53 protein-coding genes and 1 pseudogene (1 of these 54 running past the window's edge) are annotated in these 56,081 nt (G+C 74.2%); 28 read left to right on the plus strand and 26 right to left on the minus strand.

The window, feature by feature from the left end; genetic code table 11:
* The 3 genes from LG634_RS12945 to LG634_RS12955 form a co-directional block, all read right to left on the minus strand.
* Positions 1–1,040, minus strand: a 1,040-nt coding sequence (locus LG634_RS12945; protein WP_226733913.1) for an MAB_1171c family putative transporter, incomplete at its 3' end; no start/stop codon positions are given.
* Positions 1,037–1,741, minus strand: a complete 705-nt coding sequence (locus LG634_RS12950) for a hypothetical protein (RefSeq protein WP_226733914.1) — start codon at positions 1,739–1,741, stop codon at positions 1,037–1,039. The genes LG634_RS12945 and LG634_RS12950, both read right to left, overlap by 4 nt.
* A 262-nt stretch (positions 1,742–2,003) precedes the next feature.
* Entirely contained in the window at positions 2,004–2,510 is a 507-nt protein-coding gene (locus tag LG634_RS12955) for a helix-turn-helix domain-containing protein (RefSeq protein WP_226733915.1), read from the minus strand.
* Between the two features lie 371 nt (positions 2,511–2,881).
* On the opposite strand from LG634_RS12955, the gene LG634_RS12960 reads away from it, so the two are divergent.
* Positions 2,882–3,847, plus strand: a complete 966-nt coding sequence (locus LG634_RS12960; RefSeq protein ID WP_226733916.1) for a threo-3-hydroxy-L-aspartate ammonia-lyase — start codon at positions 2,882–2,884, stop codon at positions 3,845–3,847.
* 74 nt (positions 3,848–3,921) lie between these two features.
* Here the strand turns inward: LG634_RS12960 and LG634_RS12965 are convergent, their stop codons facing one another.
* On the minus strand, positions 3,922–4,446 hold the full coding sequence (locus LG634_RS12965; RefSeq protein WP_226733917.1) for a hypothetical protein: 525 nt from the start codon (positions 4,444–4,446) through the stop codon (positions 3,922–3,924).
* Positions 4,447–4,582: 136 nt separating this feature from the next.
* Here LG634_RS12965 and LG634_RS12970 point away from each other — a divergent pair, with 136 nt between their 5' ends.
* Entirely contained in the window at positions 4,583–6,379 is a 1,797-nt protein-coding gene (locus LG634_RS12970) for a trypsin-like serine peptidase (RefSeq protein ID WP_226733918.1), read from the plus strand.
* Between the two features lie 111 nt (positions 6,380–6,490).
* Positions 6,491–7,000 (plus strand): DinB family protein, encoded by a 510-nt coding sequence (locus LG634_RS12975; RefSeq protein ID WP_226733919.1) that lies wholly within the window; start codon positions 6,491–6,493, stop codon positions 6,998–7,000.
* A 61-nt stretch (positions 7,001–7,061) separates the two neighbouring features.
* Here LG634_RS12975 and LG634_RS12980 read toward each other — a convergent pair whose 3' ends face one another.
* Positions 7,062–8,462: a cation:dicarboxylate symporter family transporter gene (locus LG634_RS12980; protein WP_226733920.1), complete on the minus strand. Its 1,401-nt coding sequence runs from the start codon at positions 8,460–8,462 to the stop codon at positions 7,062–7,064.
* Between the two features lie 199 nt (positions 8,463–8,661).
* Between LG634_RS12980 and LG634_RS12985 the strand changes: the two genes are divergently transcribed.
* On the plus strand, positions 8,662–10,260 hold the full coding sequence (locus tag LG634_RS12985) for a sensor histidine kinase (protein WP_226733921.1): 1,599 nt from the start codon (positions 8,662–8,664) through the stop codon (positions 10,258–10,260).
* Positions 10,257–10,949 carry a response regulator gene (locus LG634_RS12990; protein ID WP_226733922.1) on the plus strand — a complete coding sequence of 231 codons (693 nt, stop codon included), beginning with the start codon at positions 10,257–10,259 and terminating at the stop codon, positions 10,947–10,949. The genes LG634_RS12985 and LG634_RS12990 overlap by 4 nt, the downstream gene beginning before the upstream one ends.
* Positions 10,950–10,975: 26 nt before the next feature.
* Here LG634_RS12990 and melC2 read toward each other — a convergent pair whose 3' ends face one another.
* Positions 10,976–11,803, minus strand: a complete 828-nt coding sequence (gene melC2 / locus LG634_RS12995; RefSeq protein ID WP_226733923.1) for a tyrosinase MelC2 — start codon at positions 11,801–11,803, stop codon at positions 10,976–10,978.
* Between the two features lie 16 nt (positions 11,804–11,819).
* Positions 11,820–12,242 carry an apotyrosinase chaperone MelC1 gene (melC1, locus tag LG634_RS13000; protein WP_226733924.1) on the minus strand — a complete coding sequence of 141 codons (423 nt, stop codon included), beginning with the start codon at positions 12,240–12,242 and terminating at the stop codon, positions 11,820–11,822.
* 327 nt (positions 12,243–12,569) lie between these two features.
* On the opposite strand from melC1, the gene gad reads away from it, so the two are divergent.
* The gene (gad, locus tag LG634_RS13005) at positions 12,570–13,955 is read left to right on the plus strand and encodes a glutamate decarboxylase (RefSeq protein ID WP_226733925.1); all 1,386 of its coding nucleotides are present in this window, start codon (positions 12,570–12,572) and stop codon (positions 13,953–13,955) included.
* A 69-nt stretch (positions 13,956–14,024) separates the two neighbouring features.
* Here gad and LG634_RS13010 read toward each other — a convergent pair whose 3' ends face one another.
* On the minus strand, positions 14,025–15,644 hold the full coding sequence (locus LG634_RS13010; protein ID WP_226733926.1) for a phospholipase D-like domain-containing protein: 1,620 nt from the start codon (positions 15,642–15,644) through the stop codon (positions 14,025–14,027).
* Between the two features lie 190 nt (positions 15,645–15,834).
* On the opposite strand from LG634_RS13010, the gene LG634_RS13015 reads away from it, so the two are divergent.
* The 5 genes from LG634_RS13015 to LG634_RS13035 all read left to right on the plus strand — a co-directional run bounded on the left by LG634_RS13015 (position 15,835) and on the right by LG634_RS13035 (position 18,948).
* Positions 15,835–16,695, plus strand: a complete 861-nt coding sequence (locus tag LG634_RS13015) for a GNAT family N-acetyltransferase (RefSeq protein ID WP_226733927.1) — start codon at positions 15,835–15,837, stop codon at positions 16,693–16,695.
* A 79-nt stretch (positions 16,696–16,774) separates the two neighbouring features.
* Entirely contained in the window at positions 16,775–17,113 is a 339-nt protein-coding gene (locus LG634_RS13020) for a hypothetical protein (RefSeq protein ID WP_226733928.1), read from the plus strand.
* Positions 17,110–17,379 (plus strand): hypothetical protein, encoded by a 270-nt coding sequence (locus LG634_RS13025; RefSeq protein WP_226733929.1) that lies wholly within the window; start codon positions 17,110–17,112, stop codon positions 17,377–17,379. The genes LG634_RS13020 and LG634_RS13025 overlap by 4 nt, the downstream gene beginning before the upstream one ends.
* 135 nt (positions 17,380–17,514) lie before the next feature.
* Positions 17,515–17,868 carry a hypothetical protein gene (locus LG634_RS13030; protein WP_226733930.1) on the plus strand — a complete coding sequence of 118 codons (354 nt, stop codon included), beginning with the start codon at positions 17,515–17,517 and terminating at the stop codon, positions 17,866–17,868.
* A 132-nt stretch (positions 17,869–18,000) separates the two neighbouring features.
* Entirely contained in the window at positions 18,001–18,948 is a 948-nt protein-coding gene (locus tag LG634_RS13035; protein ID WP_226733931.1) for an aldo/keto reductase, read from the plus strand.
* A 70-nt stretch (positions 18,949–19,018) separates the two neighbouring features.
* On the opposite strand, the gene LG634_RS13040 is transcribed toward LG634_RS13035, so the two are convergent.
* Positions 19,019–19,927, minus strand: a complete 909-nt coding sequence (locus LG634_RS13040) for a glycoside hydrolase family 19 protein (protein ID WP_308072469.1) — start codon at positions 19,925–19,927, stop codon at positions 19,019–19,021.
* A gap of 247 nt (positions 19,928–20,174) precedes the next feature.
* Positions 20,175–20,606, minus strand: coding sequence for a subtilase-type protease inhibitor (locus tag LG634_RS13045; RefSeq protein WP_226733932.1), 432 nt, complete (start codon positions 20,604–20,606; stop codon positions 20,175–20,177).
* 302 nt (positions 20,607–20,908) lie between these two features.
* On the opposite strand from LG634_RS13045, the gene LG634_RS13050 reads away from it, so the two are divergent.
* Positions 20,909–22,345: an amidase gene (locus LG634_RS13050; protein ID WP_226733933.1), complete on the plus strand. Its 1,437-nt coding sequence runs from the start codon at positions 20,909–20,911 to the stop codon at positions 22,343–22,345.
* Between the two features lie 30 nt (positions 22,346–22,375).
* Here the strand turns inward: LG634_RS13050 and LG634_RS13055 are convergent, their stop codons facing one another.
* Positions 22,376–22,831 (minus strand): Crp/Fnr family transcriptional regulator, encoded by a 456-nt coding sequence (locus LG634_RS13055; RefSeq protein WP_226733934.1) that lies wholly within the window; start codon positions 22,829–22,831, stop codon positions 22,376–22,378.
* Between the two features lie 159 nt (positions 22,832–22,990).
* The gene (locus LG634_RS13060) at positions 22,991–23,620 is read right to left on the minus strand and encodes an alpha-ketoglutarate-dependent dioxygenase AlkB (protein ID WP_226733935.1); all 630 of its coding nucleotides are present in this window, start codon (positions 23,618–23,620) and stop codon (positions 22,991–22,993) included.
* A 107-nt stretch (positions 23,621–23,727) separates the two neighbouring features.
* On the opposite strand from LG634_RS13060, the gene LG634_RS13065 reads away from it, so the two are divergent.
* Entirely contained in the window at positions 23,728–24,366 is a 639-nt protein-coding gene (locus LG634_RS13065; protein ID WP_226733936.1) for a helix-turn-helix domain-containing protein, read from the plus strand.
* Positions 24,367–24,403: 37 nt separating this feature from the next.
* On the plus strand, positions 24,404–24,589 hold the full coding sequence (locus tag LG634_RS13070; protein WP_226733937.1) for a DUF6126 family protein: 186 nt from the start codon (positions 24,404–24,406) through the stop codon (positions 24,587–24,589).
* Between the two features lie 37 nt (positions 24,590–24,626).
* Here LG634_RS13070 and LG634_RS13075 read toward each other — a convergent pair whose 3' ends face one another.
* Positions 24,627–25,091 (minus strand): MarR family winged helix-turn-helix transcriptional regulator, encoded by a 465-nt coding sequence (locus LG634_RS13075; RefSeq protein ID WP_226733938.1) that lies wholly within the window; start codon positions 25,089–25,091, stop codon positions 24,627–24,629.
* 137 nt (positions 25,092–25,228) lie between these two features.
* Between LG634_RS13075 and LG634_RS13080 the strand changes: the two genes are divergently transcribed.
* The 4 genes from LG634_RS13080 to LG634_RS13095 all read left to right on the plus strand — a co-directional run bounded on the left by LG634_RS13080 (position 25,229) and on the right by LG634_RS13095 (position 31,634).
* The gene (locus LG634_RS13080) at positions 25,229–26,014 is read left to right on the plus strand and encodes a dioxygenase family protein (RefSeq protein WP_226733939.1); all 786 of its coding nucleotides are present in this window, start codon (positions 25,229–25,231) and stop codon (positions 26,012–26,014) included.
* Between the two features lie 115 nt (positions 26,015–26,129).
* Positions 26,130–26,687 carry a DoxX family protein gene (locus LG634_RS13085; protein WP_226733940.1) on the plus strand — a complete coding sequence of 186 codons (558 nt, stop codon included), beginning with the start codon at positions 26,130–26,132 and terminating at the stop codon, positions 26,685–26,687.
* A 256-nt stretch (positions 26,688–26,943) separates the two neighbouring features.
* Positions 26,944–30,201, plus strand: a complete 3,258-nt coding sequence (locus LG634_RS13090) for a TIM-barrel domain-containing protein (RefSeq protein ID WP_226733941.1) — start codon at positions 26,944–26,946, stop codon at positions 30,199–30,201.
* 182 nt (positions 30,202–30,383) lie between these two features.
* A complete protein-coding gene (locus LG634_RS13095; protein WP_226733942.1) occupies positions 30,384–31,634 on the plus strand; it encodes a S8 family peptidase in 1,251 nt (416 codons plus the stop codon).
* Between the two features lie 17 nt (positions 31,635–31,651).
* Here LG634_RS13095 and LG634_RS13100 read toward each other — a convergent pair whose 3' ends face one another.
* Positions 31,652–33,010 carry a M64 family metallopeptidase gene (locus tag LG634_RS13100; RefSeq protein WP_226733943.1) on the minus strand — a complete coding sequence of 453 codons (1,359 nt, stop codon included), beginning with the start codon at positions 33,008–33,010 and terminating at the stop codon, positions 31,652–31,654.
* Positions 33,011–33,151: 141 nt separating this feature from the next.
* On the opposite strand from LG634_RS13100, the gene LG634_RS13105 reads away from it, so the two are divergent.
* The 3 genes from LG634_RS13105 to LG634_RS13115 all read left to right on the plus strand — a co-directional run bounded on the left by LG634_RS13105 (position 33,152) and on the right by LG634_RS13115 (position 35,541).
* Positions 33,152–34,486 (plus strand): helix-turn-helix domain-containing protein, encoded by a 1,335-nt coding sequence (locus LG634_RS13105; protein ID WP_226733944.1) that lies wholly within the window; start codon positions 33,152–33,154, stop codon positions 34,484–34,486.
* A 120-nt stretch (positions 34,487–34,606) separates the two neighbouring features.
* Complete coding sequence (locus LG634_RS13110) at positions 34,607–34,960, plus strand: DUF1304 domain-containing protein (protein ID WP_226733945.1); 354 nt, start codon at positions 34,607–34,609, stop codon at positions 34,958–34,960.
* Positions 34,957–35,541, plus strand: a complete 585-nt coding sequence (locus LG634_RS13115; RefSeq protein ID WP_226733946.1) for a TetR/AcrR family transcriptional regulator — start codon at positions 34,957–34,959, stop codon at positions 35,539–35,541. Before LG634_RS13110 ends, LG634_RS13115 begins: the two co-directional genes overlap by 4 nt.
* Here the strand turns inward: LG634_RS13115 and LG634_RS13120 are convergent.
* Positions 35,534–36,718, minus strand: a complete 1,185-nt coding sequence (locus LG634_RS13120) for an alpha/beta hydrolase family protein (protein WP_226733947.1) — start codon at positions 36,716–36,718, stop codon at positions 35,534–35,536. The two genes, LG634_RS13115 and LG634_RS13120, sit on opposite strands and share 8 nt — an antisense overlap.
* A gap of 281 nt (positions 36,719–36,999) precedes the next feature.
* On the opposite strand from LG634_RS13120, the gene LG634_RS13125 reads away from it, so the two are divergent.
* A complete protein-coding gene (locus tag LG634_RS13125; RefSeq protein WP_226733948.1) occupies positions 37,000–38,040 on the plus strand; it encodes an asparaginase in 1,041 nt (346 codons plus the stop codon).
* Between the two features lie 30 nt (positions 38,041–38,070).
* On the opposite strand, the gene LG634_RS13130 is transcribed toward LG634_RS13125, so the two are convergent.
* Both LG634_RS13130 and LG634_RS13135 read right to left on the minus strand, forming a co-directional pair.
* On the minus strand, positions 38,071–38,244 hold the full coding sequence (locus tag LG634_RS13130) for a hypothetical protein (protein ID WP_308072471.1): 174 nt from the start codon (positions 38,242–38,244) through the stop codon (positions 38,071–38,073).
* A 178-nt stretch (positions 38,245–38,422) separates the two neighbouring features.
* Positions 38,423–39,937, minus strand: coding sequence for an MFS transporter (locus tag LG634_RS13135; RefSeq protein WP_226733950.1), 1,515 nt, complete (start codon positions 39,935–39,937; stop codon positions 38,423–38,425).
* Between the two features lie 162 nt (positions 39,938–40,099).
* Here LG634_RS13135 and LG634_RS13140 point away from each other — a divergent pair, with 162 nt between their 5' ends.
* Positions 40,100–40,543: a MarR family winged helix-turn-helix transcriptional regulator gene (locus tag LG634_RS13140; protein WP_226733951.1), complete on the plus strand. Its 444-nt coding sequence runs from the start codon at positions 40,100–40,102 to the stop codon at positions 40,541–40,543.
* 84 nt (positions 40,544–40,627) lie between these two features.
* On the opposite strand, the pseudogene LG634_RS38435 reads toward LG634_RS13140, so the two are convergent.
* Positions 40,628–40,960, minus strand: a pseudogene (locus tag LG634_RS38435) (hypothetical protein); the annotation flags it as partial.
* A gap of 196 nt (positions 40,961–41,156) precedes the next feature.
* Between LG634_RS38435 and LG634_RS13150 the strand changes: the two are divergent.
* The 3 genes from LG634_RS13150 to LG634_RS13160 all read left to right on the plus strand — a co-directional run bounded on the left by LG634_RS13150 (position 41,157) and on the right by LG634_RS13160 (position 45,779).
* A complete protein-coding gene (locus tag LG634_RS13150) occupies positions 41,157–43,226 on the plus strand; it encodes an RICIN domain-containing protein (RefSeq protein WP_226733953.1) in 2,070 nt (689 codons plus the stop codon).
* A 199-nt stretch (positions 43,227–43,425) separates the two neighbouring features.
* On the plus strand, positions 43,426–44,043 hold the full coding sequence (locus LG634_RS13155; RefSeq protein WP_226733954.1) for a hypothetical protein: 618 nt from the start codon (positions 43,426–43,428) through the stop codon (positions 44,041–44,043).
* Positions 44,044–44,444: 401 nt separating this feature from the next.
* On the plus strand, positions 44,445–45,779 hold the full coding sequence (locus tag LG634_RS13160; RefSeq protein WP_372482417.1) for an alpha/beta hydrolase: 1,335 nt from the start codon (positions 44,445–44,447) through the stop codon (positions 45,777–45,779).
* Here LG634_RS13160 and yczE read toward each other — a convergent pair.
* The 5 genes from yczE to LG634_RS13185 form a co-directional block, all read right to left on the minus strand.
* Positions 45,733–46,413 (minus strand): membrane protein YczE, encoded by a 681-nt coding sequence (yczE, locus tag LG634_RS13165; protein ID WP_226733955.1) that lies wholly within the window; start codon positions 46,411–46,413, stop codon positions 45,733–45,735. The genes LG634_RS13160 and yczE overlap by 47 nt on opposite strands.
* 170 nt (positions 46,414–46,583) lie before the next feature.
* Entirely contained in the window at positions 46,584–48,221 is a 1,638-nt protein-coding gene (locus tag LG634_RS13170) for a serine/threonine-protein kinase (protein WP_226733956.1), read from the minus strand.
* Between the two features lie 182 nt (positions 48,222–48,403).
* Positions 48,404–49,324: a serine hydrolase gene (locus tag LG634_RS13175; protein ID WP_226733957.1), complete on the minus strand. Its 921-nt coding sequence runs from the start codon at positions 49,322–49,324 to the stop codon at positions 48,404–48,406.
* 105 nt (positions 49,325–49,429) lie between these two features.
* Positions 49,430–50,227, minus strand: a complete 798-nt coding sequence (locus LG634_RS13180) for an SGNH/GDSL hydrolase family protein (protein ID WP_226733958.1) — start codon at positions 50,225–50,227, stop codon at positions 49,430–49,432.
* A complete protein-coding gene (locus tag LG634_RS13185; RefSeq protein ID WP_226733959.1) occupies positions 50,214–50,783 on the minus strand; it encodes a PadR family transcriptional regulator in 570 nt (189 codons plus the stop codon). Before LG634_RS13185 ends, LG634_RS13180 begins: the two co-directional genes overlap by 14 nt.
* A 128-nt stretch (positions 50,784–50,911) precedes the next feature.
* On the opposite strand from LG634_RS13185, the gene LG634_RS13190 reads away from it, so the two are divergent.
* The gene (locus LG634_RS13190) at positions 50,912–51,343 is read left to right on the plus strand and encodes a nuclear transport factor 2 family protein (protein WP_226733960.1); all 432 of its coding nucleotides are present in this window, start codon (positions 50,912–50,914) and stop codon (positions 51,341–51,343) included.
* Between the two features lie 39 nt (positions 51,344–51,382).
* The gene (locus tag LG634_RS13195) at positions 51,383–52,081 is read left to right on the plus strand and encodes a ribonuclease H family protein (RefSeq protein WP_226733961.1); all 699 of its coding nucleotides are present in this window, start codon (positions 51,383–51,385) and stop codon (positions 52,079–52,081) included.
* 42 nt (positions 52,082–52,123) lie between these two features.
* On the opposite strand, the gene LG634_RS13200 is transcribed toward LG634_RS13195, so the two are convergent.
* The 3 genes from LG634_RS13200 to LG634_RS13210 form a co-directional block, all read right to left on the minus strand.
* The gene (locus LG634_RS13200) at positions 52,124–53,167 is read right to left on the minus strand and encodes a LacI family DNA-binding transcriptional regulator (RefSeq protein WP_226733962.1); all 1,044 of its coding nucleotides are present in this window, start codon (positions 53,165–53,167) and stop codon (positions 52,124–52,126) included.
* A gap of 113 nt (positions 53,168–53,280) precedes the next feature.
* Positions 53,281–54,714: a glycoside hydrolase family 16 protein gene (locus LG634_RS13205; protein ID WP_226733963.1), complete on the minus strand. Its 1,434-nt coding sequence runs from the start codon at positions 54,712–54,714 to the stop codon at positions 53,281–53,283.
* A gap of 254 nt (positions 54,715–54,968) precedes the next feature.
* Positions 54,969–56,081, minus strand: the 3' portion of a protein-coding gene (locus LG634_RS13210; RefSeq protein ID WP_372482418.1) for a glycoside hydrolase family 5 protein. 834 nt of this gene lie beyond the right edge of the window; the window shows 1,113 of its 1,947 coding nt (coding positions 835–1,947); the start codon falls outside the window, past its right edge — the gene reads right to left on this strand; the stop codon is at positions 54,969–54,971.

Genomic DNA, 56,081 nt, shown 5'->3' on the forward strand with positions numbered 1-56,081 from the left:
GCCCGGCCCGGGGGCGCGGCCGCCCCGCCGCGGGCCCGGGCCCCGGCGGCGGCGCGCAGCCACAGCGCCTGGGCCGTCGTCTCCGGCGCCTCGCCGGCCGGCCCGGCCTCCCGGGCCGCGGCGAGGGCGCGTTCCCGCATCCCGGCGTCCGCGTACGGGGACAGCACGAGGGCCGCGTCGCGGATCTCGATGACGGCCCGGTGCAGCCGGATCCGCGGGCCGCGCCGGACCCGGGTGCCGAGCACGATGTCGGGGACCGCGGCGGTGAGCGACACCCACAGCGGGCGGACCGCGCGCAGGCTGCGCCAGTCGCGCAGCGCCTGCATCAGGGTGCCCAGCGGGGCCAGGGAGTTGCCGATGATGATCAGGAAGATCGCCAGGTACTCGATCGCGTCGGCGGTGTACTGGGCGGCCGGCTCCGTCATCGGGAACGGCAGTCCGAGCAGGCGGGCCGACAGGTGGGTGGTGCGGAACAGGCTGTAGACCGTGCCGATGCCGAGCCCGACGCCGAGGACCTGGAGGCCGGTGCGCAGGAAGCTGCGGCCGGACTTGCGGCTGTAGCCGAGGCAGAGCCAGGAGCCGAACGCGGTGGCGAGGGCGAGGTAGGCGACGAAGGTCAGGCAGTAGCCGGTGGCCGCGGCCGAGTCCGCGTGGTCCTCGTAGAAGTTGTCGACCCGGACCGGCCGGGGCACCTGGAAGAACAGGGTGGTGAGCAGGGCCATGGCGGCGGCGCTGCCGGCGGCGACGAACCGGCGGGAGCGGCGCAGCAGGTCGGGCCGGGCCATGGCGATGACCAGGTCGAGGACGGCCGCGCAGGCGCCGATGCCGATCAGGTTCTTGATCAGCACGCAGAGGTCGTTGACCCCGGTCGCGGTGTCGATGGCGAGGGCGATCGACGGGATGCCGACCGTGGTGGCGACCGCGAGGCCGGTGAACGCCAGCCAGGTCGAGCGCTGCCGGGGGCGCCAGACGGCGGCGGGCAGGCGCCAGAGCGCCACCGCCCACAGCAGGACGGCTATGACGAGCTTGAAGGTGTTCATTCGTTCCGTACCGGGTGCCCGAAGGTGTCGTTGAGGCGGTTGAGGACTTCTGCGGCGTCGTCGGAGGTGGCCTGGATCTCGTTGCGCCGGCTGGCGCGCTCCAGGATCAGCGTGGCGACGGTCTCGGCCTCCTGCTCTTCGCGGCTGGAGTACTTGGTACGGCCGAGGAGGTGCACGATGCGGTCGGCGGAGAGGCCGAGGAGGTCGTCGTCGGGCCGGGCGGCGGCGGCCGCGGCCCGGATCCGGGCGGACTCGGCGCGCACGATGTCGGCGATCGGCAGGTCGGGGCGCTCCGCGCCGGCCAGGGCGCCGTCGGCGCGGGCCAGCAGGCGGCCGAAGTGGGCGGCGGCGGTGTCGAGTTCCTCGGGGGTGGCGTCGGCGTCGAGGTCGAGCTCGGGGGCCACGTGGCCGAGCAGCATGTGGGCTATCTCGTGGAGCACGATGTGCACGCGCAGGATGTCGGGTGCGCCGGCGTCGTAGAAGACGAGGTCGGCGGTGTCCAGGCCGAGCCAGACCCCGCAGGGCAGGTCCTCGCCGCCGGGGCCGTCGAGGGGGAGCAGCACCAGCGGGCGGCCGCGCTCCTCGGCGATCATGTCGCAGAACGCGCCGAGGTCGAACGGCTGCGGAAGTGCCAGGCCGTTCGCGAGGGCGGCGCACGCCCGGCGCCGACGTCCCCACCGCCACATTCCCGCTTGTCCCATCCGTCCGGACGACCGGCGGGGTCCTCCGCCGCCGGGCAGGCGGAGTCACCGGCCGTGCCTGCGTCCACACCCTAAGCCCCGGTGCGGAATCGGCCGAGAGCGAGGGGGTGAACGGCCCGAAATGTCGGGCAGGGGTGGCCGACAGGCGTTGGTGTGGCCGGTTTCCGCAGGTGAGCGCGGGGTGGCGGGCAGTGCGCAGACCGTGGGCGGGTTGCCGGGCGGGCCGCGGATCCCGTCGTTGCGGAGTCCGGGGCGGCTGGTTTCAGCCGGAGCGGCGCCCCCGCTTGCGGGCGTCCACCGCGGGCAGCCCCTCGGCCTGGCGGAAGCCCTCGACGATGCCCTTGATGCCGCGCAGTGACCGGGCGGACAGCCCGCTCAGCCGGAAGGCGACGGCGCGGACCTCGCGGTCCTCCAGTGCCTTGGCGAGTTCGTCCCCGGCGCCGGCCCGTTCGACGCTCTCCTTGATCTCGCGGATCCGCTGGTCGACGGCGGCGGACACGGTGTCGTCGAGGAAGTAGCTCGGCGGGACGCCGAAGAAGGAGGCGAGGGCCCGCAGCGAGTCCACGCTCGGGTTGGTCACCTTGCCGGTGCGGATCGACTGGATGGTGCCGTGCGAGACGGTCGGGTCGCCGTCGCCGGCCCGCTGCCGGATCAGGTCCGCGATCTCCTGGTACGTGTACGGGCCGCGGTTCTCGGGGTGCAGCGTCTCGATGAGGTGCCCGAGCTTGCGCGCGATGTCGGGGCGGTCGCCGGGAGCTCGGTCACTCATGGCGGGGGCCTCCTCCGTGCACGGCTCGGGGCGCGACGGGACCGCCGTGCCGCGAGTCAATCTACTCGACTAGACGGAACAGTGTACGGCCGGGGGTCCCTCGTCTATTGGGCTTGACAAGTCTTCAGGGGGCTGGCGTAAGTTTCGAGCTGTCCCGTCTAGTTGACTAGATGGCGCGATGTGGTGGCCCGGCCGTGGCCGGCCATCGCATGCCGTTGACGTGTCTCGGCGCCCACGGGGGTGGCGCCCAGACACGTCAACGGGTCCCGGTCCCGGCCGCATCCCGCGCCCCGGAGTGGTGTCGCCTGCTGCCGCACAGCCGTGCAGGTAACGTGCGCAGAGCTGGCTCACCCCCTACCGAATGGGCTTCCATGACCGGACTTCCCCGTTACGAGGACGTCGTCGACGCCGCATCCCGCATCGAGGGCGTCGCCCACCGCACGCCCGTGCTGCGTTCCCGGCTCATCGACGAACAGCTCGGCCTGCAGGCCGTGTTCAAGTGCGAGAACCTCCAGCGGATGGGCGCCTTCAAGTTCCGCGGCGCCTACAACGCGCTCTCCCGGTTCTCACCCGCCCAGCGCGCCGCCGGCGTCGTCGCGTACTCCTCCGGCAACCACGCCCAGGCCGTCGCCCTCTCCGCCCGGCTCCTCGGCATCCCCGCCACCATCGTGATGCCGCACGACGCCCCCGACGCCAAGGTGGCCGCCACCCGCGGCTACGGCGGACGGGTCGTGACGTACGACCGCTACACCGAGGACCGCGAGGAGATCGGCCGGGCCCTCGCCGAGAAGGACGGCCTGACCCTCATCCCTCCGTACGACCACCCGCACGTCATCGCCGGGCAGGGCACCGCGGCCCGGGAGCTGTTCGAGGACGAGGGCCCGCTCGACGCGCTGTTCGTGCCGCTCGGCGGTGGCGGGCTGCTCTCCGGAACCGCCCTGTCCGCCGGCGCCCTCGCACCCGGCTGCCGCCTCTACGGGGTGGAGCCGGAGGCCGGCGACGACGGCCGCCGGTCCCTGGCCGAGGGCCGGATCGTGCACATCGACACCCCGCAGACCATCGCCGACGGCGCCCAGACCCAGCACCTGGGCGACCTGACCTTCGGGATCCTGCAGCGCACGGCCCCCACCGTGGTCACGGCCTCCGACGACGAACTCATCGACGCCATGCGCACGTTCGCCACCTACCTGAAGCTGGTCGTCGAGCCGACCGGCTGCCTGGGACTGGCCGCCCTGCGCCGCCACGCCGAGGAGCTGCGCGGCCGCCGGGTCGGCGTGCTGGTCAGCGGCGGCAACATCGACATGGCGCGGTACGCCGCCCTGCTCGGCGGCGGCTGACCGGCCCCCGTCACCGACCCGCCCGGGGCCGGCCCGCCGGCCGGCCCCTCCGGATCGGTGACGGCCCCTCCGGGTCAGTGGCGGGCACTGCGGCGGCGCAGCCCCACCCAGGTGAGACCGCCCACCACGGCCACCGCCGCCACCGCGCCGCCCGCGAGCGCGTACGCCCCGGCCCCCGAGTCGGTCGGGCCCGCGGCGGACGCGGCGCAGCCCGCCGGTGTGCCCGCGTCGTCCGCCCGTACCGTCAGCCGGCCCTCGACGGGCTTCCCGTCGAACTCGACCGGCTCCTCGAAACGCACCGGATAGGTGCCGGGCCGGGCGTCGCAGCGCACCCGCGCCCGGCCCTCCCAGCTGACCCTGCCCGCCGGCCGAAGCCTCACTGTGCCGTCGAACACCGGAGAGGTGACGGCGATCTCGTCGTTGCCGTCGGTGTGGTTCATCAGACCCGGGTTGAGCGTGTACATCGACACCCGGCCGCCGCGCTGCACCGAACCGGGGCTCACGTCCAGACCGCCCGTTCCGGCACCCGCCGGGGCGGCGGCGAGCAGCAGCACGGCGCCGACGCCCAGGCCCACGCAGCTGCGGCGTATGCGTGACATAAGGTGTGATCCTCTGGCTCGTGCGGACGGCCCCGACCACGCCGTCCACGTGCCGCGATCCTATCCGGGGGGATTTCCGGGGGCCGTCGGCCCGGCCGACCGTGCTCGTTCGCCCTGCCCTGGCAGAAAGGCCGTTGTGGGTACGTCTCGACGGGCGCGAGCCCTTGCCGTGGTGGCCGGTGCCGCCCTGATCTCCGCCCCCGCCGTGCCGGCGACGGCCGCCCCGCAGGACCGGACGGCCGACGCCGCCCCGGGCGTGGCGCCCGCCGCCTGGACCTCCGAGGAGGCGGCCCGGTTCTGGACCCCCGAGCGGATGGCCGACGCCGCCCCGGCCGCCGGAACGGCCGCCCGGTCCGCCGCCGCCCGGCCCGGCCGCCCCACCCGGTCCCCCTACGCGGGCGTCCCGCAGGCGTCCCTGTACGCCGGCTCGCCGACGGTCGGCGTCCTCTACTACGTGGACAGCGCGATGACCACGCACAGCTGCACCGCCAGCGTGGTGCAGAGCCCGCGGGGCAACCTGATCGCCACCGCCGCGCACTGCTCCCTCGGCACCAAGACCGCCTTCGTCCCGCAGTACCGCACCGGCGCCTCCGCGGCCGCCCAGCCGTACGGCATCTGGGCCGTCGAACGGGCCTTCCGCGACAACCGGCACACCCGCACCGGCCCCGGATCCGACCTGGACTTCGCCTTCGCCACCGTGCGCCCCAACCCGGCCGGCAAGCAGATCCAGCAGCTCACCGGCGGCAACCGGCTGACCCGGACGCCCGGATACCAGATCCCCGTCACCGTCATCGGCTACCCGAACATCCGCAGCGCCCCGGCCGACAAGGCCGTCAAGTGCACCACCACGACCACCCGCGTCACCGGCTACAAGCAGCTGCGCTTCGCCTGCGGCGGCTACTACGGCGGCACCTCCGGCAGCCCGTTCCTGACGGACTACGACGAGCGGACCCGCACCGGGAAGCTCGTCGGCAACCTCGGCGGCTGGAACGGCGGCGGCCTGGAGAACAACGACGACGCCGTCTCCTTCAGCCCGCTCTACGACGACCAGGTCTTCGAGCTGTACGACGCCGCCGTCGCGGGCCGCACCCCGGAGGTCAAGCCGGCCCTGCCGGACGTCCTCGGCGGCGGCGAGACCTGGATGCACGCCCGGCACATGGTCTCCGGCGAGTACACGGGCGACGGCAGGACCGACCTGATCGTGGTGTGGAGCGACGGCGAGGTCACCCTGTTCACCGGCGACGGCCGCGGCGGCTACACCGCCGAGTCCCGGCTCGCCGCCCCGAACGCCGTCTGGGGCAAGGCCGTCACGCTCACCGGCGGCGAGTTCACCGGCGGCGGCACCGGCGACCTGATCGCCCGCTGGCCGGACGGCTCGGTCACCCTCAACGCCGACGCGGGCACCGTCCGCAAGCTCGGCCGGCAGACCCGGCTGATGGCGCCCAACAGCACCTGGAAGCACGCCGCCGGGATCGCCGCCGGCCGCTGGACCGCCAACGCCCGCCCCGACGACCTGGTGGTGCGCTGGTCCGACGGCGAGCTGAGCCTGTACAGCGACGTCGGCACCACCGTGAAGCTCGGCCGCGAGAAGATGCTCCAGCCGCCCAACGCCACCTGGAAGAACGCCGCCGCGCTGATCGGAGGCGACTTCACCGGGGCCACCGGCAGCTGGGACCTGATGGTCCGCTGGGCCGACGGCCACCGCACGGTCCACCCCGACCTCGGCCCCGGCGGGGTCAAGGCCGGTCACCGGCTGAAGCCCGCGTCCGCCTGGAACCGGACCGCCCGGCTCGGCACGGCGGGCAGCCACACGGCGAACGGCCGCGCCGACGACCTGCTGGTCCTGTGGGCCGACGGCCGGCTGTCCTCCTACCCGGAGACGGGCACCGCCCTCGGCACCGAGCGGCTGCTCGTGCCGCCGAAGGTGCGCTGACGCCGCCGCAGGACCGCCCGGCGGCGGCGGCCGGACGGCGCCCGGCCCGAGTCCGTCCCGGACGGAAATCCGGATGCCCGGCCCGCCAGGCAGCGGGTAGCCTCCGGCGCCATGACCCCATCGCGGATACGTCCTCATCACACCGCCGACGAGCGGACCCAGTTGACCGGCTGGCTCGACATGCAGCGCGCGGTCGTCCGGTGGAAGTGCGAGGGACTCTCCGACGCCGACGCCCACCGGGCGGTGCTGCCGGGCTCGCCGCTGATGACCGCGGCCGGCCTCGTCGGCCACCTGCGCTGGGTCGAGCACCTGTGGCTGGAGGTGGTGTTCCTCGGCGGCAAGGGCACCGGCCCGGGCTACGAAGGGCCCGAGGACTCCGAGATGATGGTCGAGGGCATCCCGATCGCCACGCTGCTCGCGGACTACGAGCGCCAGTGCGCCCGTACCGACGAGATCATCGCGAGCCGGTCCCTCGACGAGACCGGCCGACACCCCGACTACCGGGACGCGGCGGCCAGCGTCCGCTGGATCCTCTTCCACCTGATCGAGGAGACCGCCCGGCACGCCGGCCACCTCGACACGATCCGCGAGCTGATCGACGGACAGAAGGGCTACTACTGACGGCATGCCGCTGGGGGCGGGGCCATGAGCCCCGCCCCCGGCGGCATCCCCGTCCCGTGCCTCAGCCCACCGGCCGCGGATCCGGCACCGGCGCCCCGGCCGTCACCCCGTCGGCGTCCGGCGCAGCGCGTCCGGCGTCCGGCGCGGGTCCCGGCACCCCGTGGTCGTCCAGCAGGGTCGCCTCGTCGAAGGGCAGCCGGCCGGCGAGCACCGCGTCGGCGCGCTCCCGGTCGAACTCCTTGGTCCAGGTGCCGATCAGCACCGTGGCGACCGCGTTGCCGGCGAAGTTCGTCAGCGCCCGCGCCTCGCTCATGAAGCGGTCGATGCCCACGATCAGGCCCACCCCGTCCACCAGCTCCGGCCGGTGCGACTGCAGGCCGCCCGCCAGCGTGGCCAGCCCGGCGCCGGTCACCCCGGCCGCGCCCTTCGAGGCCACGATCATGAAGAGCAGCAGCGAGACCTGCTCGCCGAGGGCCAGCGGGCTGCCCATCGCCTCGGCCACGAACAGCGAGGCCATGGTGAGGTAGATGGCCGTGCCGTCGAGGTTGAAGGAGTAGCCCGTCGGCACCGTGATGCCGGTGACCGGCCGCGACACGCCCAGGTGCTCCATCTTCGCGATCAGCCGCGGCAGCGCCGACTCCGAGGAGGAGGTGGACAGGATCAGCAGGAACTCCCGGCCCAGGTACTTCAGCAGGGCGAACACGCTGATGCCCGTGCACAGCCGCAGCAGGGTGCCCAGCACCACGAACACGAACAGCAGGCAGGCAGTGTAGAAGCCGATCATGATGACGGCCAGCGACTTGAGGGCGTCGATGCCGGTGGCGCCGACGACCGCGGCGATCGCGCCGAACGCGCCGACCGGCGCGGCCCACATGATCATGGCGAGCACCCGGAAGACCAGCTTCTGCACGTGCCCGATGCCCCGCAGCACCGGCTCGCCCGCCGTGCCGAGCGCCTGGAGCGCGAACCCGCACAGCAGCGCGACCAGCAGGGTCTGCAGCACCTCGCCCTCGGTGAAGGCGGACACCAGGGTGGTCGGGATGATGCCCAGCAGGAAGTCGGCGGTGGACTCGGCGGCCCCGTTCTTCACCTGCGCGGCGCCCGCGTCCCGGACGGCCTCCGTCAGCCGGAGGCCGCTGCCCGGCTCCAGCAGGTTGCCGACCAGCAGACCGATGGCGAGCGCCACCGTCGACATCACCAGGAAGTAGCCGAGGGCCAGGCCGCCGACGGCGCCGACCTTGGCGGCCTTGCGGACCGAACCGACGCCCAGCACGATCGTGCAGAAGATCACCGGCGAGATCATCATCTTGATCAGGCCGACGAAACCGGTGCCGAGCGGCTTCAGCTCGACGGCCACCCCGGGCGCGGCGAACCCGGTGACGATGCCGAGCACCACGGCGGCGATCACCGCGAGGTAGAGGTAGTGGGTTCGGTCCCGGCCGGCTCTGCGGGGTGTGGACACGGTGGGCTCCCTGGAGTGGGTGGAGAGGGGACGGGACCCGCCGGGGGGAGGGTGGGGGGCGGCGGGTCCCGTCGGACGGGGGCCGCTCCGGGACCGGAGCGGCCCCCGTCCCGGAGGGGTCCCGAAGACTGTCCTCCAGCCTGTGACCCCGGTCACCCTTGCGTTCATTGAGTTCACGGCGCGGTGCACACTGAGCGTCATGTTCCGCATCCCCCGTCCGCGCAGCCTCGCCGGTCAGCTGTTCGTGATGCAGGCCGTGCTGCTTGCGGTCGTCGTCGCGGTGTGCGCCGCGTTCGCCTGGACGACGGCGCGGGACCAGGCCGCCGAGGCCGCCGAACGGCAGGCCGGCGCGGTGGCCCGGGCGGTCGCGGACGCCCCTTCGGTACGGGCGGCCGTCCTCGGCCCCGACCCGTCCGCCGCGCTCCAGCCGTACGCGCAGCGGGTGCGGGCCGACGCCGGCGTGGACTTCGTGACGATCATGGATCCGGCCGGGCTGCGGTGGACCCACCCCGACCCCCGCCGGATAGGGGAGCGGTTCCTCGGCAACACCGCGCCCGCGCTGCGCGGCCGCACGTTCAGCGAGACGTACACCGGGACCCTGGGACCCTCCATCCGCGTGGTCACGCCCGTCACCGCGGACGGCCGGGTCATCGCCCTGGTCAGTGCCGGGATCACGGTGCAGAACGTGAGCGAGCGGCTCGGCGGCCGGCTGGTGGCGCTCGGCTGGGTCGCGGCCGGCGCGCTGGTCCTGGGCGGCCTGGGCACGTACGTGGTCAACGCGCGGCTGCGCCGGCACACCCACGGGATGAACGCCGCAGAGCTGAGCCGGATGCACGATTACCACCAGGCCACCCTGCACGCCGTGCGCGAGGGCCTGCTCATGCTGGACGGGCGGCGCCGGATCTCCCTGATCAACGACGGCGGCCGGGCCCTGCTGGGCGTCGAGGGCGAGGTGCTGGGACGCAACCCCGGCGAACTCGGCCTGCCCGCCCCGCTGACCGGGGCGCTGCTCGCCGACGGACCGCGGGTGGACGAGGTGCACCTGACCGCCGACCGGGTGCTGGTGGTCAACACCTCGCCGGTGGCGGGCGGCGGCCGCCGCGGCACCGTGGTCACGTTGCGCGACCACACCGAACTCCAGTCGCTGACCGGGGAGCTGGACCACGAGCGGGGCTTCACCGGGGCACTGCGCTCGCAGGCGCACGAGGCGGCCAACCGCCTGCACACCGTGGTCTCGCTGATCGAACTGGGCCGCACCGACGAGGCGGTGGAGTTCGCCACCGCCGAACTGGAGCTGGCCCAGGCGCTCACCGACCAGGTGGTGACGGCCGTCGCCGAGCCGGTGCTGGCCGCGCTGCTGCTCGGCAAGGCCGCGCAGGCCCACGAGCGCGGGGTGGAACTGGTGGTCACCCCGGACAGCGAGCTGCCCGCCGGGCTGCCTGCCCGGGACCTGGTGACGGTCCTCGGCAACCTGATCGACAACGCCGTGGACGCGGTGACCGGCACCCCGGGCGCCCGGGTGGCGGTGACCGCGCGCGGCCGGGCCGGCGCCCTGGAACTGACGGTCGCCGACAACGGGCCCGGCCTGCCGCCCGGCGCCGACGTCTTCGAGCGCGGCTGGTCCGGCAAGGGCCCCGGCCGCGGCCTCGGGCTGGCCCTGGTCCGGCAGACCGCCCACCGCCACGGAGGCACCGTCACGGCGGCCGGACCGCCGCACGGCGGCGCCGAGTTCACGGTCCGGCTGCCGCTGCCCGGCACCCCGGCGCCGGCCGGCCGGGACCGGGAGGGCACGGCATGAGCGCCGCCCCGCCGGTCCGGGTGCTGGTCGTCGAGGACGACCCGGTCGCGGCCGCCGCCCACGCCCTGTACGTCGGGCGGGTGCCCGGGTTCGCCGTCACCGGCACCGCCCACACGGTGGCGGAGGCCCGCCGCGCGCTGGAACGGACCCCCGTCGACCTGCTGCTGCTCGACCTCTACCTGCCCGACGGGCACGGGCTGGGCCTGGCCCGGGCGCTGCGCGCCGCCGGGCAGCGGGTGGACGTGATCGCCGTGACCTCGGCGCGTGACCTCGCCGTGGTCCGGGAGAGCGTCTCGCTGGGGGTGGTGCAGTACGTGCTGAAGCCGTTCGCGTTCCCCACGCTGCGCGACCGGCTGCTGCGGTACGCGGAGTTCCGGACGGCGGCCGGGGAGGCGGGCGGCCAGGACGACGTGGACCGCGCTCTCGCGGCCCTGCGCGCGCCCCAGCCGGCCGCCCTGCCCAAGGGGCTCAGCGCTCCCACCCTCGACCGGGTGGCCGGCATCCTGCGGGCGGCCCCGGACGGGATCACGGCGGCCGCGGCCGCCGGGGCCGCGGGCATATCACGGATCACGGCCCGCCGCTACCTGGAGCACCTGGTGGACACGGACCGCGCCGTGCGCGCCCCGCGCTACGGCCAGGTGGGCCGACCGGAGCTCCACTACCGCTGGGTGCCGGGCCCGGCCGCCTGAAGCCGGCCGGGCCGCGGCGGCGGTGCTCAGGCCGCGGTGTCGAATGTGTAGAACTTCGTGTGGTCGAGCATGTCGGCCGGGGTCACGTTGTTCCACGGGCGCATCGTGTCGTTGAGGTCGACCACGTTCGCCGTGTTGCCGGTGGGCAGGTAGCCCGACTGCGGGTGCAGCTTCTGCCAGTCGGCCCACAGCTTGTCGATGTAGGCGTGGTGCAGCCAGAAGACCGGGTCGTTGGGGGAGACGCCGGTGGCCATCTGGCCGCCCACCCACACGTGCACCCGGTTGTGCAGGTTGGCCCCGCGCCAGCCCTCCAGGTTGTTGCGGAAGCCGCTGGAGGAGCTGTTCCAGGGGGCGGCGTCGTACACGGACATCCCCAGCACGGTCTCGACCTCGGAGCGGGTCGGCAGCTGGGCGACGGAGGAAGCGAGCGCGCGGCGCAGGAAGTTGCGGCCGTCCACCCGGACGTTGATGGTCCACTTGCCCGCGGAGTAGGCGAACGGGCCGTCCATCACCTGGCCGTCGCGGGTCCTCCCGGTGCCGCCGAGGAAGTCGGGGGCCCACAGGGAGGAGCCGGTGGTGCGGTCGGCCGTCCAGTCCCAGTAGGGCAGGGTGACGGCGGAGTCCACGGACTGGAGCGCCTCCTCGAACTCCAGGAGGAAGCGGCGGTGCCAGGGCAGGAAGGAGGGCGAGCGGTGGCCCACCCGGTCCGCGGTGTCGGTGTCCGACATGATGAAGCCGTTGTGCGTGGTGACGAAGGCGTCGTAGCGGCCGGTGCGCTTGAGTTCGAGCACGGCGTTGACGAAGCGGGCCTTCTCGTCTGCGGTGAGCGCGGCCTGGTTCTTGCGTATGGTCATCGGGGTCCCCTGTGGATCAGAAAGTCTGGAGCGGTACCAGGGCGGCGCCCTGCAGCTCGGTGACGGCGGCGCGGGCCAGCGCCCGGGGCGTCGCGAAGGTCTCGTAGTGGTTGACCACGCTGATCCAGCTGCCGTCGGCGTTGCGCATCACGTGCAGCTCGCGGCCGTCGACGGTGACGGTGTACCCCACGCCGTGGTGGCCCCCGTGGCCGGCGTGCGGGTCCGGAGCGCCCTTGATGCGGCGGCCCTGGAAGACCTCGTCGAAGGAGGCCGGGGCGGCGGCCGCGCCGTGGCCGGAGTGGTCGGCTCCGGTGGTGGCGGCGTGGCCGGAGTGCGCCGGGTCGCCGGCGGCGACGGCGCGTGCGGCGGCGGCGGTTCCGAGCGCGGCGAGGGTGCCGGCGCCGGCCATCAGGGCGCGGCGGCGGGTGAGTTGAGACATGACAGTCCTTGATCGGTCGAATGGTGCGACCGATGACTATCAGTGAGGTTATGGCCCGGAAAAATGAACATCAGGTGGTCCGAAGCGATCCGGACATCCGGGGATATGTTGCGTGGAAAACCAGTTTGTTGATCTTGTCGAGCGCGTTACCGACTGTTCATTCGACTCCGAAGATCTTCCTGTCTACTGGCTGGTATGCCGGAAGATCTTCTGTTCTATGCGCGTTGAGGTAATGGCTCTCACAGGCGAAAGCTGGCGGGATCGGTAGCCATGCCGCACGGAGTGAAATGCCCGCTCTTGTCGGTCATGAGGTGATTCACTCGGTCGATGGCACTGCACACCACCCGGCCCGCGCACGGCGACGCCGGCGACACGGACGTCTTCGCCTCCGCCCTCAGCGAGCACGTCCTGCCCAAGCTCCGGATGCCGGTGCACTCGGCCCCGCCCGGCATCGTCTACTCGATGATCCACAACGAGCTGCTGCTCGACGGCAACGCGGCGCAGAACCTGGCGACCTTCTGCACCACGTGGTCCGAGGACGAGGTGCACCGCCTCATGAACGAGTGCATCGACAAGAACATGATCGACAAGGACGAGTACCCGCAGACCGCCGAGATCGAGTCCCGCTGCGTCAACATCCTGGCCGACCTCTGGCACGCCCCGCACACCGCCGGCGCCCCCGCGGCGGGCTGCTCCACCACCGGGTCCAGCGAGGCGGCGATGCTCGGCGGCCTCGCCCTCAAGTGGCGCTGGCGCGAGGCCCGCAGGGCCGCCGGCAAGCCCGCGGACCGCCCGAACCTCGTCTGCGGCCCGGTCCAGGTCTGCTGGGAGAAGTTCGCCCGGTACTTCGACGTCGAGCTCCGCCAGGTCCCCGTGGAAGCGGGCGCCACCGGCCTGCGGGCACACCAGCTCGCCGGGTACGTCGACGAGAACACCATCGGCGTGGTCGCCATCCTCGGCGTCACCTACACCTGCGACTACGAACCCGTCGCCGAGATCGCCGCGGCCCTCGACCGCATCCAGGAGGAGCACGGCTGGGACGTTCCGATCCATGTGGACGCCGCCAGCGGCGGGTTCGTCGCGCCCTTCCTCCACCCCGACGTGGTCTGGGACTTCCGGCTCCCCCGGGTGGCCTCCGTCAACGCCTCCGGCCACAAGTACGGCCTCGCCCCGCTCGGCGTCGGCTGGGTGGTCTGGCGCACCGCCGACCGGCTCCCCGAGGACCTCGTGTTCCGGGTGAGCTACCTCGGCGGGGACATGCCGACGTTCGCCCTGAACTTCTCCCGGCCCGGCGGCGAGATCATCGCCCAGTACTACCTGTTCCTCCGGCTGGGCCGGGAGGGCTACCGGCGCGTCCACCAGGCCTGCGCCGACACCGCCCGCCACCTCGCCGGCCTCATCGGCGCCATGGGCCCCTTCAGTCTCCTCTACGACGGCCAGGGCGGGCTGCCGGCGGTCTCGTACACCCTCGCCGACCCCGAAGGCGCCGGCTTCAGCCTGTACGACCTCTCCGACCAGCTGCGGCTGCGCGGCTGGCAGGTCCCCTCGTACCCGCTGCCGCCCGACCGCGAGTCGACCGTCGTGCAGCGGATCCTGATCCGGCACGGCGTCAGCCGGGACCAGGCCGTGCTGCTCGCCGAGGACCTCCGGCGCTCCGTGGACCGGCTGACGGGAGCCGCGCCGGCCGAGGCGCGCGGCGGCTTCCACCACTGAGCCCGGACGCACGGCGGGCGGGCGGCGCATCCGCTGCGCCGCCCGCCCCCGGTCGTCCGCTGCCGGGCGTCAGGCCTGGCAGACACCGCGCTCGTAGTCGAACGTCGCGGCGTGCTTCGAGTGCTGCCACTGCGGGGCCAGCAGCTCGGCGTCGAGCTGCGCGGCGGCCGCCGGGCTCTCCACGATGTAGCCGAAGTCCTGGAGCCAGGCCGGGTACAGGTTCTTCGAGCCGATGTAGAACGCCGAGCCGTCCACGGAGATCAGCTTGTGGTGCTGGGCGTACGGGCTGCCGTCCGCCCAGGTGTTCGTGCCGGCGGCGGCCCGGAACGGGGCCAGCTGGAGGTTCGTGCACATCGCGGCCCGGGCCTTGCCCGTGTCACCGGTGAGCCGCGCCAGCCGGTCCCGCAGGGTGTCGCTGATCTCGGCCATCGACTTCATCTGCGAGTAGCCGCCGGCGCTGCCCACCGCACCGCGGTTGGCCGGGTCGCTGACCACGATGCGGACCTTCACGCCGGCCGCCAGCTTCGCGGCGAGGGTGTCGTACACGCGGATGTCGTAGCGGGGCAGCGGGGGGCAGCTGCCGTTGAGGTCCTGCTGGGAGATCTCGATGCGTCCGGTGGCGCTCGCCAGCAGGGCGCGCAGGGCGCTCTCCTCGGGGTTGACCGTGTCGTAGTCGCGGTCCCCGTTGGTCTTGTCCGGCAGGCTCACGATGCTGCACTTCGTGTCGGACGCGACCGGCAGGGCGGGCCGGAACTGCGACAGCGGGTCCACGCTCCGGATGCCCACGCCGAGGCCGCCGACCGCGATGACCTGGGTGTCGCCCGCGGCCGGGTCGGGCAGGCCCGCGGTCTGCTGCTCCAGTGCGGGCGTGCAGTCGCCGCCGTTGGACGCGGCGAACCAGACGCTCGCCAGGCTGCTCTTGTTGGCGCAGGTCCAGCCCCACAGGGTGTCCAGGTAGCGGCCCGCGGAGGCGGCGGCCGGCCCCGACAGGGCCATGTCCACGTCCGCCACCGGGTGGGCGGTCTCCAGGTAGTCGCCCTTCCAGCTGTTGACGCCGCCGGTGATCGCGGACCGGTTGTCGACCACCACGAGCTTCGAGTGGTTCCACGACAGGGAGGTCTTCGACGTGGTCATCGTGGCCACGTTGAGCGTCACCCGGCCCGCCGCGTCGCCCAGCTTCGCCACCAGCTCGTCGCGGTACTTCGAGGGCACCACGCTCATGTGGTACAGCGGCGCCGCGCCGGCCAGGACGCGGACCTTGAGGTGGTTGCCGTTCGCCGTCGAGGCCTTGAGGCCGGCGACGATCGCGTCCTGGAAGGCGCCGTCCGGGAACGGCGCCAGGGTGGAGATGTCGACCGTCCGCTGCGCCTTGGAGATGTTCTCGGTCATCTTCGCGAGCAGCCGGCGGGTGCCCGGGCGGTCCGTGCAGGACGGGTCGCCCCAGCAGCCCGGGGTCGGCAGCAGCCAGCCGTCCGGCTCGGCCGCCGTCCCGTCGAGGCGGTTGCCCGCGGTGCGCTGCCAGACCTGCCCTTCCAGCCCCGGGGAGACCTGGCGGAGGGTCCGCTCGACCGCGTCGAGGTGCGGGGCGGGACCGGATTCGGCGGCGGCCGGAGCGGCCGGGAGGAGGGCGAGGGCGAGGGCGGGCGCGAACGCCGGGAGGAACGAACGGCGGAGCCGGTGGCGGTGCAATGTGCTTCCTTGGCTGAGAGCGGATCGGTGGTGCGGCGCGTTTGCGGACGCGCAGGCAGGCGCCCCGAACGAGGTGCCCGACAAGATCAACGCGCGGAAGTTACCAGTCCGTAGCATCTGTTCGAGATCGGAACAGCATGGAATCGGCCACTCCGCACGGAAGTCGCCTCATTTCTGCTACAACGCCGCCATGGAACGGAACGAGAAGTTCGAGATCACCCCCGCCAGCCGCGACGACATGGCCCTGCTCCGCGCCTGGGCCGACGACGAGGGCTGGAACCCCGGCGACACCGACGTCACCGCGTTCGCCGTCGCCGACCCGGCCGGATTCCTCGTCGGCCGCCTCGACGGCAAACCCGTCGCCTGCATCTCCGCCGTCCGCTACGGCACCGGCTTCGGCTTCATCGGCTTCTACATCGCCCGCCCCGAGGTGCGCGGCCAGGGGTACGGCATCCGGATGTGGAACGCCGGCATGGCCCGCCTCGAAGGCCGTCTCGTCGGCCTGGACGGCGTCCTCGACCAGCAGGACAACTACCGCCGCTCCGGCTTCCGTTCCGCCTGGAACAACATCCGCTACGAAGGCCGGGTCCCCGACACGGCGCCGCCGCTGCCCGACGGGGTCGAGCTCGCCGACGCCGGCACCCTGCCCTTCGACCGGCTCGCCGCCTACGACCGCCGCTTCTTCCCCGAGCCCCGCGACGGCTTCCTGTCCGCCTGGACCGGGCTGCCCGGCCGCACCGCCCTCGCCGCCGTCCGCGACGGACGCATCGAGGGCCTCGGCGTGATCCGTCCCTGCAGCGGCGCCTCCCGCATCGGGCCGCTCTACGCCGACGACCCCGAGACCGCCGCCGCCCTGCTGCACGCCCTCGCCGCCCGGACCCCGCAGCGGACCGTCGCCGTGGACGTACCCGACGCCAACCCGGCCGCCACCGCCCTGGCCACCGGACTGGGGCTGACCCCTTCCTTCGAGGCCGCCCGCATGTACACCGGCGACACCCCCGACCTGGACCTGCCGGGGATCTACGGCGTCACCAGTCTCGAACTCGGCTGACCCGGGGCGCGATTGGCCCCGCCGCAGGGCTCGACCAGCGCGGATATCGGCGTACGGTGGAAGGGAGACGGAGGTCACCATGAGCGCGCAGCCCCCCGGCACCCCGCCCCGCCCGTACGCCGACCCCTACCGCATCCAGGACGACGAAGGACCCCAGACGATCGCGGAGCTCCGCGCCGCCCTCGCCCGGGTCTCGCCGCTGGACCTCGCCGTGTTCAACGCCCGCCTGGACAGCGCCCGGCTCGGCGCGGTGCCCGCGGTGCTCACCGAATACCGCCACGTCCTGGCCCTCCGCACCAGCCCCGAGGTCGCCACCGCCATCGGCGACGCCCTCGACGGCCACGAGAAGACCATGGGCATGGACGACTTCTTCGCCTCGCTGGACGCGTCGTACGAGCCGGGCGAGGGGGGCCTTTGAGCGACTGGAACGTTCTGCTGCCCGAGCGGCTCAACCGCGAGGTCGCCGAACTCACCCCGGGTGAACGCAAATCCCTGTACCTGGCCCTGAAGAAGCTCGCCGCCGACCCGCGCGCGGGCAGCTCCGCCGAACCCGTCACCGGAGCCGAGCTGCGCCGGTGCCTCACCGCCCCGGCCGCGGACACCGGCGGTGTGGTCACCGTCCTCTACCGCGTCATCCCCGACACCCGCACCGTGGCCATCATCTGGCTGGTCGCCGGCCCCTGAACGGGTACGGCCGGGCCCGGCGGGCCGCGCTCCCCGGCCCGCCCGGGCGGTTCCGCCGCAGGTCCCGGTCGCCCGCCGGCCGCGGTGGATCCGGCCGGGGCCGTTCCCCCGCGGCCCCGGTGTCGTTGACCCGGCATGAAGCTGTTGCCCGAAGCGGCCGCGCCGGGCGTGGGGGAGCGCGCCGCGGAGGCCGCCGAAGCCGCCTGCCACCTGCACGACGCCGTGGGACCCGGACGCTGGAGCCGGGAGGCGGCCGAGGACGCCCTGGAAGTCATCGAGACCACCGCCCAGGCCCTGGCCACCGCCCACCCGGCCGCGCCCGGCGCCCTCGCCCCCGTCTACGCGGCCGTCGCCGGACTGCGCCACAGCCTCGGCCTGCCGCCGCCCGCCCCCGGCCTGCCCGGCGGCGCCCCCGTCCTGCCGCCGCGGATGCTCGGCAACCCCCGCCGCTCCCGGCTGCACGGACCCAAGCCCGGCCCGGCGGCCTGATCGAGCGGTACCCGAGCGGGACCGGACGGGCCCTCGACCACCGCCCGGCCGGGCGGGCGGTGCGCCGTGCGAGGCTGGGACCGTACGGATTTCGACCACTGGGCACCGACAACGAACGGAGCCGTCCCACCCATGCGTTACGGAACTCTCGGCACCTCCGGGCTGCACGTCTCGGCCGTAGGCCTCGGCACCAACAACTTCGGCTGGCGCCTGGACGCCCGCGCCACCAAGGAGGTCGTGGACGCGGCCCTCGACGCCGGCATCACCTTCTTCGACGGGGCCGACATCTACGGCAGCCCGCGCGGCAGCTCCGAGGAGTTCCTCGGCCAGGCGCTCAAGGGCCGTCGCGACGAGGTCGTCCTCGCCACCAAGTTCGGCTACGACGGCGCCGACATGGGCTACGGTCCGGCCGCCGGCGCCAAGGGCGGCCGGGCGTACATACGCCGCGCCGTCGAGGCCTCGCTGCGCCGGCTCGGCACCGACCACATCGACCTCCTCCAGCTCCACAGCCACGACCCGGCGACCCCGCTCGCCGAGACCCTGGCCGCGCTCTCCGAGCTGGTCCGCGAGGGCAAGGTCCGCTACCTCGGCCACTCGAACTTCACCGGCTGGCAGCTGGCCGAAGCCGCCCACACCGCCCGCGAGACCGGCGCCGTCCCGTTCGTCTCGGCGCAGAACGAGTGGTCGCTGCTCGACCGCGGCGCCGAGGCCGAACTCCTGCCCGCCGCCCGCCACTACGGCGTCGGCGTGCTGCCGTACTACCCGCTCGCCAACGGCCTGCTCACCGGCAAGATCCGCCGCGGCGCCCCGGTCCCGGCGGCCTCGCGCCTCGCGGACGACGACGAGCCCGGCTACGTCGAGGACCGCATCGACCGCGTCGAGGCCCTCGCGGGCGTCGCCGAGAAGAGCGGCCACTCGATGCTGGAGCTGGCCATCGGCTGGCTGACCGCCCAGCCCGGCTGCGCGTCCGTCATCTCCGGTGCCACCTCGGCCGAGCAGGTCCGCGCCAACGCCGCGGCCGCGGACGTGGTGCTGGACGCCGGCGTGCTCGCCGACGTCGAGGCGGCCTGCCCCCGCTGACCGGACCCCGGTGCCGCGGAGGGCTCCGGAACCGGGCCGGTGAGCCCGGTCCCGGAGCCCTCCGGCCGTGTCAGCAGCTCAGGTTGGACCCGGGTGCCACCCCGAGGATCTGCGTGAACCGGGTGTAGTTGTCGATGCGGCTCTGCACCTGGGCGGGGTTGCCGCCGTTGCACTCCAGCGCGCCGTTGATCGAGCGGATCGTCTCGCCGAAGCCGGCGCCGTTCACCATGGCGGCGTGCGGGGTCATCCGGCCGGGACCGTTCTGGGTGTTCCAGTACCAGAGCGCGGTCTTCCAGGCGACCGCGGGGTCCCGCTCGACGAGGTACGGGTCGGCCAGCAGGTTGATGCCCAGCGCGTCGCCGGCCGCCTTGTAGTTGAAGTTCCAGCTCAGCTGGATGGGGCCGCGGCCGTAGTACGCCGCCTGCCCGGCCGGACAGCCGTACGGCTGCGTCGCGTCGCAGTAGTGCGGGTAGTTGGCGGTGTTCTGCTCCACCACGTGGACCAGGCCGCCGGTCTCGTGCGAGACGTTCGCGAGGAAGGCGGCGGCCTCCTGGCGCCGGACCGTGTCGCTGCCGGTGCCGGCGAAGCCGGGGTACGCGGACAGGGCCGCGGTCAGTCCGGCGTACGTGTAGAAGGAGCTGCGGTTCGGGAACATCTGCCGGAACTGGGCCTCGCTGACCACGAATCCGCCGGGCTGGGGGTCCGGGTCCGGACCGGGCCCGGTGCCACAGCTTCCCTGGTCGGCCCACACCCCCCAGGTACCGGTGGTGCCGGGGGTCTCGCCCTGGGTCCACCACTTGGCCCGCCAGTTGTGGCCGGAGTGCGAGACGGTGGCGCCGCCGGTGTAGACGGAGCCCTGGGCCCACGGGGCGGCGCAGTCGGCCGCGGCGGCGGGGGAGGCGGGCAGGGCGAGGGTCAGGGCGGCGGTCGCGGAGGCGGCCAGCAGCGCGAGGGTGCGGTGACGGAACGCACGGATCACGGAACTGCTCCTGGGGTGGGGGGAGTTGCCCGCCGGGGCCGACGGGCCTGCCGCCACTGAACCGAAATGGTCTGGACCTGTCAAGGTCTAGACCAAGAGTGATGGAATGGGGCCGGGAGTGCCGGAATGCTGCGCGCCGGAACGCCGGGGGCCGGCCGGGCGAGTGCCCGGCCGGCCCTGTCGCGCCTGATCCGCCGTCGGCGTGCGGACCGGGGCTGCGCATCCGGCGTTCCGGCCGGTCGTCGGGTCAGAAGTTGAACACCGTGCCCTTGCCGTTGCGCATGGTGCACGGGTTGCCGAAGGTGTGGGTGTAGGTGAAGCGCTGCCCCTGCCAGACGCCGTCCGCCGTCACCGTGTACGGGTTCCACTCCCGGGTACACGCGGTGGAGGTGCCGCCGTCGGTGACGAAGTCCAGCTCCGCGCCGGTGGCGTTGAGCTCGGCGCAGGCGCCGGCCGGGTCCGGGTGGGTGCCGCTCGGGGTGGGCGCGCAGGTGAGGGTCACCGCACGCAGGACGGACAGGTCGTCCTCCAGCGCCCCCGGGGCCACGGTGAGCACCAGGGCGGACGGTGCGTAGAGGCTCTCCGCTCCACTGGGTGCGGCGCCGGCCGGGCCGGGGACGGCGGCCAGGGCGAGGGCGGCCGCGGCCGCGATGCCGAGGCCCCGTGTGATGATCCGCATGTCGAACACTCCCATCGGTGTGGTTCCGGTTATCGGACGGGAGTCTTGCCTACGGCTCGTCACATTGCCTACATCGACCGCGAGTTCTCGTCACTCAAGGTGAAGCCATAGGTGCAGATCGTGGCCGGCCGGCCCGCCCTGACCTGTGCGGATTCGCGGAAGGGAATCGTCCGAAGAACGCCGTCGGCGGGTGCCGGGGCGTGATCCCACCGCTCCTCGACGTCCCGTAGACCCCTGGTGGTCCCCCTGCGCGGCTGCAAGGATCGGCCGCACCGCACGAACGACCGAGAGGGCAGGCAGACATGGCCGAGCTGCACGATCTGACCGCTGTGGAACAGGGCGAGGCGATCAAGGCGGGCACGGTGTCGCCCGCCGAGCTGACCGAGCACTACCTCGGCCGCATCGAGCGCCACGACGCCACCCTCGGCGCCTTCCTCACGGTGACCCCCGAACTGGCCCGCGAGCAGGCGGCACAGGCCGGGAGGGAAGCCCTCGCGGCCCGCCGGGACGGCCGTGACCTGGGCCCGCTGCACGGGGTCCCGGTCCCCGTGAAGGACCTCCACGCCGTGGCCGGCGTCCGCTGCACCCTCGGTTCGCAGGTGTACGCGGACCACGTCCCCGACCGCGACGACCACACGGTGGTCCGGCTCCGTGCGGCCGGCACGGTGATGCTGGGCAAGACCAACACGCCCGAGTTCGGACTCCCCTGCTACACCGAGAACACGCTCGCGCCGCCCGCCCGCACGCCCTGGGACCTCGGCCGCTCGGCCGGCGGCTCCTCCGGGGGCGCCGCCGCCGCGGTGGCCGGCGGGCTGGCGCCGGTCGCGCACGCCTCCGACGGCGGCGGTTCGATCCGCATCCCCGCGTCCGTCTGCGGCCTGGTCGGCATCAAGCCGAGCCGTGGCCGGGTGGCCGGCGGCCCGGTGTTCCACGACGTCAGCGGCCTGTCCACGCAGGGACCGGTGGCCCGCACGGTCGCCGATGCCGCCGCCCTCCTCGACGTGCTGGCCGGGCCCGCCACCGCCGCCGACCCGTACGGAGCGCCCTCGCTGCCGCCCGGCGACACCTTCCTCGCCGCCGCCCGCCGCGAGCCCGGCGCGCTGCGCATCGTCGCCCTCCCGGAGCCGCCCGTGCCCGGGGTGGCGCTGGACCCCGAGTGCCGGGCCGCGTTCGACGGCGCCGCCGCCCTGCTGCGGGGCCTCGGGCACCAGGTCGACGAGCTGGCGCTGCCCGCCGACGACCGGCTGCTCGCCTCGTTCAGCCGGGTCTGGGAGGTCATCGCGGCCATGGCCCCGGTCGCACCCGAGGACGAGAAGCTGCTGATGCCGCTCAGCCGCCACCTGCGGGAGGCCGGCGCCCGGGTGGCCGCCACCGAGTTCACCGGTGCCCTGTACGCGTTCCGGATGCTCGGCGACCTGATCGCCGAGGCGCTGCTGGGCACGTACGACATGATCCTGACTCCGACGCTCGCCCAACTGCCCGCCCCCGTCGGAGGGTTGCGCAACGACGAGGACCCTGCGGCGGAGTTCGCCGGGCTGGCCGCCTACACCCCGTACACCCCGCTCTACAACGCGACCGGCCAGCCGGCCGCGAGCGTGCCGCTGCACTGGACGGACGAGGGGCTGCCCGTCGGGATCATGCTCGGCGGCCGGTACGGGGACGAGGCGGGGCTGATCTCGCTGGCCGCCCAGCTGGAGACCGCCCGGCCGTGGGCGGCCCGGCGACCCGCCCTCTGGTGAGTCCGCCGGGCCGGACGGCCGGTCGCGGCGCTACCGGCTGAGGTGGGGTGCGTACAGGTCGATCAGCCGGGTCCTGGTCTCGTGCAGCCGCTGGGCCAGGACCCGGCCCACCCAGTGCCCCAGGGCGGAGCCGAACGCCGGATCCGCGTCCATCAGCATGCGGACGCCCGTCGCGTCGAACTCGTACGCCCGCACCGGCGTCATCGCCTCGGCGCTCAGCTGCCAGACGTACGGGGGGAAGAGCCAGGACCAGCCGACGAGCTCGCCCGGCCCCAGGCTCTCGATCACGGCCGGGCGGCGGTCCGCCACGGGTATCTCCAGCGTGACCGTGCCCGACCGCACGATCCAGAAGGCCTCGGCACGGGCTCCCTCGGTGAACAGGCGCTCGCCCTCCTCGAAGCGCACCTCGTGGGCGAGGGCCATCAGCCGGCCGCGGTGGTCGGCCGACAGTACGGCGGCGATGCGGGTGGGAGAAGGTGTGCTCACGGCGGCCTCCGCTCTCGTCCCCCGTCCGGTCCCCCTGGGCGGCACCGCCGGAATCCGGCCGGAACGGACCGGCCCCGGACGACACCGCCTGGCCCCAGTGTCGCCGAGCAGGGGCCGGATCGGCCATGCCCGGCGGATACCGGCCGGGCTACGCAGGGCTCAGGACACGCCGCGGGTGCGGTACTGGACGCTGATCCGCGGCCCGACGGCCCGCGCGGACTTCGGTACGGCGTGCTCCCAGGTCCGCTGGCAGGAACCGCCCATCACCACCAGGTCCCCGTGGCCGAGCGGCAGCCGCAGCACCGCCGGGCCGCCGCCGCGCGGCCGCAGGGCCAGGTCCCGCGGGTCGCCCACCGACAGGATCGCGACCATGGTGTCCTCGCGGGCCGAGCGCCCGTTGCGGTCGCCGTGCCAGGCCACGCTGTCCCGGCCGTCCCGGTAGAAGCACAGCCCGGCCGTCACGAACGGCTCGCCCAGCTCCGGTGCGTAGTGGCGGGACAGGGCGTCCCGCGCCTCGGTGAGCACCGGGTGCGGCAGCGGCGCCCCCTCGCCGTAGTGGGCGAGCAGCCGGGGCACGTCCACCTCCCGCTCGTACATCCGCCGCCGCTCGCCCCGCCAGGGGACCCCGGCGGCCAGCTCTTCGTACAGCGCGTCCGCCCCGGACAGCCATCCGGGCAGCAGGTCCACCCAGGCTCCGGCCCCCAGCTCGGTCCGCCGCACCCCGGCCAGCGGGCCGAGGCGCATGTCGTCGCCCTGGTCGAAGAGGGAACCCTGGAGGGATGCGTGCATACGGCCATCGTACGCCGTAATTCGCGCATGCGTTCGAGCGGCGGAGCGGCTTTGCCTCAGAGGCAACGTCGTTTGCCCCTGGGGTAACCGTCTGGCTCAATCGAGGCATGAACACCGAGCCCGTGCCCGGATCCGACGCCGGTCCGGCCGCCGAAGGGGCCGACGAGCTGCCCGTGGTCGCCCCGCAGCTGCGGGAACTCCGCCGCCGCACCGGGCTGACCCTGGAGGCGGCCGCCGCCCGGGCCCGGCTCTCGCCGGCGCACCTGTCGCGGCTGGAGACCGGGCGTCGGCAGCCGTCCCTGCCGATGCTGCTCGGCCTGGCCCGTGCCTACGGTACGACGGTATCCGAACTGCTGGGCGAGACGCTCCCCACGGCCGACCCGGTGGTCCGGCACGGCGGGCCCGGCGCCCGGGAGGCGGACGGCTGGACCTACTGGCAGGCCGGCGGCTCCGGCCGGGGCATGCAGGCGCTGCGGGTGCACGTGCCGCACGGGCGCAGTCAGGGCGAACTGGTCCGCGTCCATCCCGGCGAGGAGTGGCTGTACGTCCTCAAGGGCGGCCTGAGGCTCCACCTCGGCGACACCGAGTACCGCCTGGAGCCGGGGGACAGCGCCCATTTCGACTCGCTCACCCCGCACCGCATCGCCGCCGTCACCGCCGGCGGGGCCGAGCTGCTCTTCGTCCACACCCTGCTGCAGAGCGCGGTCGCCGGGCTGTGCCTCGGCGACGGCGCTCCGCGGCGCTGACACCGCGCACTGCCGCGCACACATCGAGGGGACACCCATGTCGCACGAACAGGGACAGACCGCGGGCGCGAACCCGGCCGACGCCGACGGCCGGACCGTCCGGGACCGGATCGAGGCGAAGTTCCCGCGGGGGCTCGTGATCCGGCTGGTCGCCTACCTCTTCCTCGGCCACCTCTTCGCGTTCTTCCTCTACCTGCTGTTCGCCCTGGGCGACGCCGGGTAGGCGCGGCCCGGGGCCGCCGCGCGGGCGCCGGCTGCGGTCAGGCGGAGCCGGCGCGCAGCCGGCGGGTCACCTCGCCCAGCCCGTCCGCGATCGCCTCCCGCTGCTCCGGCGTCAGCACGTCGATCAGCAGCTCGCGGACCGCCGCCACATGGCCCGGCGCCGCCCGCTCCAGCAGCTCCCGGCCCGCCTCTGTCAGTACCGCGAACACGCCGCGGACGTCCGACGGGCAGCTGCGCCGGCGCACCAGGCCCGCCTTCTCCAGCTGGCCCACCTGGTAGGTGAGGCCGCTCTTCGAGTTGATCAGGGCGTCCGCGAGCTCGGTCATGCGCAGCTCGCCGTCCGGATGCGCGGACAGCCGCACCAGGATCTCGTACTGCGCGTGCGAGAGGCCCGAGTCCTCCTTCAGCTGCTGGTCGAGACGCCGGTTCAGCAGGGCTCCGGCCGCGAGGAACGCCTTCCAGGCCCGCATTTCGCTCGGATCGAGCCATCTCGTTTCTGCCATGGGGCCCAGCCTACGGCAGTTGTTCAAATTCGAACCTGGGGGTACTGTCGGCGTGTGGTTCAAATTCGAACCACGCCGTCGTCGCCCCTCCGCCGTCCATCCGTCGCCGGGCGCGCTCACACTGGGAGAGAGGCACCATGAGCACTGCGACCCACGGGCGGATGCCCGCCCTGTACCTCAGCCACGGCGCACCTCCGCTCGCCGACGACCCGGTGTGGCCGGGCGAGCTGGCCGCCTGGGCCGCCGGGCTGCCCCGGCCCCGGGCGATCCTGATGGTCTCGGCGCACTGGGAAGAGGCCCCGCTGGCCCTCGGGGCCATCGAGCCGGTCCCGCTCGTCTACGACTTCTGGGGCTTCCCGGAGCACTACTACCAGGTCCGCTACGACGCCCCCGGCGCGCCGGAGCTGGCCGCGAGCGTGCGCAAACTGCTGCGCGCGCCCGGTACGCCGGTCCAGGACATCCCCGACCGCGGCCTCGACCACGGCGCCTACGTCCCTCTGGTCGAGATGTTCCCCGACGCGGACGTCCCCGTCCTCCAGGTCTCCATGCCGACGCTCGACCCGCGCCGGCTGATGGACATCGGCCGGCGGCTCGCCCCGCTCCGCGACGAGGGCGTCCTGATCGTCGGCAGCGGCTTCTTCACCCACAACCTCGCCGCCCTGCGGCACACCGGTCCGGGCGTGCCCGGCTGGTCCGCCGAATTCGACGACTGGGGCCGCCGCGCCCTGGAATCGGCCGACGTCGACGCCCTGCTCGACTTCGAGCACAAGGCGCCGGCCGGCCGGCTCGCCCACCCGCGCACCGAGCACTTCGCCCCGCTGTTCGTCACGCTCGGCGCGGCCCACGAGGAGCTCGGCAGCCAGCAGACCGCCGTCGACGGCTTCTGGATGGGCCTGGCCAAACGGTCCCTCCAGTTCGGCTGACGTACCCGCCCGCAGCCCGGCTGCACCTCCTTCCCGCGCACCCGCCCCGTGCGCGCGTTCCCGCACACCCCCGTGCCGCCCCGCCGGCGGCCCGACCCCCTTCGGAGAGGAATCCATGAGCACCGCATCCGCCCCCGCCCGTACCGCCGAGGCCGCGGTCGTCCCCACCGCGCACGCGGCCACGCTGCGTGCGTACGACCTCGGGCTGCTCGTGCTGCGGCTCGCCCTCGGCCTCACCGTGGCCGGCCACGGCGTCCAGAAGCTGTTCGGCTGGTTCGGCGGCGGCGGGATCTCCGGCACCGGGAAGTTCTTCTCGTCCGTGGGCTACCCCGCCGGTGAGGCGATGGCGGTCGTCGCCGGGCTGACCGAGACCCTCGGCGGCCTCGGGCTGGCCCTCGGCCTGCTGACCCCGCTGGCCGGCGCCGCCGTCGCCGGCACCATGGTCAACGCCCTGGTCGTGGCGTGGAGCGGCAGCTTCTTCGTCACCGCGGGCGGCGTCGAGTACGAGATCATGCTGCTGGCCGCCGCCGTCGGCCTCGCGGTGACCGGCCCGGGCCGCTACGCGCTCGACCGCTTCGTGCCCGTCGTCCGCGAGCACCGGACCCGGTACGCCGGCGTCGCCCTCGCCCTGGCCGCGGTCCTCACGGCCGCCACCCTCATCGCCCGCGCATAGGGCGGCACAGCCCACCGCACACACGGGGGCCCGACGGCCGGATCGCCGTCGGGCCCCCTGTGCGTGCGCCGCTGGCTGCGCCGCGCGTCAGGCCGCTGGTGTGCGCGAAGCTGCGTGATACCGGCTGGTTTCGAGCAACTTCCTTCAAATGGAGCCGCGTTCGCGCTATGTTGCCGGGCGCATGCCAAACAACTCGCGTGTCGCGGAGGCAGCGCCACCGGCCCCCGGGACCGCACGACGAGCTGCTGGAGCTGCCATGAGACTCGGCCTGCCGCGTTCCGCACGCCCGCACCACGATCCGCGTCCGGACCATCCGGACCGACCCCGCCGCGCCCGCCCCGCCCGGGCCCGGCTGCCCCTGCTGAGCCGGAACCGGGGGCGCTGGCGCGCCCTCGGCACGCTCCTCGCCGCCACGCTCGCCGCGGGCGTCCTCACCGCCGTGGGGCCCGCCGCCCCGGCCGCCGCGGCCTCCGCCGGCTCGGTCACCGGCTTCGCCCAGTCCGGGAACACCTTCACCGTCACGGCCTCCACCGGGGCCAAGGCCCGGGTGGTCGTGGCCCGTTCCGACATCTTCCGGATCTGGCTCTCGCCCGACGGCTCGTTCACCGAGGACCCGGCCGGCCGCGACCTGGCCGCCACCACCGACTTCGGCCCGGTGACCACCTCGTACACCGACGCCGGGACCTACTACCGGATCACCACCGGGGCCCTGTCCATCCGCGTCAACAAGTCACCGCTGCAGTTCTCCGTGTTCCGCGCCGACAACACCACCCCCGTCTGGCAGGAGACCCAGCCCACCAGCTGGACCGGCACCCAGACCACCCAGTACCTGGCGCGCGGCGCCGACGAGCAGTTCTACGGAACGGGCCTCCGGCTGGGCGAGTGGGCGCTGCGCGGCAAGACCGTCCCGGTCGCCGTCGACAACAAATGGCGCGAGAACAACAACGCCAGCCCCGCGCCGTTCTACATGTCCACCAACGGCTACGGCGTCATGCGCAACACCTGGGCGCCCGGCTCGTACAGCTTCAACGCCCCCGGCGCCTTCACCCACAACGAGAAGCGCTTCGACGCCTGGTACTTCACCGGCGACTCCCTCAAGCAGGTCCTCGACGCGTACACCGACGTGAGCGGCAAGCCGTTCCTGGCCCCGATGTGGGGCTTCGAACTCGGCAACGCCGACTGTTTCAACGCCTCCAACCCGGAGTACCAGGGCGACCACGACCGGGCCCGCCACCAGACCACCCCCGACGTGGTCGGCTACGCCGCCGACGCCCGCGCCGCCGACATGCCCTCCGGCTGGTTCCTGCCCAACGACGGCTACGGCTGCGGCTACACCGCGCCCCTGAAGTCCACCGTCGACGCCCTGCGCGCCAAGGGCTTCCAGACCGGCCTGTGGACCTCCACCGGCCTGTCCGGCATCGCGGACGAGGTCGGCACCGCCGGCACCCGCGGGGTCAAGACCGACGTCGCCTGGATCGGCAGCGGCTACAAGTACGCCTTCGACGGGGTGCAGCAGGCCGTCGACGGCATCGAGAAGAACTCCGACGCGCGCCGTTACGTCTGGACCGTGGACGGCTGGGCAGGCACCCAGCGCAACGCCGTGGTGTGGACCGGCGACACGTACGGCACCTGGGACGACATGCGCTGGCACGTCCCGGCGATCACCGGCGCGGGCCTGTCCGGCTTCAACTACGCGGCCGGCGACGTCGACGGGATCTTCGGCGGCAGCCCCAAGACGTACGTGCGCGACCTCCAGTGGAAGGCGTTCACCCCGGCCTTCATGACCATGTCCGGCTGGGGCGCCACCAACCCGGCGGCCGGCTACCAGGACAAGCAGCCCTGGCGGTTCGCCGAACCGTACCTGTCCGTCAACCGCAAGTACCTCCAGCTCAAGATGCGGCTGATGCCCTACCTGTACACGATGAGCCGCACCGCCCACGAGACCGGCGTCCCGAGCACCCGGGCCCTCGTCCTGGAGTACCCCGACGACCCGGTGGCCCGCGGCAACCTGACGAGCGGGCAGTTCATGGCCGGGGACGCCTTCCTGGTGGCGCCCGTCACCTCCGACACGACCGTCCGCGACGGCATCTACCTGCCGGCCGGCACCTGGACCGACTACTGGACCGGCCGCACGTACGCGGGCCCGGGCTGGCTGAACGGCTACGCGGCGCCCCTCGACACCCTGCCGCTGTTCGTCAAGGGCGGCTCGGTCGTCCCCATGTGGCCGCAGATGAACCACACCGGTGAGAAGCCGGTCTCCACCCTCACCTACGACATCCACCCGCGCGGCACGTCCTCCTTCAGCCTGTACGAGGACGACGGCCTGACCCGCGCCCACCAGAACGGCGCGTACGCCCGGCAGCGCGTGGACGTCACCGCCCCGGCCGCCGGCAGCGGCGACGTGACCGTGTCCGTCGGCGCCGCCACCGGCAGCTACACCGGCAAGCCCGCCTCCCGCGGCTACGAGTTCACGCTGCACGTCGCGGGCGCCCCCACCACGGTCACCGACGGCGGCGCGGCCCTGCCCGCCCACGGCACGCGGGCCGCGTACGACGCGGCCGCGACCGGCTGGTTCTTCGACCCGGCCGACCGCTCGGGCGTGCTGCGCGTCAAGACGGGCGCCAAGTCGGGGGCGTTCACGGTCACCGCCAACGGGGTCCGGCTGCCCGCGGCCGAGCCGGTGCCGGCCGCCACCCCGATCCCGCAGACCGGCTGGAGCGTCGTCCACGCGGACAGCGAGGAGACCGCGGCCGAGAACGGCGCCGCGGCGAACGCCATCGACGGGAACCCGGCGACCATGTGGCACACCGCCTGGTCCTCGAACAAGCCGGCCGCCCTGCCGCACGAGATCCAGATCGACCTCGGCGCCCGCCACACCCTGGACGGGCTGGGCTACCTGCCCCGCCAGGACGGCGGGTCCAACGGCCGGATCGGCGGCTACGAGGTGTACGTGTCCGACACCACGGCGAACTGGGGCGCCCCGGCCGCCACCGGGACCTTCGCCGACACGGCCGCCGCGAAGACCGTGCCGCTGGCCGGGCGCACCGGCCGCTATCTGCGGCTGAAGGCGACCGGCGAGGCCGGCGGCCGCGGCCCGTGGACCAGCGCGGCCGAGATCACCGCGACCGGCCGGCCCGCCCCGCTGCCCGCGGACGCGACCCTGGTCAACGCCGCGTCCGCGACCTGCGTCGACCTGCCGCACAGCGCCACCACCCCGGGCACCGAGCCGACGCTGTACACCTGCCACGGCGGGCCCAACCAGCGCTGGACCCTGCGGGCCGACGGCCGGCTCACCGGACTCGGCGGCATGTGCCTGGACGGCACGGCCGCGGCCCGCGTCACCCTCCAGACCTGCACCGGCACCGCCGGCCAGACCTGGGAGGCCGGACCGCAGAGCACGCTGCGCAACGGCGGCCAGTGCCTCGCCCCGGCAGGCGGCGCCACGGCCAACGGCACCAAGCTCACCCGCACGCCCTGCGACAACACCACGGCACAACGCTGGACCTTCTCCTAGCGGGCGTCGCCAGGCCCGCAATCCCCACCGGCTGCCGCCCGGACCCCCGGTCCGGGCGGCAGCCGGCTGTCCGGGCCCTCTTGCCTGCGCGGCCCCGGCGCGGCAGCCTGGCCCGCGCACCCGCACCACCCTGAACGGCCACACCCCCACACCGGTCGATGAAAGGTCAAGGTGCCCTGGGAATGAGTGAGTTACGAAGCCGCCGTGCGCTGTCGCTGCTGCTGCCGGCCGCCCTGCTCGCCGCGGGACTGCAGCTCGGCGCCGGGCCCGCCGCGGCCGCACCCGCACCGTCCGGCGCGGCCCGGCCCGCCGTGGGCGCGGCGCTGCCCGACAGCTGGATCGTCGTACTGAAAGAACCTGCGGAGCGGACCGGCCGCGCGCCCGCCGCACCCGTGGCGGACACGGCCCGCGCGCTGCTCGCCGGCGCCGGGGCCGGCGGCGCCCGGCTCGGGCACGTCTACCGGTCCGCGCTCCAGGGGTTCTCGGCCCGGATGAGCCGTGCGCAGGCTGCCAGGATCGCCGCCGACCCGCGGGTCGCCCGCATCGAGCAGGACCGGGTCCTCGCCCTGCCCGCGGCCACCCCCGCGGTACGGCAGGACGCCGCCCCCTGGGGGCTGGACCGGATCGACCAGCGCCGGCTGCCGCTGTCCACCACCTACACGCCGCCGTCCACCGGGGCCGGGGTCCGGGTGTACGTGATCGACACCGGACTGCGCGTCACGCACACGGAGTTCGGCGGCCGGGCCACGGTCGGCACCGACACCGTCGGCGACGGCCGCAACGGCGACGACTGCCACGGCCACGGCACCCATGTCGCGGGCATCGCCACCGGCCGCACGTACGGCGCGGCGAAGGAGGCACGGCCGGTCGCCGTCCGCGTCCTCGACTGCCAGGGCTCCGGCACCACGGCGGGCGTGGTCGCCGGCATCGACTGGGTCTCGGCGCACGCGGTCCGGCCGGCCGTCGCCAACATGAGCCTGGGCGGCGCGGCCAGCTCGGTGCTCGACGCGGCCGTCCGCCGCTCGGTCGCCTCCGGCATCACCTACACCGTCTCGGCGGGCAGTTCGGGCACCGCCGGCGGCGCGTGCAACCAGTCGCCCGCCCGGCTGCCGGAGGTCGTCAGCGTCGGGTCCACCGACCGCACCGACCGCCGGGCCGCCTCCTCCAACTACGGGAACTGCGTGACCCTGTTCGCACCCGGCGTGCAGATCCCGTCGGCGTGGAAGGACGCCGACACCGCCACCGCCGTGCTGAGCGGCACGTCGATGGCCACCGCGCACACGGCCGGCGCCGCCGCCCTCCACCTGTCCCGCCATCCGGCGGACGGCCCGGCCCGGGTCAAGCAGGCGCTCACGGCCAACGCCACCACCGGCGTCCTCCAGGGCAGCCCCCCGCCGGTCCCGGACCGCCTGCTGTACGTCGTCTATCCCTGAACGCGGGCCGCCCGCTGTCAGCGGTGGACGTTCCAGCGCACCTTCGACTTCAGCTGCGCGGTGATCTTCGGGTCGCGCACCGACGGGGTGCGGTCCTCCACGGCCACGCCCAGCTTGTGGGTCTTCCCGTCGGCGAGCCGGCCGGCCAGGTCCGCGACCGCCACCTTCGTCTTGCCGCGCAGCGAGCGCAGCTCCTTGCCGTCGAGGTACCAGCGGATGGTGAACTGGCGGCCGTCCTTGCCGGTCAGGCGCGGCACGGAGATCTTGACCGTCTTGCCCGGGCGCAGCGTGGCGTCGGTCGGGGTGAGCGGCGTGACCGGGTTCGCGTGCCGGTGGAAGCCGGCGATCATCGCCTCCACGCCCGGCAGGTTGAACGGCTTGTCGAGCACCCGCATCATCGAGCTGTCGGTGGGGCGGTAGAGGCCCTTGACGTAGTAGCCGCCGCCCTCGTAGGCGCCGACCTTGCCGCCGTCGGGGGAGGTCTCGCCCAGCCAGCGGTACCACTTGGTCCGCTGCTCGGCGAGCTTGCGGGCGGTCAGGACGCTGACGTTGACGTCGTCGACCTCGGGGCCGTCGTACTTCTCGTAGCCGGGGTAGCCCGGGTAGAAGTACTCGTCGGCGAGCTTGCCGAGGGAGTGGCCGGTCTCGTGGATGGCGACCTGGCCGGACTGCTCGTTGCCCGCCGAGGCGGTGGATATGCCCTCGTAGCCGTACTTGGCGCTGCGCTGGTTGTACCCGGCGCCGCCGTACTTGGTGCTGTTGGCCAGCACGATCACCAGATCGGCGTCGGGGGCCTTCGCCACGTACTTGTCGACCTTGGTCTGGTCGATGCAGAGCAGCCGCTCGATGTCGTCGCACCAGAAGTAGGAGCCGAGGGCGGTGTTGCGGACGACACCCTTCTCCGGGTCGCCCGTGACGCCGGACTGCTTCGAGACCGCGTCGACCGTCCAGACGTTGAACAGGTTCCTGTACGTGGTGTACGGCTCGACGGCGGCGACCTCGGCCCACTTGGCCTTCGCGTCGGCGTGGAACTTGGCCTGCTGGGCGGCGGTGTACCCGTCGCCGATGATGACGACGTCGAGCCGGTCCTTGGTGCGACCGGTGTTGACGAGCTTGCCCAGCTCGCCGTCCTGCGCCGCCTCGGCGGACGACAGCTGACCGGACGGCTTGTTGCGGCCGGCGGCCGGGACTTCGGTGTGTCCGGAACCGGCGACGTTGCCGTGCTCCGGGCCCGGGATCTCGACGGTGACCCCGCCGTGGTCCACGGCGGCCTCCGGCGGAGCGGCGGACGCCCCGCCCGATACGGTGGCCAGGACGGCGGTGGCGGTGGTGGCGACACCGGCCGCGATGACTGCTCTGCGCAGCGCTGAACGCATGAAAACCTCTCCCCGACGGGGCAGTTAAGCAAGCGGATAAGTACGATGAACGAGTTGCTTAACTTAGGTGTGGGCAGGGGTCCTACGCAATGTCACCACGCCGCCGGACACCGGAAGCCGCAATCGTCAGGGGGCTCTGCCATGGATGAACCGGCCGAGATCGGGCGCCGCGTGCAAACGCTGCGCGGGCGTCTGGGCCTGACCCAGCGCCAGCTCGCCGAACCCGCCTACACACCGGCCTACATCTCCACCCTGGAGTCCGGCCGGGTGCGCCCGTCGGAGACCGCGCTGCGCTTCCTCGCCCAGCGGCTCGGCACCACCTTCGAGGAGCTGGCCACCGGCCGCCCCGCCCGCCTCGCCACCGAACTCCGCCTCGGCCTCACCGACGCGCAGCGCCAGCTGGCCACCGGCGCCGCCGACGAGGCCGCGGTCGGCTACCGCCGCCTGCTCACCGACGCCGAGCACCTGGAGCTCGTACCCGAGCAGGCCGAAGCCCTCCTCGGGCTCGGCGACTGCGCCCTGGAGGCGGGGGAACTCGACGACGCCCGGCGCCACTTCGAGGCCGCCGAGCAACTGCTGGCCGGCGAGCCGCTGCCGCGCCGGGCCCGCGCGGTCCGCGGCCGGGCCGTCGCCCACCTCCTCGCCGGGGAACTCCGCTACGCCTGCTACCTCCTGGAAGCCGCCATCGACGAGCTGACCGCCGGCGGCCTGGCCGACCCCGAGGCACTGCTCCTGCTGTACGCGGCGATCATCGGGCCGTACATCGACATGGGCGCCCACGCCCGCGCCGCGCACGCCGCGGAACTCGCCCTCTCCCTCGCCCCGCAGGCCGCCGACCCCGCCCTCGTCGCCGGCATGCACCGGCAGGTGGCCCGCACCTTCCTGGCCGAGGGCCGGACCGCCGACGCCGACGCCTCGCTCGCCAAGGCCCAGTCCATCTACCGGCAGCTCCAGCTGCACACCGACCTCGCGCACTGTCACTGGATGCGCGGCTACGTCCTCGCCCAGAAGGGCGAACTCCTCGGTGCGGAGAAGGAGCTGCGGACCGCGCACACCATGCTGGCGGCCAAGCGGGCCGCCCTCTACACCGCGCAGGTGGAGGTCGAACTCGCCGACGTGCTCCGGAGACTGGGCCGCCGGGACGAAGCCGCCGTCCTGCTGTCGGCACTGCTGGAACTCGACGACCGGCACGGCGCCGTGCACGCGGCCGGCGCGCACCGGCTGCTCGGCCTGATCGCCGAGGAGGACGGCGCGGCCGAGCAGGCCGAAGAGCACTACGTACGGGCCCTCGCCCTGCTGGAGCGCAGCGGTGCCAGCGGCGACCTGGCCGACCTGTGCCGGCTCCTCGGCGACCTGCTGCGCCGCACCGGCCGCACCGAAGCGGCCCTCGACGTGTACCGGACCGGCCTCGGGCACCGGGCCACCCCGGGCACCACCACCCTCGGACCCGCACCGGCCGGACCGCAGCCGGCCTGAGCCGGCCCGCCGCCCGGGAGCCGCCACCGGAGGGACCGCCGCCGAGGAGACCGCTGGCGGGGGAGCCGACCGCCGCTTCTCCACTTCCTGTACAGTTGTCCAGAAAGTAGAGGAGTCCTCATGCATGTCACCGCCCAGATCCTGACCGGCGCCGTCGCCGCGCTGCACGCGTACTTCCTGGTCCTGGAGATGTTCCTGTGGGAGCGGCCGCCGGGCCGCCGGCTCCACGGCCAGGACCCCGAAACGGCCAGCAAGACCGCGGTCCTCGCCGCCAACCAGGGCCTCTACAACGGCTTCCTCGCGGCCGGCCTGGTGTGGTCCCTGATCACCGGAGACCTCGGGGTCCAGGTCTTCTTCCTGGTCTGCGTGATCGTCGCCGGCGTCTACGGGGCCGCGACCGCGAACAAGCGGATCCTCGTCGTCCAGGCCGGCCCCGCCGCGCTCGCGCTCGCTGCCGCCCTGCTCGCCGCATGACCCCGGCCGCCGGGGACCCGCGGACCGCCCGGACCAGGGCCCGGCTGCGCGAGGCGCTGCTCGCCGAGTGCGCCGACCGGCCGCTCGCCGAGGTGAACGTGTCCGCCGTGGTCCGCCGGGCCGGCGTCGGGCGCGCCACCTTCTACCTGCACTACGAGGACCTGACCGGGCTCGCCGTGGACGCCTGCGCCGAGGTGGTGCACGCCGCCGTGGACGCCCTGCACGCCTGGCAGACCGGGCCGGGTTCGGTGCCGCCGGCCCGGCCCCCGGCCGCGCTCGCCGAGTTCCTCGCGGCCACCGCCCACCGCGGCGACCTGCACCGCACCCTGCTCCTGCCCGGTGGATCCGGCCCGCTCGGCGACCGGCTGCACGTCGAATTGCGGGCCCGCGCCCACGCGGAGCGCGAGCGGGCCGGCGCCCCGCACTCCGAACTCGTGGCCTCCGCGGTCGCGGGCACGTTCACCGCGGTGCTCGCCGACTGGCTGCACGGCACCGTCCCGGGCGGCCCGCAGCAGCTCGCCGACCGGCTCTGGCTGCTGCTGATGGGCCTGCACCGGGCGGGCGGCGCCCCGGTCAGCTGACGGCGGCCCCGCCCTCACGGACCCAGCGGAACTCCACCTCGGGGTACCGCACCGACGGCGCCGCCAGCAGGGGAGCCGGCCGGCCGCGCAGGAACCGGTCGAAGAAGGCCCGTGCGTACACCCGGACCAGCTCGGCCGACCGGGCCGCCGCCAGAGTGCCCAGCAGCTCCGCGTACAGGTCCGCCGGCCAGGCCTCGCGCAGCCCGCCGGGCCCGGCGAAGTGCGGCAGGTCGGTGTACGTGAGGTGGCCGGTGCCCGCGATCCGCAGCTGCCGGGCCCAGCCGCGCTGGTGCTCCCGCCAGCGCCGCCAGGTGTCGTGGTCCTCCAGCGCCGTCAGCAGCAGGTACGGGCGGTCCAGCCCGAGCTCCGGGACCGGCGAGCCGAAGAACGCCCCGTCCAGGCCCAGCCCGGCCCGGAACCGCGGGTCCGTGCGCAGCACCTCGGCGGCAGCCGCCCCGCCCATCGAATGGCCGAGCACCCCGATCCGGCGGGGATCGGCGCACGGCCGACCGGGCCCGGCGGCCCCGGTGAGCGCTCCCGCCACGAAGCGCAGGTCGCCCACCCGGGCGGCGATCTCCAGACGCTCCTGGGCCTCCCAGTCGGCCGGCTCCTCGGGCAGAACGCTGCGGACCACCCGGCCGCCGGGGAACTCGACCACCGCGGCGTCGTAGGTGTGGTCGACCGCGGCGACCAGGTAGCCGTGCGCGGCCAGGTCCTCGGCGAGCGCGGTGCCGTTGCCGCGGCCGCCCTTGCGCCCGTGCCCGAACAGCAGCAGGGGGAGCGGGCCGGGCACGGCCGCAGCGCCGTACCGGGCGTGCGGGCGGAGGGCGGCCAGTGTCCCCGGGGCGAGCGGCAGCTCCGCCTCCAGCGCGGCGGCCGCAGCCTCGCCCGTGTACCGGGCCCGCGGGTGCCGCCGGGCGCCGGCCGCGGCCGGGTACCAGAGCTGCACCATCAGCTCGCGGGGCCGCCGGTCCGGGGCGAGCGGGTCGGCGCGGCCGTGGTCCACGAGGTGCAGGTCGAGGGTGCCGACGGGGCGGCGGGCGGTGGGTGCGGGGAGGTCGAAGGGCGGCACCCGGAGGGCCGCGCCCGGTGCCGCGTGCGCGGGGCCCGCGGAGAGGGAGAGTGGGCCGGCGGCACCCAGCCCGGCGAGAAGGACCAACGAACGACGCGAGACCATCAGGCACCCACCCCGGAATCCGGCCGACAGGACGACGGCTCACCCTAGTTGGTCTGGACCAATCTGCCCAGAGGTGCGCGGGAGGCCCAAGGGCCGCCAGAGGGTCGCGCAAGCATTCACCTGTAAATGGCGCCTTCGCGCGAGGATCCACTCAGCCGAAACATTTCGGCATCAAAACTAGCGATCCGATTGCGCGCATGAATCCCTAACATTGCGCGTGTACGCCCGGGACCCCCCAGGGCTGCCACTGCACCCATCAGCACGAACGAAAGGTGGCCCCCGTGGGACGGGTCGTCGTCATCAGCACCGGCGGGACCATAGCCAGCCGCTGGCAGGGCACCGGCTTCGCCGCCGACGCGCGCGGCCAGGAGGTCATGGCCACCGCCTCGGTCCCCGAGGGCGTCACCGTCGAGGTCGTCGACCTCTTCAGCGTGAACAGCCCCCGCCTGACCAGCGCCCACCAGCTCACCCTGCTGCGCACCGTCCACGAGGTGCTCGCCGACCCCGCTGTGACCGGCATCGTCGTCACCCACGGCACGGACACCCTGGAGGAGTCGGCCTTCTTCGTCGACCTCCACCACGACGACCCGCGCCCCGTCGTCTTCACCGGCGCGCAGCGCCCGCTGGACGCGCCCGACGGCGACGGCCCCGCCAACCTGTACGACGCCCTGCTGACCGCCGCGACCGCCCGCGACGTCGGTGTCGTCGTCACCTTCGACGGCCGGGTGCACGCCGCCCGCGGCACCGTGAAGACGCAGACCGTCGCCCACGACGCGTTCGCCAACCCGTCCGGCGACGCCCTCGGCAGCATCGGATTCGGCCGGGTCAGCGTCCCCGTACGCCCCCGCCGGCCCGCTGCGCTCGGCCGGCCCGCCGCCGACGGCCCGCTGCCGCGCGTCGACATGGTGATGCACCACTGCGACGCCGACCCGGTCCTGTTCGAGGCGGCGCTCGCGGCCGGCGCCGAGGGCGTCGTCCTCGTGGCCACCGGCGCGGGCAACGCCACCCCGGAGTTCGTCGAGGCCGTCGCCGCCGCCACCGCCCGCGGGGTGCTCGTCGCCCTCACCACCCGGGTCGCGGCCGGACCCGTCACCGAGATCTACACCGGTGGCGGCGCCGTGGACCTGGTCGCCGCGGGGGCCGTGCCCACCGGCATCCTCCGGGCCGGCCAGGCCCGCATCGCCGTCCTGTCCGCCCTGCTCGCCGCCACCGGCCCGGACGAGCGCCGCCGGATCCTGCGCCACGCCCTCGACGAGCCCGTGGCCACGGGCACCGGCGCCGGCGCACCGGCCGAACCCGCGCCGGAACTCACCCCGGCGTAACCCGGCACGGCACGGGACGGCGCCCGGATCTCACGGCGCCGTCCACTCGTGCGGCCGTTCCACTTCCCAGGTCACCCAGTCCGGATCGTCGAGGACCGCATCGGCGTCCGGCAGCCCGGCCCGCCGCAGGAACTCCAGCAGATCCCCGTCGCTGTACGCGATCCCGAGCAGCGTGTCGTGCCCCTGCTCGTCGCTGACGGACACCCGCCGCCCGCCCTGATCACTCAGTCGGTGCACATGAATCGGCGCAGCTCCCATCACCACAGCCTGACCCAGCCTCCACAGCCCCGCACCCCCACCACCCGGTGAAGGGACAGGACGGTGAACGCCGCAGGGCCCCGGACGAGTCCGGGGCCCTGCGGCGTGTGGGGCGGGGTGCAGGTCAGGCGGTCGTGGCCGCCGGTGCCTTGGCCGGTTCCGCGGGTGCGGGAGAGGCGGCCGGGTCCGACGCGACCGTGTGCATCCGCTGCGGGCGGCGCAGGCCCAGCCGGCCGATCAGGGCGACCAGGGCGAAGGCGACGGCGCCGATGACGAAGGTCAGGGTGAAGCCCGACTCGGCCGGCAGCGGCGGGACGCCCGCGGGCAGGTGCTCGATGGTCTGCGAGGCCAGGATGGTCGTGACCACGGCGCTGCCGATCGCGCTGCCCGTGGAGCGGGAGATCGAGTTGATGCCGTTGGCGATGCCGCTCTGGTGGTGCGGGACGCTCGCCATGATCACGGCCGGCATCGCGGCGTAGCCGAAGCTGACGGCCGCACCGACCACCAGGCCCGCGCCGATCACGGACAGCGTGTGGCCGTGGTCGAGGGCCAGCCAGCCGAAGCCGGCGGCGCCCAGCGCGGCGGCCAGGGCCAGGGCCGTACGCGGGCCGCGGTGCCGGACGATCTGGCCGCCGACCGGCGAGGCCAGCAGCGAGACGATGGCGCCGGGCAGCAGGAACTGGACCGAGGCGCGGAGGATGGACGCGTCGAAGCCGTAGCCGGCGACCGCCTCGGGCATCTGGACGAGGTAGGAGACGCCCAGGAAGTTCGCGAACATGCCGAACCCGACGAGGACGCCGGCCAGGTTGGCCATGAGCACCGGGCGGTGCGCGAACATCCGCATGTCCACGAGCGGTTCGCGGACCTTCAGCTCGGTGAAGACCCAGACGGCGGCCATGACGGCGGCACCGGCGAAGCTGCCCAGCGTACGGCCGGAGGTCCAGCCCCACTCGTTGCCCTGCGAGATAGGCAGCAGGAGCAGCAGGAGGGTGAGGCCCAGGGTGAGGGCGCCGAGGAAGTCGGTGCGGCCGCCGGTCTTGTGGCGGGTGGCGGGGACGAGGGCGACGACCGCGACCAGTGCGAGCACGGCGAAGCCGGTGGCCATCCAGAAGGCGTTGCGGTAGTCGGCGCCGTCACCGGAGGTCAGCAGGCCGGTGGCGACGAGCGCCAGGCCGCTGCCGAACGCGAGGGTGCCGCTCACCAGGGCCATCGCCCCGGGCAGCTTCTGCGGCCGCACCTCCTCGCGCAGCACCGACAGCGCCAGCGGGAAGATCGCGGTCGCGGCGCCCTGCAGGACCCGGCCGAGGATCAGCAGCGGCAGCGAGTTCGCGAGGGCCGCGATCACCGAACCCGCGACCATCACGCCGAGGACCGCCACCAGCGTCGGCTTCTTGCCGTGCTGGTCGCCGAACCGGCCGAGCAGCGGGGTGAAGACCGCCGCGGACAGCAGGGTCGCGGTGGTCACCCAGCTGACCCCGGCGGTCGTGGTGCCCAGGTCGCTGCGGATCAGACCGAGGATCGGGACGGGCAGCGTCTGCATCATCGACACGACCATCGCGGCGAGGCTCAGGGCGAAGACGACGACCGTCTCGTTGCGACTGCGCCCGGCTGCCGGGGCGGCGGGGGACTGGGGACTCATGGCTGGCAGACCTTCTCGGTGGTGGCTCAGGGGCGAGGCGGCACGTGCTTCAGACAGCAGATGTTTGATGACCTCAAGTAACTCGACTGAAGGTAGACGTGGATAGTTAAGGTAGTCAAGTAAACAATTGATAATGTGAAGCAATCCGGTTAGGCTCGTTCCATGAGCACGACCGCACCGCACGCCGCCCCCGCCAAGCTCCAGCTGCTGGAGCTGCTCGCCGCCATCGGAACCGCCCAGTGGCGGGACTTCGCGACCGCCGCGGCGCGGCACGGCCTCACTTCGACCCAGGCCAAGGTGCTCGCTCAGCTGAACGGCCCGCTGCCGATGCGCGGCCTCGCCACCCTGCTGGTCTGTGACGCGTCCAACGTCACCGGGATCGTCGACCGGCTGGAGGCCCGCGGGCTGGTCCGCCGCGAACCGGACCCGGCCGACCGCCGCGTCAAGAACGTCGTCGCCACGGACGAGGGCCGTGAAGTCATCCGCCGGGTGCGCGAGGAGATGCAGGCCACCCACTCGGCGCTCGACACCCTCGACGAAGCCGAGAGCACCGCGCTCTACGGGCTCCTGGAGCGGCTGCGCCCCACGCTGGAGCGGCGCGCCTGACCGGCCCGACACCCGCGGACCCGACGGCTCCGCGGGCTTGCGCACCAGCAGCAGCGCGTAATAGAGGGCCCCGTACATCAGGTCGATGAGGACGTGCGGATCGAGGTCCGGGGCCAGCTCGCCCTGGCCCTGGGCCGCGCGCAGCCGCTCGGCCGCGGCCTCCTCGGCGTCACCTCGCCCCACGGCCGGACCAGACCGAGCGTCAGGAACGCGGCGAGCTCGGACGCCGCGCTCGGCGTGACCATCCAGAGCCTGGCGCCCGGAGTCCGGAACCCCACGAACCCGGCGACGGTGTAGCCGGCCGGGCGTCATTACGCATCGGTAATCGGCGTTCTGCGCGCGGTAATCGACGGTTGAATCCCCGACTGAATTCCCGTCAACAACCATTCCGTGACTATCTCGATTCGGTAACGACATCCTTAAATAGGACTGGACCACTGACGCGTGACGCGCGTAACTCGCCTTGTTTTCAAGGGTATTGATGGTTCATCAAATCCGACCAGCAGGTAACAGGTTGGATTCTCGGGCTCGCCGCCCGTATGTCCGAATTCTCCACCGGATGCGTCTGGCAGGCTTCCGCACTCAATCCCCTGACCAAGGAATTGAGGTGCGCATGTCCAAGCATCGAAGGCTGAAAGAACGTCAGAGAAAGCCGCGCGGACGCTTCATAGGCATCACCGCCGCCATGGCGGTGGCGGCGGTCGTGGCGGCCGGCATCGCGTACGAGGCGGGCCGCGGCGACGCGCAGACGGGGCAGCTCGCACAGGCCGAACCCCAGACCGCCCTCCTCGTGCCGGCCGCCGCGCCGGCCCGCGACGCGGAGCCCGCGCCACTGGAGAAGAAGCCCGGCAACCAACCCGCCCGCGGCATGGTCTACGACGGCCTCAAGCCCGCCGAGAAGGGCGACCGGTGCGCCGGTGTCTACGCCACCGACGCGGGCCACTGCACGCACGGCCCGGACGCCCCGCCCAAGGGCGTCGACATCAAGAAGGACACCCCGCCCGCGGTCAAGTCCGTGGCCCGGGCCGCGGATCCGGCCAAGCCTGCCGGCGACCCGGCGCCCGCGCAGAGCGGCGGACGTGCTCAGGACGCGCCCGCCGTCGACGCGCAGGCCCGGGGCAACGCCGCGGCCGCCCCCACGCCCGGCGCCTCGAAGAGCCCGGCCGGCCGCACCGCCGCCGCCGGCCCGGCCGGTCAGACCGTGCAGTGCGACGGCGACGGCAACACCGGCAACCGGGTCCAGGTCGTCTACGTCCACGGCCCCGGCAAGGACCGCTACTCGCAGTACGTGGCCTCGTTCCGCAAGTGGGCCGCCGACGCCGACGTCATCTACTCGGCCAGCGCCGAGGAGACCGGCGGCGTCCGCCACATCCGCTACGTCACGGCCGCCGACTGCACCCCCACGGTGCTCAACATCGAGCTGCCGGACTCAGCCCTCGCCGAGTTCAGCGCCACCAACCGCGCGCTGGCCGCCAAGGGCCTGGACCGCCGCGACCGCAAGTACATGATCTTCGCGGACGCCCAGGTCTACTGCGGCATCGGCACCTTCAACGGCGACGAGCGACCCCAGCAGAACAACCTCAGCAACTTCGGCCCCTCCTACGGCCGTACCGACAGCGGCTGCTGGGGCGGCCACACCGCCGCCCACGAACTCGGCCACAACCTCGGCGCGGTCAACAACAGCGCCCCCAACACCAGCCGCGGCGCGCACTGCACGGACGAGTGGGACGTCATGTGCTACTCGGACAGCCCGCACTACCCGCAGATGCGCAACATCTGCACCAACCGGGCCTCCGACAACATCCTCGACTGCAACCACGACGACTACTTCCACACCAACCCGCGGGCGGGCAGCTACCTCGCGACGCACTGGAACATCGCCGACAACCAGTTCCTCATGCGCGGCAAGGGCGGGGGCGGCGGCACCGACCCGGATCCGGACCCGAGCCCGACCCCCAAGCCCAGCCCCACCCCGACCACGCCGGAACCCGGCACCGGACCCGACGTCACCGTCGGCCAGATCCAGTCCGACTCCGCCGTCGTGAGCTGGCCGAAGGTCCCGGGCGCCGCCTGGTACCAGGTGTTCCTCGGCGGCAGGCAGCTGACCTGGGTGCAGGGCACGGTGCTGCGCGTCTACCGCCTCCAGCCCGGCACCTCGTACAAGGTGGCCGTCTCGGTGCGCGACGGCCAGGGCCGTGACAGCGGACCCGGCAAGGCGACGCGTTTCACCACCAAGGAAGCCGGCGGCGGCAGCACCAAGCCCAGCAGCCGCTACGTCCTCGGCAACGGCAGCACCGGCATGAACGCCGAACTGTGGGGCGGCCGCAGCGCCGACGGGACGATCCTCGTCGGCTCGGCCGCCAACGGATACGCCCACCAGCAGTGGTACTTCGACGACGCCGGCAACGGCCTGGTGCGGATCCGCTCCGCCGCCTCCGGCAAGTGCCTCCAGCCCGGCGGCGCGCCGTCAGCCGGCATGTGGATCGCCCAGCAGCCCTGCGGCAGCGCCAAGGCCCAGCAGTGGAAGCTGAACCGCAACGGCGCGGCCGTGACCGTCACCGACCGCAGCGGCGACTACGCGCTGAGCATCAGCAACCGCCCGTACTACGGCGCCTGGCTGCTCGACCTCCAGCACACCAACGGGCGTCCGGCACAGGCCTGGACGCTCCAGAAGACCGGCTGACCGGCCCGCACCGGCAGTCGCACCGCCGGGCGGGCGGGCCGTCACGGGGCGGCCCGCCCGCCACGGCGCACACATCCGGCCCCGCCCGCCGGTACGCACCGGCCGCGCCCGCCGGTACCCGCGGAACGCCGCGCCCCGCGCCACCGCGGGGCGCGGCACCCGTACCTCCCCACCCCTCCGCCCACCCGGGAGCACCGCCATGCACCGAAGGAACCTCGCCCTCGCCGCCCTCTCCGGCACCCTGCTGCTCGCCGCACCCGGCACCGCGGCCGCCCACGGCGACACCATCGCGGTCACCCTCACCGGGCAGCGGCAGGGCCACATCACCGCCGACGTCACCTGGGAGAACGACGGAGACCCCGTCGAGGAGCGGGTCGCCGCCACCGTCAACGCGGTGAGCGGGGACGGCTCGCGGACCGCCGGCCCCTGGAAGCTGGTGCGCATCCCGGGCACCGCCGCCGGCTGGACCACCGCCGAGGCGCTGCCCGCCGGACGCTGGCAGATCACCGTGGAGGTCGGCTTCCCCGACCTCGGCCGCGGCGAGGGCACCGTCACCGTGGCGGCACCGGCCGCGAGACCCGCGCCGCCCGCCGCCCGCGCCCCCGGAAACGCTGCCGAGGCGAAGCCCGCCGGCCCCGCCGGCCCCGCCGCCCCGCCGGCCGCCCGGCCCGCGATGGACCCGGGCACTCCGGACCGCGACGCGGTGGACGACTCCGGCCCCGGCCGCGCGACCTGGTTCACCACCGCCGGCGTGGCAGTTGCCGCCCTCGGCGGAGCCGCGGTCGGCATCCTCGTCCGCCGCCGCCGACGCCGCTGACCCCACGGCGACACCAACTGCACGCGGTGCAGGCCGGACTTGGGACCGGGGGCTGTCCCCACCCCGGTCCGGCCGGTTCGCCGGATGGGGCGCCGCGCCGGGCCCGGCCAAGCTGTTCCCCATGACGCAGCAGACGCAGCAGACGACGCAGACGCCCCACCCGACGCAGCCGGCGGACGCACCGCGCCCCACCGCCCCGCGCCTCACCAAGCCCCTGCTCCTCGGCCTCTCCGCCGCCGTCGTCGCGGCCGCCACCCTGACCGGGACCGCAGCCGCCACCGCGGCCACCCCGCCCCGGCCGCCGGCCGCCGCTCCCGCAACTCGACTGGCAGCCCTGCCCCGAGCCGCAGACGCCCGGCGCCCCGCCCCGCCCCGAAGGGCAGCAGTGCGCCACCCTGTCCGTGCCCCTCGACCACGCCGATCCGGCCGGCCGGCAGCTCGACATCGCCGTCACCCGCCTGCCGGCCGCCCAGGGCACCGGGAACGCCCGCCGCGGCACCCTCATCGTCATCCCCGGCGGCCCCGGCGGCTCGGGCGTACAGCGGCTGACCCAGAAGGGCGCGGCGCTGCGGAAGGAACTCGGCGGCGCCTACGACCTCGTGGCCATGGACCCGCGCGGCGTCGGCGGCAGCACCACCGCGAGCTGCGGCCTCGCCCCCGAGGACCGCCACCTCACCTCGCTGCGCTCGTGGCCCGCCGCGGACGGCTCGATCGGCGAGAACATCGCCCGCTCCCGGCGGACCGCCGCCGCCTGCGCCCGCAACGGCGGCCCCGTGCTGCGCAGTTTCACCACCGCCAACCAGGTGCGCGACATGGACCGGTTCCGCGCGGCCCTCGGCGAGGAGAAGCTGTCCGCGTGGGGAGTGTCGTACGGCGCCTACGTCGGCGCCGTGTACGCGCAGAGCTTCCCGGAGCGCACCGACCGGTGGGTGCTCGACAGCAGCGGCGACCCCGACCCGCGGAAGGTGGCCCGCGGCTGGCTGGCGAACATGTCGCGCGGCGCCGACGACCGCTTCCCCGACTTCGCCGCCTGGGCCGCCCACCCCGACCGGGACCGGGAGGGGCTGCGGCTCGCGCAGCGCGCCGAGGACGTCCGCCCGCTGGTCACCGGTCTGGCGGCCGCCCTCGACCGGGCGCCGCGCGCGTCCACCACGCCCGGCATCCCGCTCACCGGGAACGGTCTGCGCCAGGCCCTGCAGAACGCCCTCTACGCCGACGCCGCCTTCCCGGCCCTCGCCCGGCTGGTCAGGACCGCCGACGACCCCGCCGCCGACGTGGCCCTCCCGCCCGAGCTGACCCGGCCGGTCCCCGACACCGACGCCGCGCTCATGGTCGCGGTCGTCTGCAACGACGTCGCCTGGCCGCGCACCTCCATGGGCGACTACCGGCGGGCGGTGGCCGCCGACCGGGCCGCCCACCCGCTGACGGCCGGCATGCCCGTCAACGTGATGCCCTGCTCGTTCTGGAAGCACGACACCACGCCGAAGCCGGTACGGATCACCCCCGCCGGGCCGTCCAACATCCTCATGCTGCAGAGCCGCCGCGACCCGGCCACCCCGCTGTCCGGCGCCCTGAAGATGCGGGCCGCCCTCGGCGACCGGGCCCGCCTGGTCACCGTGGAGCAGGGCGGGCACGGCCTCTACCTGGGCACCGGCAACGCCTGCGGCAACCGGGCGGTCACCACGTTCCTCACGACGGGGAAGCGGCCGGCGCAGGATGCGCACTGCCCGAACTGACCGGCTCCGGCAGTTCGAAGAACCGCAGGAAGAACTGGGCCAGCGGCCCGATCGCCAGCGCGTACACCACGGTGCCGATGCCGGCCGTGCCGCCCAGCAGGAAACCGACCGCCAGGACGGTCAGCTCGATCCCGGTGCGCACCAGCCGGATCGACCGGCCCGTCCGCCGGTGCAGGCCGGTCATCAGCCCGTCCCGCGGGCCCGGGCCGAACCGGGCGGAGATGTACAGACCGGTCGCGATGCCGTTGAGGACCACACCGCCGACCAGCAGCAGCACCTGGACGGCCGGATGGCGGGCGTCCGGCACGAAGGCGAGGGTGGCGTCCATGCTGAGACCGACCGCGAACACGTTCGAGATGGTGCCGAGGCCCGGGCGCTGCCGCAGCGGCCACCACAGCAGCAGCACCAGCGCTCCGACCGCCACGGACACGGTGCCGATGCTCCACCCCAGCCGCTCGGCGAGCCCCTGGTGGAACACGTCCCACGGGTCGAGCCCGAGCCCGGCCCGGACCAGCAGGGCCGAGCTGGCCCCGTACAGGGCGAGCCCCAGGTACAGCTGCACCAGGCGGCGGGTGAGCAGGCCGGGCGGGGCGGCGGGGGAGCCGAGTGGGGAGGGGGGTGACGAGGCGTGCACCGGCGGGGCCTTTCCAGAGATCCAATGGCCGACGTCCCCCACCTTCCGGCACGGCTGGATTACCCAACCAGGGCCAATCCGACCCGAGTGGCCTGGTTTTGGTCAGCCGTGGCAGGGTGTGGACGGCCCCGGCGGATCCCCACGCCCGCCCGGCCGGTCCCGGCGGCCGCTCAGCGGCTCCCGACGGTGGCGACGAAGGAGTCCAGCGCGGCATCGAAGTGGCGCGTGGCCTCGTCGACCCGCCCGACGGGCGCGGAGACCCACAGGTCGTACAGCCGGCTGTTCTCCTCCCAGCAGACGTCGACGGTGTGCCGGGGGCCCTCGGCGGCCGAGAAGCCGTTCCAGGAGAACTCCCAGCGGGCGGCCGGCATGCCGTTGTGTGTGGTCGCCACCACCTGCCCGCCGCGGTAGCCGCGGTTGGTGTCCGGCCCGTCGCGGTGCGCGGCCTGCATGACCTCCAGGGGTCCGCCCGGCACCGGCATCCGGACCTTGACGCCGATCCGGATCGCCGTGTCGGGGGACAGGTAGAAGACCCGCTGGTCGTCGGTGGCCCGCTGGTAGCCCTCCGGGACCGCCAGGCCGAACCCCGCCGCGTCGGGCACGAACCGGTAGCCGGGGGGCACGGCCCGTGCGGACGGGGGGACGGCTCCCGGCGTGGGCGCGGACGCACCGGGCGGGGCGGTGCGCCCCGGCGCCGCCCCGGCCGCCCGCGTGGCGCCCGGCCCGGCGGCCCCCGCCCCCCTGCCGTCGTCGCCGTTCAGCAGCGCCGCCGCGCCGGCTGCCCCCAGGGCCGTACAGGCGACCAGCGCGGCGATCAGCCCCAGCCGCATCCGTCGCCCCGGCCGCTGCGCGTCCCGCTGCGTCGTCCCGTCGGATGCGGGCCCGTCCCCGGCGCCCGGGTCCACGGCCACCGGCCGGGCTTCGGTCGGGGCACCGGAGGCCGCCGCGGGCACCGCCTCCGTCGGGGTGTGGACCACCGGCCGGCCGCCCGGACCCGCCGACTCCGCGCACTCCGTCAGCAGCCGCTCCGCCCCGGCCGCCGTCAGCCGCTGCTCCGGATCCCGCTCCAGCAGCCCCCGTACGGCCGGCAGCAGCGGGCCCAGCTCCTGCGGCGGGCGGATCACGTCGAACACCACGGCGTGCAGGATGCCGCCGAGCGAGTCCCGGCGGAACGGCGATTCGCCGCTGACCGCCGCGCACAGCAGCGCGCCCAGCGACCACAGGTCGGACGCGGGACCGGCCTCGCCGCCCTGCATCCGTTCGGGCGCGGTGTACTCCGGCGAGCCCACGAACGCGCGGCTCTCGCTGATGGTGGTGGCCCCGGCGAGCCGGGCGATCCCGAAGTCGGTCAGCACCACCCGGCCGCTGCCTGCCTCCAGCAGCACGTTCGCCGGCTTCACGTCCCGGTGCAGCACCCCGCCCGCGTGCGCGGCGGTCAGCGCACCCAGCAGCGCGAGCCCGACCCGGGCGGCCTCGCCGGGGTCCAGCGGCCCCCGGGTGGCCAGCCGGTGGGCGAGCGAGCCGCCGTCGACCAGTTCCATCACGATGTACGGGTGCCCGTCGTGCTCCACGACGTCGTGCACGACGACCACGTGCGGATGCCGGAGCCGGGCGACGACCCGGGCCTCCCGCAGCGCGCCCGCCGCGCTCGCCCCGCCCTCGACGTGGAGCTCCTTGACCGCGACCCGGCGGCCCAGCAGCTCGTCGGTGGCCCGCCACACGGTGCCCATCCCGCCGCGGCCCAGCGGCTGCTCCAGGCGGTACCGTCCGCCGATCACCGTGCTGTTGCGCGGAGCCCCCTGCGACACGCCCGCCTCCCCCTCCGTCGGATGCGCACATGATGCCGCACGCGTGCCGACCAGCGCCAAAGGCCCGGAAGCCCCCGCACGAGGAGGGCCTCCGGGCCTTCGTCAGCCCCGCCCGGGAACCTGCCCGGACCGGACGCTTCGGTCGAAGTCCCGCCCGTCCGACGGTACTTCGAAACCGCCCGCTACGACGCCGGCACCGGCGGGATCGCCTCGGTCGGGTTGGCCGGCGGGGTGAGCCGCTGCGGTGCGAGCGTGGTCGGCACCAGGTCCTTGTGGATCACCTTGGCGATGGCCTGGATGGTGGCGACGCCGTACTCCATCGAGCTGTTGTCCTGGGTCAGGACCGACATGTGGTAGTCGTGGCCGCCGCCCTGGAACGCGCCGACGCTGTGGACCCGCCAGCCGTGCGTGGCCCGGGGCAGCCAGCCGTTCTTCACGTGGACCTTCACCGTGGACGGCGCGCCCGCGGGCGTGCCCCAGCGCTGCGAGGCGACGACCTTGTTCATCAGCTTCAGGATGTATGCGCGGGCGTTGTCGCTGAGCACCGTGTTCTTGGCGGTGATCAGCGACAGCAGGCGCTGCTCGTCCTTGACGTTGATCTGAGTGAGGCCCCAGTAGCCGTTGGCGCCCGGCACGGTGGTCGTCATGCCGGCCGCCGTCAGGAAGCCCTTGATCTTGGTCAGGCCGAGCTGCCGCCACAGCGCCGTCGTGGCGTTGTTGTCGGACTTGGTGATCATCGCGGTGGCGAGGTCCGCCTCGCGCTGCGTCAGGTAGCGGTTCGTCTTCTTCGCGTCCCAGAGCAGGGCCGCGAGGACGGTCACCTTGACCACGCTCGCCGAGTCGTAGGCGGAGGTCGCGCGGAAGGTGCAGGTGGTCTTCGTGGTGCGGTCGTACAGTCCGATCGCGATGGCACCCTTGCGGTTCGCCATGGCCGCCGTGATGTCCTTCTGGAGCTTCGCGGCGAGTCCGGCCTTGGCTGACGTGCAGGCGACCGTCGGGGCCGCGGCCGAGGCGGGCGCGGCCGCTGCGAGCGGTACGAGCACCCCGGCGGCCGCCAGGCCGGTGGTCAGCACGCGGGCGCGCCGGGATATCCGGTGAGTCATTGGAGGCTTCCCATCCCCTGTGGAGCGAGCGAGTGCGCTCGCGCGCACTCCTGAGGAGATGACTCGTGGGCCCACTGAAAGGTTGCACCCGAACCGAAAAATTGTTCAAGTCCGCACGGGCGCCACCGGCAGCAGCTCCGGCCGCTTCGCCGTCCGGCCGTCCCCGGAGGACCGGCCGAGCAGCCGCCGGCCCAGCCACGGGCCGAGGAACCCGGCCGCCCAGCGCAGCTCACCGGGTGCGGCGCGCAGCCCGGTGGGGAAGGGGACGGCGGGCGGCGGCAGCGGACGGGTCCACGCGTCGCCGCTGCCCGGCAGTCCCAGCGCCTCGGCGACGGCCGCCGCGATCCGCGCGTGGCCGATCGGGCCGGCGTGCAGCCGGTCCCGGCTCCACAGCCGCGGATCCGTCACGACCGGGTGGTCCGCGGTCTCCGCGACCGCCACGCCGTGCCGCCCGGCCGCCGCCCGGATCCGCGTGTTCAGCGCCGCGACGCGGGAGCCGAGCGGGCGGGCGAGGGCCGAGATGTACGCCGGGTCGGGGAAGGTCACGGTGGCCACCCGGGCGCCCTGCCCGGTCAGCGCCGCGAACATCGCCTCCAGGTGGCCTGCGGTCTCGTCCGCGTCGAACCGCGGCCGCAGCATGTCGTTGACCCCCGCCACCACGGTGGCCAGATCCGGGCGCAGCGCCACCGCGGGCGCCAGCTGCCCGCTGCGGACCTCCCCGGCGAGGCGGCCCCGTACGGCCAGGTTGGCGTACGCCAGAGCGGGCTGCTGCCGGGCCAGCTCCTCCGCGAGCCGGTCGGCCCAGCCGCGCGGGCGGCCGGTGCCGTCCTCGTCGCCGAGCCCTTCGGTCTGGCTGTCGCCGAGGGCCACGTAGCGCAGGAAGCGCGGTTCAGGGGCGGACACGGGCGGCCTCCCGGGCCTTGAGGATGCCGATCGTGCGGAGGCACCAGTCGTGGTTGCCGCGCTCGAAGGCGAGTCCGCGCAGGCAGGTCAGGTACGGGCCGATGCGCGTGCCGTGCCGCAGGAAGTCGTCCTCCTCGGCCGCCCCGCGCATGGTCCGCAGCAGGTTCTCGAACAGGTCGGCCTTGGCCCGGGCGATCTCGGCCCGCTCGGCCAGCTGCCCGATGAGCACCGCGCTGTCGATGTGGTCGGCCGCCTGCACCTTGACGGCCAGGTCGTCGCGCAGGAACGAGGGTTTGGTGGCGGCCGCGGCGAACGCGTCGAGCTCGGCCAGTCCGGCGTCCGTGACGGTGAACAGGCGCTTGTTCGGGCGGGTGTCCTGCACCACCTCCCGGCCCGCGATCAGTCCGTCGCGCTCCAGCCGGGCGAGTTCCGCGTACAGCTGCTGGGGCAGCGCGTGCCAGAAGTTCGCGACGCCCACGCTGAACGCCTTGGCCAGCTGGTACCCGCTGAGTTCCTCGTCGAGCAGTGCCGCCAGGACGGCGTGCCGCAAGGCCATCGGACCCTCTCCTCCCGCCGCCCCGCATCCCGGGAGGTTCCGGGGGCCTCTTGTCGGGGCCGGCCCTGCTGAGCATACTCAACAATCTGACTAGTCACATTGTTGAGTGTCCGTTCTGGGGAGGACCCGTGTCCGCATCCGCCGCACAGCGCTTCCGCACCGCCGTCGAGAAGCGCGACCTCGCCGCGCTCGACGACCTGTTCACCGAGGACGTCCGCCTGTACAGCCCCGTGAAGTTCACCCCGTTCGAAGGCCGCCCCATGGTGCTCGGCCTCTTCGGCGTCCTGCTGCGCACCTTCGAGGACTTCCGCTACGTCGGGGGCTACGAGGGCACCGCGGAGACCGGCGCCGACGGCACCGAGGCCCCGTCCGAGGTCCTGCTCTTCCGGGCGACCGCCGGCGGCCGGGAGATCCACGGCATCGACCTGCTGCACTTCGCGGAGGACGGCCGGATCAAGGAGTTCACGGTCATGGTGCGCCCGAAGTCCGCGGTCCACGCCCTCGGGGAGGCGGTCCTCGCCGGCCTCGTCGAGGACGGCCTCGCGCCCGCGGCCGGCTGACCGTACGGGTGCGGTGCCGCGGTCGGGCATCATCGAGGGATGTCAGATCGCATCATCGCCGCCTGCGACGGGGCGGCCAAGGGAAACCCCGGCCCCGCCGGCTGGGCCTGGGTCATCGCCGACACCGACGGCCGCCCCGAGCGCTGGGAGGCCGGACCGCTGGGCCGCGCCACCAACAACGTCGGTGAACTCACCGCCCTCCAGCGGCTCCTGGAGGCCGTCGAGCCGGGCACGGCCCTCCAGGTGCGGATGGACTCGCAGTACGCCATGAAGGCCGTCACCCAGTGGCTGCCCAACTGGAAGCGCAACGGCTGGAAGACGGCCGGCGGCAAGCCCGTCGCCAACCGCGAGCTCGTCGAGAGCATCGACGCCCTGCTGGCCGACCGCGACGTCGAGTTCCGCTACGTCCCCGCCCACCGCGAGGACGGCGACCACCTCAACGCGATCGCCGACCAGGCCGCCAGCGACGCCGCCGTCAGCCAGGAACCGGCCGGCACCGCCCTGGGCACCGCCACCCTGCCGGTCCCCGCACCGGAACACAGCGCGCCGGCCCGCCGCAAGCCGGCCGCGGCTCCCGCCCGCAAGACCTCCACCGGATCCGGCGGCACCGCGCGCACCCTCAAGGCGAAGTTCAAGGGCACCTGCCCGTGCGGCCGCCAGTACGCCGCCGGCGAGCAGATCGCCAAGGTCGGCACCCGGTGGGGCCACCCCGACTGCCGCACCGCCGCCGCCGGCTGAGACGCGTCCGCCGAGGCGGCCGCGCGGCTGCTCGGGCGGCGGTCAGGCCGAAGCGCGGGGCACCAGGACCGTCGGGGTGACCACCGGCGCCGGCGGCCGGCCCGGCCGGGCGCCCGCCGGCGCCAGCCGGTCCAGCAGCAGCCGGGCCATCGTCCGGCCCATGCCCTCGATGTCCTGGCGTACGGTCGTCAGCGGCGGGTCGGCGGTCCGCGCCACCTCGGCGTCGTCGAAGCCGACCAGTGCCACGTCCGCGGGGACGGACCGGCCGCGCTCGCGCAGCACCCGCAGTGCACCCGTGGCCATCAGGTCGTTCGCCGCGAACACCGCGTCCAGCCCCGGCCGCCGCTCCAGCAGGGCGGCCATCGCCCGGGCCCCGCCCGACGGGGTGAAATCGCCCTCCGCGACCAGCCCCGGATCGCCGTCCGGCAGCACGTCCCGGTAGCCCCCGAGCCGGTCGGCCGCCGAGGTCTGGTCGAGCGGACCCGAGATGTGCGCGACCGACCGCCGGCCACGCGCCAGCAGGTACCGGACGGCGTCCCGGGCCCCACCCCGGTTGTCCGCGTCCACGTAGGTGACGCCCCCGTCCGCCGGTCCGGTGGACGTCCACCCCGGACGTCCGCCGAACACGGTCGGCAGCCCGGCCGCCCGGGTGATCCCCGGCAGCGGATCGTCCGCGTGCAGGGAGAAGGCCAGCGCGCCGTCCACATGGCCCCCGGCCAGATAACGCCCGATCCGCGGGTAGTCCTCCCGGCCCTCGACCAGCATCAGCACCAACTGGGTGTCGTGCGCCGTGAGTTCCCGGCTGATGCCGCGTATCTGACGGGAGAAGAACGGGTCCGCGAAGATCCGCGCCTCCGGCTCCGCGACGACCACCGCGACCGCCCCGGTGCGCCGCGTGACCAGGGTCCGGGCCGCCGGGTTCGGAACGTACCCGAGGTCGCGGATGGCCGTACGGACCTTCTCGGCCAGCGGCGCCCGGACCCCGTCGCCGCCGTTGACCACGCGGGAGACGGTGGCCCGCGACACCCCGGCCCGGGCCGCCACGGCCTCCAGGGTCGGACGGTCACCGGCGAGCGGATCGGGCACGGGCGCTCCTCCCTGCGGGCCGGCCGGCGGCCTGATCGCCACCGGACAGCAGGGTAGTGCGCGGAGCCGGGCCGCCGGGAGCGAATCCGCGGCGGCCCGGGCCCGGGTGCGCATCAGCGCCCGAACGACACCCAGTTGACGTTCACGTAGTCGGCCGGCTGACCGCTGGTGAAGGTCACGTACACGTCGTGCGTGCCGGTGACCGCGGAGATGTTCGCCGGCACCGTCCGCCAGTTCTGCCAGCCGCCGGTGTTCGCCACCGAGAAGCTGCCCACCGGCGCCGCGCCGCGACTGTCCAGCCGCACCTCGACCAGCCCGCTGACCCCGCCGGCCGCCCCGCTCGCCACCCGGCCGAGGAACTGCCGGGCCGCGGCGCCGGAGCCGAAGTCCACGCCCTTGAACAGCACCCAGTCGCCGTTGCCGACCGCCGCGATGTTCTGGCCGCCGCCGCTGTCCGCGGTGGTCTCCTTCACCGTCCCCGCCTGCGCGTCGTACGACTCGGCCTGGATGGCGGCGTACGCGTCCCGGCTGCCGGCCGGCGGTGTGGTGGGCGGGGTGGCCGGGGGAGTGGTCGGCGGGGTGGTGGACCCGCCCTCGGTGCGCAGCACGGCGACGTGGTCCACGACCATCGGGTGGCCCGGCTCGGTACCGGCGTCCGGCCCGCCGCCGAACGCGTCGGGGAAGCCGCCGCCCATGGCCACGTTCAGGATCAGGAAGTAGCCGTGCCGGGTGGCGTTCGCCCACGTCGTCGCGTCGACCTGGTCGGCCCGCACGGTGTGGAAGACCGTCCCGTCGACGGAGAACCGCATCTGCTCCACCGCGGTCGACCGGTCCCACTCCACGGCGTACGTGTGGAAGCCCGCCTGGCAGGTCCCGCCCGGGCAGGTCCGCTGCCCGCCGATGCCGGAGGTCTCGTTGCACGGGCCGCCCGGGGAGGTGCCGCAGTGCATCGTCGCCCACACCGTGTTCAGACCCTGAACGTTCTCCATGATGTCCAGCTCGCCGATGCCCGGCCAGTTCCACCAGTTGCCCCGGTACGGGGTGCCGAGCATCCAGAACGCCGGCCAGTACCCCTTCGCCGCCGGACCGGTGACGTTCGGCATCTGGATGCGGGCCTCGGCGCGCAGCGCCCCGCCCGCCGGGGGTTCGAAATCGCCGCGGCGGGTCTCGATGCGCCCCGAGGTCCAGTTCCCGGCCGCGTCCCGCCGCGGAGTGATGCGCAGGTGTCCGGCGCCGTCGAGGGAGACGTTCGCGGTGCTCGACGTCATGGTCTCGATCTCGCCGGTGCCGAAGCGGTCGGGGCCGCCGGGGTAGCTGGTGCCCGTGGTGTACTGCCACAGCCCGGTGTTCACTCCGGTGCCGGCCGGCCCGTCGAAGTCGTCGCGGAACACCTCGGTCCAGACCGCGGCCGACGGGGCCACGGCCTGCGCGGACACCGTGCCGAAGGCCGCCGCGGCGGCAGCGGCGACGGTCACGGCCGCGGTGGCGAGCGCGGCGAGCAGGGTGCGCCGGGCCGGTGCCCGGGTGCTGCCTGGGGTCTGACGCATGAGTCACCTCTCTGAGGCGCCGCGAGGCGCGGTCCGGGGGCGCACGAGCGCGGTCACCGTTCTGAGAGCGCTCTCAAGCGCGCCGCTGGACACTGTCCTCCGCGGGGTGCCGGGCGTCAAGAGTTGGAGACGTCAACTGCACTGCTGTGCAAGCGAGTTCATTTCATGGCGCCAGTGCGCCCCGGGACCCGCGGCGGTGCGGGGTCCCGGGGCGCGGGTTCGGCGTGGGTTCCGGCGTGGGAAGGACCGGCCGGTCAGGGCGCCAGGCGGCGGCAGAGCAGGGCGTCCGGCAGGCCGCGCGAGCCGACCCGGGTGGTGAAGGCCACCCCGGCCGCGTACTCGTCCGTGCCGCACTGCCCCTTGTAGTGCCCGTACGCGAAGTCCGCCCCGGGCGATCCGGCCGGCCGGTTGTCGCCGCGGTCGAACCACACCGTGCGGCCCGCCGTGCCCAGCTGCTCACGGGCCGGTACGCACAGCGCGGCGGAGGTCCGGTCCCCGCGCCGGCTGTAGCCGATCAGGAACTGCTGCGGCGGGCACTGGAGTTTGGTGTACCCGCCGGCCCAGTCGCCGCCGGCCGGGACGTACCGCTCGTCCCACACCACGGTCTGCGTGTTCCCGGCGGCCCGCAGGTCGCCGAGGGCGGGCGCGTCGGTGCACAGGCCCCGGCCGCCGGAGTGGCTCAGGCCCACGAGCCGCTGCCCGTCGGGGCACACCGCCTTGCGCGCACCGCTGTCCCAGTCGCCCTGGGCGCGGGTGCGCAGCGACTGCACGTGGTCGCGGTGGTCGGTGGTCAGCAGGTCCCAGGACGCGGCCTTGGCCACCGGGCCGGTACGGCCGGCCGTCGTGACGAGGGCGGTCCAGGGCGCGGCCCGCCAGTCCCCTCCGTCCAGGACGCCGCTGCGGGCGCCGGAGGTGTCGTAGCGGAGCAGGGCCCAGCTGTCGTGCCCGGCCCAGCCGACGAGCGGCCAGTACGCGAAGTCCGCGTCGGCGGTGGTCAGGTACGCGGTGAAGCGGGTGAACCAGGAGCGCGGGGCGGTGTTCTGCTCGTCGGATCCGATCCCGAACTCGCTGATCCAGACGGGTGCGCCGAAGTGCGACCCGGTCTCGGCGGACACGAAGAACGCCTGGTCGTACAGGACGCGCTCCAGCTCCGCCGGGGTCAGGTCCTGGTAGCGGGGGTCGTGGGTCTCGCCCATGCCGGTGGCGCCGCTGTGGTTCGGGCCCGTGTAGCCGTAGAAGTGGGCGGAGTAGACGAGCTTGCCCGAGACGGCCAGGGTGTGGGACAGGGTCCGCGCGGGGGTCAGGGTCGGCCGGCCGTGCGGGAAGCCGTCCACCGGGATGCCGGTCCAGTTGATGCCCTCGATGAC

The sequence above is a fragment of the Streptomyces bambusae genome (genome assembly GCF_020532645.1).
GTDB classification, from domain to species: domain Bacteria; phylum Actinomycetota; class Actinomycetes; order Streptomycetales; family Streptomycetaceae; genus Streptomyces; species Streptomyces bambusae.

What these genes read in the sequence shown, in the direction of transcription:
- LG634_RS12950 (WP_226733914.1), bottom strand. Translation starts at nt 1,741, where the DNA reads ATGGGACAAGCGGGAATGTGGCGGTGGGGACGTCGGCGCCGGGCGTGC.
- LG634_RS12955 (WP_226733915.1), bottom strand. Translation starts at nt 2,510, where the DNA reads ATGAGTGACCGAGCTCCCGGCGACCGCCCCGACATCGCGCGCAAGCTC.
- LG634_RS12960 (WP_226733916.1), top strand. Translation starts at nt 2,882, where the DNA reads ATGACCGGACTTCCCCGTTACGAGGACGTCGTCGACGCCGCATCCCGC.
- LG634_RS12965 (WP_226733917.1), bottom strand. Translation starts at nt 4,446, where the DNA reads ATGTCACGCATACGCCGCAGCTGCGTGGGCCTGGGCGTCGGCGCCGTG.
- LG634_RS12975 (WP_226733919.1), top strand. Translation starts at nt 6,491, where the DNA reads ATGACCCCATCGCGGATACGTCCTCATCACACCGCCGACGAGCGGACC.
- LG634_RS12985 (WP_226733921.1), top strand. Translation starts at nt 8,662, where the DNA reads ATGTTCCGCATCCCCCGTCCGCGCAGCCTCGCCGGTCAGCTGTTCGTG.
- LG634_RS12990 (WP_226733922.1), top strand. Translation starts at nt 10,257, where the DNA reads ATGAGCGCCGCCCCGCCGGTCCGGGTGCTGGTCGTCGAGGACGACCCG.
- melC2 (WP_226733923.1), bottom strand. Translation starts at nt 11,803, where the DNA reads ATGACCATACGCAAGAACCAGGCCGCGCTCACCGCAGACGAGAAGGCC.
- melC1 (WP_226733924.1), bottom strand. Translation starts at nt 12,242, where the DNA reads ATGTCTCAACTCACCCGCCGCCGCGCCCTGATGGCCGGCGCCGGCACC.
- gad (WP_226733925.1), top strand. Translation starts at nt 12,570, where the DNA reads ATGGCACTGCACACCACCCGGCCCGCGCACGGCGACGCCGGCGACACG.
- LG634_RS13015 (WP_226733927.1), top strand. Translation starts at nt 15,835, where the DNA reads ATGGAACGGAACGAGAAGTTCGAGATCACCCCCGCCAGCCGCGACGAC.
- LG634_RS13020 (WP_226733928.1), top strand. Translation starts at nt 16,775, where the DNA reads ATGAGCGCGCAGCCCCCCGGCACCCCGCCCCGCCCGTACGCCGACCCC.
- LG634_RS13030 (WP_226733930.1), top strand. Translation starts at nt 17,515, where the DNA reads ATGAAGCTGTTGCCCGAAGCGGCCGCGCCGGGCGTGGGGGAGCGCGCC.
- LG634_RS13035 (WP_226733931.1), top strand. Translation starts at nt 18,001, where the DNA reads ATGCGTTACGGAACTCTCGGCACCTCCGGGCTGCACGTCTCGGCCGTA.
- LG634_RS13045 (WP_226733932.1), bottom strand. Translation starts at nt 20,606, where the DNA reads ATGCGGATCATCACACGGGGCCTCGGCATCGCGGCCGCGGCCGCCCTC.
- LG634_RS13050 (WP_226733933.1), top strand. Translation starts at nt 20,909, where the DNA reads ATGGCCGAGCTGCACGATCTGACCGCTGTGGAACAGGGCGAGGCGATC.
- LG634_RS13060 (WP_226733935.1), bottom strand. Translation starts at nt 23,620, where the DNA reads ATGCACGCATCCCTCCAGGGTTCCCTCTTCGACCAGGGCGACGACATG.
- LG634_RS13065 (WP_226733936.1), top strand. Translation starts at nt 23,728, where the DNA reads ATGAACACCGAGCCCGTGCCCGGATCCGACGCCGGTCCGGCCGCCGAA.
- LG634_RS13070 (WP_226733937.1), top strand. Translation starts at nt 24,404, where the DNA reads ATGTCGCACGAACAGGGACAGACCGCGGGCGCGAACCCGGCCGACGCC.
- LG634_RS13075 (WP_226733938.1), bottom strand. Translation starts at nt 25,091, where the DNA reads ATGGCAGAAACGAGATGGCTCGATCCGAGCGAAATGCGGGCCTGGAAG.
- LG634_RS13080 (WP_226733939.1), top strand. Translation starts at nt 25,229, where the DNA reads ATGAGCACTGCGACCCACGGGCGGATGCCCGCCCTGTACCTCAGCCAC.
- LG634_RS13085 (WP_226733940.1), top strand. Translation starts at nt 26,130, where the DNA reads ATGAGCACCGCATCCGCCCCCGCCCGTACCGCCGAGGCCGCGGTCGTC.
- LG634_RS13090 (WP_226733941.1), top strand. Translation starts at nt 26,944, where the DNA reads ATGAGACTCGGCCTGCCGCGTTCCGCACGCCCGCACCACGATCCGCGT.
- LG634_RS13095 (WP_226733942.1), top strand. Translation starts at nt 30,384, where the DNA reads ATGAGTGAGTTACGAAGCCGCCGTGCGCTGTCGCTGCTGCTGCCGGCC.
- LG634_RS13100 (WP_226733943.1), bottom strand. Translation starts at nt 33,010, where the DNA reads ATGCGTTCAGCGCTGCGCAGAGCAGTCATCGCGGCCGGTGTCGCCACC.
- LG634_RS13105 (WP_226733944.1), top strand. Translation starts at nt 33,152, where the DNA reads ATGGATGAACCGGCCGAGATCGGGCGCCGCGTGCAAACGCTGCGCGGG.
- LG634_RS13110 (WP_226733945.1), top strand. Translation starts at nt 34,607, where the DNA reads ATGCATGTCACCGCCCAGATCCTGACCGGCGCCGTCGCCGCGCTGCAC.
- LG634_RS13115 (WP_226733946.1), top strand. Translation starts at nt 34,957, where the DNA reads ATGACCCCGGCCGCCGGGGACCCGCGGACCGCCCGGACCAGGGCCCGG.
- LG634_RS13120 (WP_226733947.1), bottom strand. Translation starts at nt 36,718, where the DNA reads ATGGTCTCGCGTCGTTCGTTGGTCCTTCTCGCCGGGCTGGGTGCCGCC.
- LG634_RS13135 (WP_226733950.1), bottom strand. Translation starts at nt 39,937, where the DNA reads ATGAGTCCCCAGTCCCCCGCCGCCCCGGCAGCCGGGCGCAGTCGCAAC.
- LG634_RS13140 (WP_226733951.1), top strand. Translation starts at nt 40,100, where the DNA reads ATGAGCACGACCGCACCGCACGCCGCCCCCGCCAAGCTCCAGCTGCTG.
- LG634_RS13150 (WP_226733953.1), top strand. Translation starts at nt 41,157, where the DNA reads ATGTCCAAGCATCGAAGGCTGAAAGAACGTCAGAGAAAGCCGCGCGGA.
- LG634_RS13155 (WP_226733954.1), top strand. Translation starts at nt 43,426, where the DNA reads ATGCACCGAAGGAACCTCGCCCTCGCCGCCCTCTCCGGCACCCTGCTG.
- LG634_RS13175 (WP_226733957.1), bottom strand. Translation starts at nt 49,324, where the DNA reads ATGACTCACCGGATATCCCGGCGCGCCCGCGTGCTGACCACCGGCCTG.
- LG634_RS13185 (WP_226733959.1), bottom strand. Translation starts at nt 50,783, where the DNA reads ATGGCCTTGCGGCACGCCGTCCTGGCGGCACTGCTCGACGAGGAACTC.
- LG634_RS13195 (WP_226733961.1), top strand. Translation starts at nt 51,383, where the DNA reads ATGTCAGATCGCATCATCGCCGCCTGCGACGGGGCGGCCAAGGGAAAC.
- LG634_RS13205 (WP_226733963.1), bottom strand. Translation starts at nt 54,714, where the DNA reads ATGCGTCAGACCCCAGGCAGCACCCGGGCACCGGCCCGGCGCACCCTG.